The 57,671-nt window shown below is 35.8% G+C and carries 48 protein-coding genes and 1 tRNA gene (2 of these 49 only partly in view); 23 read left to right on the top strand and 26 right to left on the bottom strand.

Going from position 1 to position 57,671, the window contains the following annotated elements; all coding sequences use genetic code 11:
- Together LK994_RS14490 and LK994_RS14485 are read right to left on the bottom strand one after the other, a co-directional pair.
- On the bottom strand, nucleotides 1-836 hold the 5' portion of the coding sequence (locus tag LK994_RS14490; protein WP_229760815.1) for an acyl-CoA dehydrogenase family protein. Its footprint begins 319 nt before the window's first position; only the first 836 of its 1,155 coding nucleotides appear in the window; its start codon is at nucleotides 834-836; its stop codon lies off the left edge, out of view.
- Between the two features lie 297 nt (nucleotides 837-1,133).
- Complete coding sequence (locus LK994_RS14485; protein ID WP_229760814.1) at nucleotides 1,134-1,661, bottom strand: hypothetical protein; 528 nt, start codon at nucleotides 1,659-1,661, stop codon at nucleotides 1,134-1,136.
- Nucleotides 1,662-1,940: 279 nt separating this feature from the next.
- Here LK994_RS14485 and LK994_RS14480 point away from each other — a divergent pair, with 279 nt between their 5' ends.
- Nucleotides 1,941-3,281, top strand: a complete 1,341-nt coding sequence (locus LK994_RS14480; RefSeq protein WP_229760813.1) for an exonuclease domain-containing protein — start codon at nucleotides 1,941-1,943, stop codon at nucleotides 3,279-3,281.
- Nucleotides 3,282-3,460: 179 nt separating this feature from the next.
- On the top strand, nucleotides 3,461-5,698 hold the full coding sequence (locus LK994_RS14475; RefSeq protein ID WP_229760812.1) for a Tex family protein: 2,238 nt from the start codon (nucleotides 3,461-3,463) through the stop codon (nucleotides 5,696-5,698).
- Nucleotides 5,699-5,768: 70 nt separating this feature from the next.
- On the opposite strand, the gene LK994_RS14470 is transcribed toward LK994_RS14475, so the two are convergent.
- The 3 genes from LK994_RS14470 to LK994_RS14460 all read right to left on the bottom strand — a co-directional run bounded on the left by LK994_RS14470 (nucleotide 5,769) and on the right by LK994_RS14460 (nucleotide 7,462).
- The gene (locus LK994_RS14470) at nucleotides 5,769-6,344 is read right to left on the bottom strand and encodes a porin family protein (protein WP_229760811.1); all 576 of its coding nucleotides are present in this window, start codon (nucleotides 6,342-6,344) and stop codon (nucleotides 5,769-5,771) included.
- 171 nt (nucleotides 6,345-6,515) lie between these two features.
- Nucleotides 6,516-7,160 carry a leucyl/phenylalanyl-tRNA--protein transferase gene (gene aat, locus LK994_RS14465; protein ID WP_229760810.1) on the bottom strand — a complete coding sequence of 215 codons (645 nt, stop codon included), beginning with the start codon at nucleotides 7,158-7,160 and terminating at the stop codon, nucleotides 6,516-6,518.
- A gap of 8 nt (nucleotides 7,161-7,168) precedes the next feature.
- Nucleotides 7,169-7,462, bottom strand: a complete 294-nt coding sequence (locus LK994_RS14460; RefSeq protein WP_229760809.1) for an ATP-dependent Clp protease adaptor ClpS — start codon at nucleotides 7,460-7,462, stop codon at nucleotides 7,169-7,171.
- A 123-nt stretch (nucleotides 7,463-7,585) separates the two neighbouring features.
- Between LK994_RS14460 and LK994_RS14455 the strand changes: the two genes are divergently transcribed.
- Nucleotides 7,586-9,613: a site-specific recombinase gene (locus LK994_RS14455; protein WP_229760808.1), complete on the top strand. Its 2,028-nt coding sequence runs from the start codon at nucleotides 7,586-7,588 to the stop codon at nucleotides 9,611-9,613.
- Nucleotides 9,614-9,723: 110 nt separating this feature from the next.
- Here LK994_RS14455 and LK994_RS14450 read toward each other — a convergent pair whose 3' ends face one another.
- The 3 genes from LK994_RS14450 to LK994_RS14440 all read right to left on the bottom strand — a co-directional run bounded on the left by LK994_RS14450 (nucleotide 9,724) and on the right by LK994_RS14440 (nucleotide 16,058).
- Complete coding sequence (locus tag LK994_RS14450) at nucleotides 9,724-10,881, bottom strand: hypothetical protein (RefSeq protein ID WP_229760807.1); 1,158 nt, start codon at nucleotides 10,879-10,881, stop codon at nucleotides 9,724-9,726.
- Nucleotides 10,878-11,858 carry a DUF2157 domain-containing protein gene (locus LK994_RS14445; protein WP_229760806.1) on the bottom strand — a complete coding sequence of 327 codons (981 nt, stop codon included), beginning with the start codon at nucleotides 11,856-11,858 and terminating at the stop codon, nucleotides 10,878-10,880. Before LK994_RS14445 ends, LK994_RS14450 begins: the two co-directional genes overlap by 4 nt.
- 195 nt (nucleotides 11,859-12,053) lie before the next feature.
- On the bottom strand, nucleotides 12,054-16,058 hold the full coding sequence (locus tag LK994_RS14440; RefSeq protein WP_229760805.1) for a CheR family methyltransferase: 4,005 nt from the start codon (nucleotides 16,056-16,058) through the stop codon (nucleotides 12,054-12,056).
- A 265-nt stretch (nucleotides 16,059-16,323) separates the two neighbouring features.
- Here LK994_RS14440 and LK994_RS14435 point away from each other — a divergent pair, with 265 nt between their 5' ends.
- The 3 genes from LK994_RS14435 to LK994_RS14425 all read left to right on the top strand — a co-directional run bounded on the left by LK994_RS14435 (nucleotide 16,324) and on the right by LK994_RS14425 (nucleotide 17,890).
- A complete protein-coding gene (locus tag LK994_RS14435; protein WP_229760804.1) occupies nucleotides 16,324-16,542 on the top strand; it encodes a hypothetical protein in 219 nt (72 codons plus the stop codon).
- A gap of 419 nt (nucleotides 16,543-16,961) precedes the next feature.
- Complete coding sequence (locus LK994_RS14430; RefSeq protein ID WP_229760803.1) at nucleotides 16,962-17,360, top strand: HYC_CC_PP family protein; 399 nt, start codon at nucleotides 16,962-16,964, stop codon at nucleotides 17,358-17,360.
- Between the two features lie 101 nt (nucleotides 17,361-17,461).
- A complete protein-coding gene (locus LK994_RS14425; protein ID WP_229760802.1) occupies nucleotides 17,462-17,890 on the top strand; it encodes a heavy metal-binding domain-containing protein in 429 nt (142 codons plus the stop codon).
- Between the two features lie 720 nt (nucleotides 17,891-18,610).
- On the opposite strand, the gene LK994_RS14420 is transcribed toward LK994_RS14425, so the two are convergent.
- The 3 genes from LK994_RS14420 to LK994_RS14410 form a co-directional block, all read right to left on the bottom strand.
- The gene (locus LK994_RS14420) at nucleotides 18,611-19,276 is read right to left on the bottom strand and encodes a hypothetical protein (RefSeq protein ID WP_229760801.1); all 666 of its coding nucleotides are present in this window, start codon (nucleotides 19,274-19,276) and stop codon (nucleotides 18,611-18,613) included.
- Nucleotides 19,277-19,348: 72 nt separating this feature from the next.
- Nucleotides 19,349-19,975, bottom strand: coding sequence for a hypothetical protein (locus LK994_RS14415; RefSeq protein ID WP_229760800.1), 627 nt, complete (start codon nucleotides 19,973-19,975; stop codon nucleotides 19,349-19,351).
- Nucleotides 19,976-20,540: 565 nt separating this feature from the next.
- A protein-coding gene (locus LK994_RS14410; protein WP_229759599.1) for an IS3 family transposase occupies nucleotides 20,541-21,889 on the bottom strand; the annotation gives its coding sequence in 2 pieces (ribosomal slippage) (nucleotides 20,541-21,551 and nucleotides 21,554-21,889; 1,347 coding nt in all).
- A gap of 121 nt (nucleotides 21,890-22,010) precedes the next feature.
- On the opposite strand from LK994_RS14410, the gene LK994_RS14405 reads away from it, so the two are divergent.
- Entirely contained in the window at nucleotides 22,011-22,700 is a 690-nt protein-coding gene (locus LK994_RS14405; protein WP_229760799.1) for a hypothetical protein, read from the top strand.
- A gap of 18 nt (nucleotides 22,701-22,718) precedes the next feature.
- Here the strand turns inward: LK994_RS14405 and LK994_RS14400 are convergent, their stop codons facing one another.
- From LK994_RS14400 to LK994_RS14390, 3 genes are all read right to left on the bottom strand, one after another.
- Nucleotides 22,719-23,957 (bottom strand): site-specific integrase, encoded by a 1,239-nt coding sequence (locus tag LK994_RS14400; protein WP_229760798.1) that lies wholly within the window; start codon nucleotides 23,955-23,957, stop codon nucleotides 22,719-22,721.
- Between the two features lie 116 nt (nucleotides 23,958-24,073).
- Nucleotides 24,074-24,148: transfer RNA gene (locus LK994_RS14395), tRNA-Val, on the bottom strand.
- Nucleotides 24,149-24,233: 85 nt separating this feature from the next.
- The gene (locus tag LK994_RS14390; protein ID WP_229760797.1) at nucleotides 24,234-26,006 is read right to left on the bottom strand and encodes a DEAD/DEAH box helicase; all 1,773 of its coding nucleotides are present in this window, start codon (nucleotides 26,004-26,006) and stop codon (nucleotides 24,234-24,236) included.
- Nucleotides 26,007-26,272: 266 nt separating this feature from the next.
- Between LK994_RS14390 and LK994_RS14385 the strand changes: the two genes are divergently transcribed.
- Together LK994_RS14385 and LK994_RS14380 are read left to right on the top strand one after the other, a co-directional pair.
- Nucleotides 26,273-27,241: a hypothetical protein gene (locus LK994_RS14385; RefSeq protein WP_229760796.1), complete on the top strand. Its 969-nt coding sequence runs from the start codon at nucleotides 26,273-26,275 to the stop codon at nucleotides 27,239-27,241.
- Nucleotides 27,242-27,341: 100 nt separating this feature from the next.
- Complete coding sequence (locus LK994_RS14380; protein ID WP_229760795.1) at nucleotides 27,342-27,932, top strand: porin family protein; 591 nt, start codon at nucleotides 27,342-27,344, stop codon at nucleotides 27,930-27,932.
- Here the strand turns inward: LK994_RS14380 and LK994_RS14375 are convergent.
- Together LK994_RS14375 and LK994_RS14370 are read right to left on the bottom strand one after the other, a co-directional pair.
- A complete protein-coding gene (locus LK994_RS14375) occupies nucleotides 27,929-28,504 on the bottom strand; it encodes an L-threonylcarbamoyladenylate synthase (protein ID WP_229760794.1) in 576 nt (191 codons plus the stop codon). The two genes, LK994_RS14380 and LK994_RS14375, sit on opposite strands and share 4 nt — an antisense overlap.
- 11 nt (nucleotides 28,505-28,515) lie before the next feature.
- Nucleotides 28,516-29,511 carry a glycosyltransferase family 9 protein gene (locus LK994_RS14370; RefSeq protein WP_229760793.1) on the bottom strand — a complete coding sequence of 332 codons (996 nt, stop codon included), beginning with the start codon at nucleotides 29,509-29,511 and terminating at the stop codon, nucleotides 28,516-28,518.
- Between the two features lie 156 nt (nucleotides 29,512-29,667).
- Between LK994_RS14370 and LK994_RS14365 the strand changes: the two genes are divergently transcribed.
- Both LK994_RS14365 and LK994_RS14360 read left to right on the top strand, forming a co-directional pair.
- Nucleotides 29,668-30,480 carry a 2,3,4,5-tetrahydropyridine-2,6-dicarboxylate N-succinyltransferase gene (locus tag LK994_RS14365; RefSeq protein WP_229760792.1) on the top strand — a complete coding sequence of 271 codons (813 nt, stop codon included), beginning with the start codon at nucleotides 29,668-29,670 and terminating at the stop codon, nucleotides 30,478-30,480.
- 45 nt (nucleotides 30,481-30,525) lie between these two features.
- Entirely contained in the window at nucleotides 30,526-31,449 is a 924-nt protein-coding gene (locus LK994_RS14360; RefSeq protein ID WP_229760791.1) for a DMT family transporter, read from the top strand.
- A gap of 66 nt (nucleotides 31,450-31,515) precedes the next feature.
- Here LK994_RS14360 and LK994_RS14355 read toward each other — a convergent pair whose 3' ends face one another.
- From LK994_RS14355 to mtaB, 3 genes are all read right to left on the bottom strand, one after another.
- Entirely contained in the window at nucleotides 31,516-32,334 is an 819-nt protein-coding gene (locus tag LK994_RS14355; protein ID WP_229760790.1) for a glutaminyl-peptide cyclotransferase, read from the bottom strand.
- Between the two features lie 66 nt (nucleotides 32,335-32,400).
- Nucleotides 32,401-33,531 carry an NAD(P)/FAD-dependent oxidoreductase gene (locus LK994_RS14350; protein ID WP_229760789.1) on the bottom strand — a complete coding sequence of 377 codons (1,131 nt, stop codon included), beginning with the start codon at nucleotides 33,529-33,531 and terminating at the stop codon, nucleotides 32,401-32,403.
- Nucleotides 33,532-33,555: 24 nt separating this feature from the next.
- Nucleotides 33,556-34,830: a tRNA (N(6)-L-threonylcarbamoyladenosine(37)-C(2))-methylthiotransferase MtaB gene (gene mtaB, locus LK994_RS14345; protein ID WP_229760788.1), complete on the bottom strand. Its 1,275-nt coding sequence runs from the start codon at nucleotides 34,828-34,830 to the stop codon at nucleotides 33,556-33,558.
- 109 nt (nucleotides 34,831-34,939) lie between these two features.
- Here mtaB and LK994_RS14340 point away from each other — a divergent pair, with 109 nt between their 5' ends.
- Both LK994_RS14340 and LK994_RS14335 read left to right on the top strand, forming a co-directional pair.
- Nucleotides 34,940-35,317, top strand: coding sequence for a DUF4258 domain-containing protein (locus LK994_RS14340; protein WP_229760787.1), 378 nt, complete (start codon nucleotides 34,940-34,942; stop codon nucleotides 35,315-35,317).
- Between the two features lie 132 nt (nucleotides 35,318-35,449).
- On the top strand, nucleotides 35,450-36,943 hold the full coding sequence (locus LK994_RS14335; protein WP_229760786.1) for a GH3 family domain-containing protein: 1,494 nt from the start codon (nucleotides 35,450-35,452) through the stop codon (nucleotides 36,941-36,943).
- A 49-nt stretch (nucleotides 36,944-36,992) separates the two neighbouring features.
- Here LK994_RS14335 and LK994_RS14330 read toward each other — a convergent pair whose 3' ends face one another.
- Both LK994_RS14330 and LK994_RS14325 read right to left on the bottom strand, forming a co-directional pair.
- The gene (locus tag LK994_RS14330) at nucleotides 36,993-37,727 is read right to left on the bottom strand and encodes a DUF6498-containing protein (protein ID WP_229760785.1); all 735 of its coding nucleotides are present in this window, start codon (nucleotides 37,725-37,727) and stop codon (nucleotides 36,993-36,995) included.
- 86 nt (nucleotides 37,728-37,813) lie between these two features.
- The gene (locus LK994_RS14325) at nucleotides 37,814-41,968 is read right to left on the bottom strand and encodes a hypothetical protein (RefSeq protein WP_229760784.1); all 4,155 of its coding nucleotides are present in this window, start codon (nucleotides 41,966-41,968) and stop codon (nucleotides 37,814-37,816) included.
- A gap of 366 nt (nucleotides 41,969-42,334) precedes the next feature.
- On the opposite strand from LK994_RS14325, the gene LK994_RS14320 reads away from it, so the two are divergent.
- From LK994_RS14320 to LK994_RS14285, 8 genes are all read left to right on the top strand, one after another.
- Nucleotides 42,335-43,738, top strand: coding sequence for an FAD binding domain-containing protein (locus LK994_RS14320; protein WP_229760783.1), 1,404 nt, complete (start codon nucleotides 42,335-42,337; stop codon nucleotides 43,736-43,738).
- A gap of 10 nt (nucleotides 43,739-43,748) precedes the next feature.
- Nucleotides 43,749-46,013: a xanthine dehydrogenase molybdopterin binding subunit gene (locus tag LK994_RS14315; RefSeq protein ID WP_229760782.1), complete on the top strand. Its 2,265-nt coding sequence runs from the start codon at nucleotides 43,749-43,751 to the stop codon at nucleotides 46,011-46,013.
- Nucleotides 46,014-46,020: 7 nt separating this feature from the next.
- Nucleotides 46,021-46,998, top strand: a complete 978-nt coding sequence (locus LK994_RS14310) for an XdhC family protein (RefSeq protein ID WP_229760781.1) — start codon at nucleotides 46,021-46,023, stop codon at nucleotides 46,996-46,998.
- A gap of 39 nt (nucleotides 46,999-47,037) precedes the next feature.
- A complete protein-coding gene (locus tag LK994_RS14305; RefSeq protein WP_229760780.1) occupies nucleotides 47,038-47,625 on the top strand; it encodes a TrmH family RNA methyltransferase in 588 nt (195 codons plus the stop codon).
- Between the two features lie 26 nt (nucleotides 47,626-47,651).
- Entirely contained in the window at nucleotides 47,652-48,308 is a 657-nt protein-coding gene (locus tag LK994_RS14300) for a protein-L-isoaspartate(D-aspartate) O-methyltransferase (RefSeq protein ID WP_229760779.1), read from the top strand.
- Between the two features lie 52 nt (nucleotides 48,309-48,360).
- On the top strand, nucleotides 48,361-48,861 hold the full coding sequence (locus LK994_RS14295; RefSeq protein WP_229760778.1) for a DinB family protein: 501 nt from the start codon (nucleotides 48,361-48,363) through the stop codon (nucleotides 48,859-48,861).
- 73 nt (nucleotides 48,862-48,934) lie between these two features.
- Entirely contained in the window at nucleotides 48,935-49,237 is a 303-nt protein-coding gene (locus LK994_RS14290; protein ID WP_229760777.1) for a hypothetical protein, read from the top strand.
- Between the two features lie 32 nt (nucleotides 49,238-49,269).
- Nucleotides 49,270-50,016, top strand: a complete 747-nt coding sequence (locus LK994_RS14285) for a queuosine precursor transporter (RefSeq protein ID WP_229760776.1) — start codon at nucleotides 49,270-49,272, stop codon at nucleotides 50,014-50,016.
- A gap of 47 nt (nucleotides 50,017-50,063) precedes the next feature.
- On the opposite strand, the gene LK994_RS14280 is transcribed toward LK994_RS14285, so the two are convergent.
- Together LK994_RS14280 and LK994_RS14275 are read right to left on the bottom strand one after the other, a co-directional pair.
- A complete protein-coding gene (locus tag LK994_RS14280; RefSeq protein ID WP_229760775.1) occupies nucleotides 50,064-51,611 on the bottom strand; it encodes an OmpP1/FadL family transporter in 1,548 nt (515 codons plus the stop codon).
- Nucleotides 51,612-51,671: 60 nt separating this feature from the next.
- Entirely contained in the window at nucleotides 51,672-52,322 is a 651-nt protein-coding gene (locus LK994_RS14275; RefSeq protein WP_229760774.1) for a hypothetical protein, read from the bottom strand.
- Nucleotides 52,323-52,494: 172 nt separating this feature from the next.
- On the opposite strand from LK994_RS14275, the gene proS reads away from it, so the two are divergent.
- Together proS and LK994_RS14265 are read left to right on the top strand one after the other, a co-directional pair.
- On the top strand, nucleotides 52,495-53,973 hold the full coding sequence (gene proS, locus LK994_RS14270) for a proline--tRNA ligase (protein WP_229760773.1): 1,479 nt from the start codon (nucleotides 52,495-52,497) through the stop codon (nucleotides 53,971-53,973).
- Between the two features lie 68 nt (nucleotides 53,974-54,041).
- Entirely contained in the window at nucleotides 54,042-54,500 is a 459-nt protein-coding gene (locus tag LK994_RS14265) for a DUF5362 family protein (protein WP_229760772.1), read from the top strand.
- A gap of 21 nt (nucleotides 54,501-54,521) precedes the next feature.
- Here LK994_RS14265 and LK994_RS14260 read toward each other — a convergent pair whose 3' ends face one another.
- The 3 genes from LK994_RS14260 to LK994_RS14250 all read right to left on the bottom strand — a co-directional run.
- Nucleotides 54,522-55,355 carry an alpha/beta hydrolase gene (locus LK994_RS14260; protein ID WP_229760771.1) on the bottom strand — a complete coding sequence of 278 codons (834 nt, stop codon included), beginning with the start codon at nucleotides 55,353-55,355 and terminating at the stop codon, nucleotides 54,522-54,524.
- Nucleotides 55,356-55,597: 242 nt separating this feature from the next.
- Nucleotides 55,598-56,632: a PorP/SprF family type IX secretion system membrane protein gene (locus LK994_RS14255; RefSeq protein ID WP_229760770.1), complete on the bottom strand. Its 1,035-nt coding sequence runs from the start codon at nucleotides 56,630-56,632 to the stop codon at nucleotides 55,598-55,600.
- 259 nt (nucleotides 56,633-56,891) lie between these two features.
- On the bottom strand, nucleotides 56,892-57,671 hold the 3' end of the coding sequence (locus tag LK994_RS14250) for a PKD domain-containing protein (RefSeq protein ID WP_229760769.1). The gene runs 4,035 nt beyond the window's last position; the window shows 780 of its 4,815 coding nt (coding positions 4,036-4,815); its start codon lies beyond the right edge, outside the window; the stop codon is at nucleotides 56,892-56,894.

The raw sequence follows: 57,671 nt of genomic DNA, 5'->3' as shown, positions 1-57,671 counted from the left end.
TCTTTACCAAAAGCCTTACGTTGTTTACTGTATGCTAACGCTCTTTCATACGCACCGCTTGCAATGCCCAATGCCTGAGAAGCAATGCCAATACGACCTCCGGCCAATGTTTTCATGGCGAATTTAAAACCAAAGCCATCTTCACCTATTCGGTTTTCTTTAGGCACTTTTACATCCGTGAACAAAATAGAATGTGTATCACTCCCACGAATGCCCAGCTTATTTTCTTTGGCACCTACCGTTACGCCAGCCCATTTTTTTTCTACAATAAATGCATTGATACCGTGACTGCCTTTGCTTACATCTGTTTGAGCAATTACCAGGTATACCGAAGCTGAATTCCCATTAGTGATCCAATTTTTGGTTCCATTCAATAAGTAATGATCGCCTTTGTCTTCAGCGATGGTTCTTTGTGAAGTGGCATCACTTCCGGCTTCCGGCTCACTTAATAAAAATGCGCCGATATATAGTTCACCATCTTTTTTGCCATGTGCTAATGGTATCAGATACTTTTGTTTTTGTTCTTCATTACCATATTCTTGTAAACCATAACAAACCAGGCTATTATTTACACTCACACATACGCTTACACTGGCGTCAACTTTACTGATCTCTTCCATTGCTAATACATAACTGATGGTATCCATACCGCTGCCGCCGTATTCAGGCTTTACCATCATCCCCATAAAACCCAGGTCTGCTAATTTTTCAATTTGTTCTTTGGGGAATTTTTGTAACTCATCTCTTTCTATTACACCAGGTAAACATTCGTTGATAGCGAAATCCCTGGCTGCTTTTTGTATCATCAAATGTTCTTCGGACAATTGAAACTGCATATCGTTAAATTTTATTAATAAATATAAGATACATTATTATCCGTAAAAGATTGACTGTTTTTTGTAATTATTTTCTACAATTGGGGTTTAACATTAATTAATCAGTTGCAACCGAAATGGCTCTCACTTAATATTCATCTTGAAAAATTATACTTGTGGTAATAATAAAAGGTTACGAAGCACAAGATCCTACTACAGATTTAACTCCATAGAATTTTGAACAAAGAGAGATAAATCCACAGGATCTACAGTATCTATTCGTTATAGATATGGCAACGCTTTAAACGTTGTCGTATTTTATTTACTAGACACATAATCCAATATTGCTCTTTCCAGTAGTCCGGTAGTTTCGCAATCTATTCTTTCTGTTGATTCTAAAACATAAGTAGTGCTGAGTATATTAGCATACTTGTATTTGTTTTTCATACAACTGTAAAAACAATTGACAGTTACTTTAGTTGAATCATCAGAGATCCTTTTCAACATTACATTTAAATTTCCGCCGTGATTGGTCAATTCCACTTTGCCCATAAAAGTAGAGCTTGCGCCAGTACAGCTGGCATATTGCGAAGGCACACCAGTGATCTGTTTATATTCTGTTGAAATAAACCCTGATGCCTTATCAAGGTTTTTGATAGGCATGTTATAAGTAGCTAGTAGCTCGATCGTACTTTGCCAAATGGATTCAAACGATTTATTAATGATCCTTTCTTTTTCTATAATTCGTGGGGCTACGGGTGCAGTTACTGTGTGCTTTGGAGCACTACAACTTTGAACTAAAAAGATCAAGAATAGAGTGGCAGGTATTAAAAATATCTTTTTCATAGCTTTAAGTTTTCATGGTAAAAAAATTACTATTAAATGTATTGTGCAGTGTTGTCCAAAACAATTATGGTGGTTATGTTTTTAACTGACCATGGTCATTTTTTTTACAGTGATTAGTAGCCTGAAAATCAGTATTAAATGATCGCTTAATCTCTTAAAAAAAGTTCAATAATACTATGTGGTACAAGGGAGTGACACAACGATGTTGAGGAAAGGGGTACTGCCGGCAACATAAAAAATATATTTACTAATTAATTTAGTATTTCTATCTTTGTAAGGATGTATGCGATCGTAGATATTGAAACAACCGGCGGCTATGCTTCTGCAAACGGCATTACCGAAATTGCGGTGTATGTGCATGATGGAACAAGAGTGGTAAAGCATTTTGAAACGTTGATCAATCCGCAACAAAAAATACCTTACCATATTACTACATTAACTGGTATCGATAATGCGATGGTGGCGGAAGCGCCGGCATTTCATGAAATAGCAGAAACATTATATGAAGTATTAAAGGACAATATTTTTGTAGCGCACAGTGTAAATTTTGATTACTCTTTTGTCAACCACCAGTTAAAGGCAAATGGTTTTGTGTTATCTCCCCGAAAATTGTGTACCGTACGTCTGGCCCGAAAAGTGGTGCCTGATCTGAAGTCATATAGTTTAGGAAATTTATGCCGACAATTACAAATACCTATCAGCAATCGTCATAGAGCAGGTGGTGATGCAAAAGCAACGGTGTTATTATTAGAACATTTGTTGGCTAATAATGCACAACCGCATATTGATCAGATGTTGAAGAAAACTTCCGGCGAACAATGGTTGCCACCCGGGTTACAAAAATCGGATATCACAAAATTACCGGCATCTCCTGGAGTCTATTATTTTCACAATATAAAAGGTAAAATAATTTATGTAGGCAAGGCGGTGAATATTAAGAAAAGAGTGAGCAGTCATTTTACAGTGAATGATGCTGAAAGAAAGCGGCAGAATTTTTTATTGCATGTTTGTAAAATAAGTTTTAAAGAATGTGCAACAGAGTTAGAGGCCATCGTATTGGAAAGTGCGGAGATAAAGCGTTTGTGGCCTAAGTATAATAAAAGTCAGAAACAACCTTTGCAGAAATATGCATTGTATACGTTTGAGGATAGTATGGGATATATGCGTTTAGCGATTGATAAGAAGAGAAAAAATATACCGGCATTGTATTATTTCAATTCTCTGCACGAAGGCATCATATTATTGAGAAAGATGCTGGAAGAATTTGAACTCAATGAAAAACTTTGTTTTTTAAATAAGATGTCTTTTACTGAGGAGGATAAGGAGTTAGCAGGTACTGTAAAATCATATAATAAAAAAATTATTAAGGCAATGGCTGCATTGAATAAGCGATTACCAACATTTGCTGTACTGGATGATGGGAAGCAGGCAAACGAAAAATTGTGTTTATTGATCGAGAAAGGATGCTTTTGGGGGATGGGGTATTTACCAGCATCTCTATCAATTGAGTCTGTTGATGATCTGAAAGAATTTTTACAACCTTATCAGGATAATGATACCATACGGAATAGTATTTATTCTTTTGTAGAGGCGTATCCGGAGAAGAAGTTGGTGTTTTAATTTACTTTTTTGCCTTGATGCAAAAAGTAAAATATAAATTGTCAAAAACAAAAATCACCTGTATATCTACTAGTTACAAAATGAATTAATAAGTTGTTCACATTTCATTTATTAAAATTTTTTCTTTCCACTTACACCATTATTTTCGCAACCCATTTTGATAGCATACAAATTTAATTATGATAGAATTTTCAAAAGATATAGCGGCGAAATTATCGCTTAAAACACAGCAGGTTGAGGCCGTATTAGGTCTGTTGGCAGAAGCAGCTACCGTTCCCTTTATAGCCCGTTATCGTAAAGATAAGACTGGTGCATTGGATGAAGTACAGATCCAAAAAATACAGGATGAAGCCAAGTTCTTAAAAGAATTTACGGAACGTAAAGCATTCATTGAAAAAACAATTACTGAGCAGGAGAAAATGACAGAGGCTTTGCAGACAAAAATAGATAAGGCTACAACAATTGCAGAGCTGGAAGATATTTATCTGCCTTTCAAACCAAAACGTAAAACAAAAGCGCAAACAGCAAGAGAGAATGGATTGCAGCCGTTGGCAGATCTGTTGCTGGATCAAAAGGATGTTGACCTATTAGCAGAAGCAGCAAAATATATTAATGAAAAAGTGGTTGACGGTGATGCTGCATTGCAGGGAGCAAGAGATATCATTGCAGAAACGATAAATGAAGATGCAATAGTAAGAGCGAAATTGCGTAAGCTGTTTGAGAATGAAGCTACATTGCAAAGTAAAGTGGTAACGGATAAAGAAACAGAGGCAGCGAAGTATAAAGATTATTTTGATTTTAGTGAACCAATTGCAAAAGTTCCATCTCATAGAATACTAGCAGTACTTCGTGGATTTTTAGAAGGCTTTTTACGCATCGCAATTAGTCCGGAGGAAGAACGGGCAATTGAATTGATTGAAGAGCTTTATATCAAAGGAATGAGCACCTGCAGCGATCAATTGCGTAAAGCGGTTAAAGATGCTTATCGGAGATTACTGCAACCAAGTTTAGAAACAGAATATCGTACAACGTTAAAGACAAAAGCTGACGAAGATGCGATCAATGTATTTGCAGAAAATTTGCGTCAGTTATTATTATCCTCTCCTTTAGGTAGTAAAAGAATTTTAGCTATCGATCCGGGATACAGAACAGGTTGCAAAGTTGTATGTCTGGATGAAAAGGGAGATCTGCAAAAAACTGATCTGATCTTTCCGCATGAAAATAACAGGGTGATGGCGGAAGAAATAAAAATTAAAAATTTAGTACAACAATACGGAATTGAAGTATTTGCGATCGGTGATGGTACAGCCGGAAGAGAAACAGAGCAATTCATAAAAAAATTAGATCTGGGGTTGCCGGTATTTTTAGTAAATGAAGATGGGGCATCTATTTATTCAGCTTCTGAGATTGCCAGAGAAGAATTTCCTAATGAGGATATTACAGTACGTGGTGCGGTAAGTATTGGACGCCGATTAATGGATCCATTGGCAGAACTCGTAAAACTTGATCCAAAAAGTATTGGCGTTGGGCAATATCAGCATGATGTTAACCAATTCAGACTAAAAGAGAAACTGGATGCGACAGTGGTTAGTTGTGTAAACAATGTAGGGGTAAACCTGAACACCGCCAGCAAACATTTATTGAGTTATGTAAGTGGTATAGGCGGTACACTGGCTGATAATATTGTTAAGTATAGAAATGAAATTGGAAAATTCAGTAGTCGCAAACAATTGTTAAAAGTACCTCGTTTGGGAGGTAAAGCGTATGAGCAATGTGCCGGTTTTTTGCGTATAAAAGATGGCGAAGATATATTGGATGCAAGTGCTGTTCATCCGGAAGCATACGGCATTGTTGAAATGATGGCAAAGGATCTGAATGTGGAGGTGAATACATTGATAGGAAAGGAAGAGTTATTGAAATCTGTAGATGCCAAAAAATATGCTACAGAGCAAATCGGGGAACTAACGGTAAAGGATATTTTGAATGAATTGAAAAAACCAGGATTGGACCCCCGTAGTGATGTACAGGTTTTTGAATTTGCTAATATTTACAGTATTGAAGATGTGAAAATAGGAATGGAAGTACCTGGTGTAGTAACTAATATTACCAGGTTTGGCGCATTCATTGATATTGGTGTAAAACAAGATGGATTAGTGCATGTATCTGAGATATCTCATAAATATATTACTGATCCCAATGAAGTGTTGAAGCTGAATCAGCAAGTAAAAGTAAAAGTGACAGATGTGGATGTTGTTCGTAAGCGTATTGCTTTATCTATAAAGCAAACGGAAGAGGCTCCTGCAAGGGGCTTAAAACCAAAGTTTGGGAATCAGCCCAAATTGGCCCAACAAAAAAGTGTGGCGGATATGCCTATCGGTGATGCATTGGCTGCATTGAAGCAGAAATTCGGGAAATAATAAAATATCATGTAATAAAAAAGTCGAACAATTTATTGTTCGACTTTTTTATTATTTTAATTGGCTAAAATTATTTCTTCTTTGTAAGAGAGAAGTTTTTTTGGATACCAATGTTCATTGTTTTTCCAAAAGTTACACCAAAACCAGTTGATGCACTACCACCAGTTGGTTTTGTAGAACTGAAACCAAGACCACCAAAATCAAAGTTTAAACCAAAGCCATTTTTCAAGTTGATGAAAGCTGCAGGAGTTAAAGCTATAGCTGTAGATGTTCCTACTTTTGTGCTACCAACTTTACTAGTTCCAAATACACCTTGTAATTGACCATACAAAGAGAAAATGTTAGATAATGTTTGAGTGTAACGAACAAATGGACCTACACCAAAGCTGCTGTATTTAGTAACAACATTTGTATTGCTTGTATTTTTTGTAGTTCCTACTTCTGCTACAACACCAGCAGTCCAATTATCATTGAATTGATAACCTACTGTTGGGTTAAAATCAAATGAAGTTGATTTTTCGTCGTTAGGTACATCTGGAGATTTGCTGGTTTCCAGGCTTACATTACCTGCTACTAATAAGGTTCCTTTTTGTGCACTTGCAGTTAAACTTACTAACGCAAACGCAGCTACTAATACTTTTTTCATGTTTTTTCTTTTTAATCTGATTAATGATTTTGTGATAAAAAGGTTATTTCGGACTAAGACAAACAGTTTTATAGAAATGTTGCACCGACAATAAAAAAAGTTGTAAAAAATGTCAATTTATACGGGGGAATATACTTCTCTTAACATTTTATTAGTAAAATTGGCAGGAAACTAGCCGATTTCACGTTGTAAAAGCGCAATAAAGTCATTTCTATTGATCATTTCAGCGCCAAGGCTCTCCAAATGTGCAGTATATACCTGGCAGTCAATAAGTTTTATATTTTCATTTTTTAAATATTGCACATATTTCATAAACGCAAACTTGCTTGCGTTATTTTCTTTGCTAAACATACTTTCTCCAAAAAAAATATTACCTATTCTAATGCCATATAGCCCGCCCACCAACTCTCCATTAAGCCAGGCTTCAGCGCTGTGAGCATACCCCAATTCATGTAATTTCGTATAGGCGTCTATGATAGCTGGCTGTATCCAGGTGCCTTCCTGATCTTTTCGAGTGATTGTTTTGCAATGCTGCATCACCTGAGTAAATGCTCTGTTTATGGTAAAGCGAAATTTACCATTATTTAAAACAGTCTGCATACTCTTACTTATTCTCAATTTTTTTGGAAATAAAACAAAGCGTGGGTTGGGGCTCCACCAAATGATCGGTTCATCTTCGTTATACCATGGGAAAATACCACTACGGTAAGCAAGTAATAGCCGCTCAGTGCTAAGGTCGCCTCCTACGGCTACAATGCCCTCGTCATCAGTATTTTCAACAGGAGGGAAAAATATTTTTTCATTAAGCAGGTACATGGTATGAGTTAATTAGCAATTACCTCAATGGTAGCACCAATACCTCTTTCTGTGATAGCATCACACATGGGCTTTAATGTATCATAACTGCCTTCTTTTACTGCATATTTACCCTTGCCATCTATCAGGATAGCACATTGTTCGGCTTGCTCAGGGGAGTGGCCGCAAACTTCAATTAATGTTTCAATCACCCAGTCAAAAGTATTCACATCATCATTCCATATAATGAGAGAGCAATACTCTTCCAGTTCAGTAACCACCTCAAAGTCTTCCTTTAACTTTATGTTATTATTGTAAATCATAGCTTATTCATAACAAAAATAAGATGAAATTTGTTACATACAGGCAATTTGTATGCAACATTTGGCGTATTATAAGTGTCAGTAATGTATAAGCATAATAAAAAAACCGAACCTTAATCAATAATGTTGCGGCTCACCAAAAAGAAAAAGGAGACTCCCGTACCTGCCGAAAAGCAGTTGGCTGTTGTATTGCCTTTACATTCTCCTAATCGTAGCCTCGATTTTTTAATTGAATTGATAGATAAGATACGCCCGGATAAAGCGAAGGATATTGAGCAGGCTGAACTCAGATTCAAGGCAGTTTTGTATCAGATCACACACGAACGTACCCCACTTTTTTCTCTGCGCAAAGCGTTGCTTACCCAATTTTTAAAAACCAATATTGTTGTTGCATTAACTGAAAATGGAATTGTAAGCAGCAGAGGTTTTGTGCAGGAATTGATGGGTAAACTAAAGCATAAAATTTTACCTCCTTTACAAACGCCTGACAATTTTTTATATGTAATTAATAAAATTTTTTACAAGAAAAAAGATCATTTTTGGGTAGAAGGAATTGATAAGAAATTATGGATACAGTTTTTTGAAATGTTGGGCATCCAGATCAATTTGACCGAGCCCAAACTGATCAGGCAGTTACAGCAGTCTCTTCAATTGTTAAGCTATCGTATCACAACTTTAGGACTTGAAAAAGAAATGACTCATCGATACGAAAATTTTGTTGATGCCATCTATCCTTTTCTTGAGCAAAACAGACTGGTGAATGAATATCTGCATCTGTGTGAAACCGGAGGAAATGAAGAAATGCAATTGATGTTATTGGAAGATATCACGGAGGCCCTGCATAATTGCAATCAAAGTATACAATGGATAAGTGATCAGCGTAATGTATACGGAACAAGTTTATCTCAGGCTTATATTATTACCCGTTTAAAACAACAGATAGACAGGATGTTTATCATAGTTGATGTATTGGATAGTAATAATGAATTCAATACAGAAAGGTTTACAGATTATTTTACAACCGTAGTAAGAAACGAAAAGAGAAAAAATTCTATAAAAGAATTTATCAGTGAAAATACCGGTTATCTGGCTTACCAGATTGCAGAGCATGGAGGTAGAACGGGGGAAAAATTTATAACCACTACCAAGAAAGAATTTTGGATGATGTTTGTAAGTGCCTGCGGTGGCGGTATCATTATTTCTTTTATTGGAATAGTAAAAAATCTGTTAGGAAAAATGGCCATGCCTCCTTTTTGGTCAGGGATCTTGTATAGCACCAACTACTCCTTAGGATTTATTTTGATACAGGATACAGGATCAACTCTTGCTACAAAGCAGCCGGCCTATACGGCTAATAATGTTGCCAGTTCTTTGGATGTACAGAAAGCGGGTGGGGAGCCAGATCTTAGAAATCTTGCCATAACAGTTGCAAAAGTTAGTCGTACACAATTGGCTTCTTTTGCAGGAAATCTGTTGATCGTTTTTCCTTTAACTTATTGTCTGGCATGGTTGTATTTTGAATCGACAGGTGTTAAAATTGCTGAAGGTGCAGCTGCACAAAAGTTGTTAACCGATCAGCAGCCGTTTCATAGTCTGGCATGGCTGTATGCCTGTTTTACCGGTTTCTTTTTATTCGCAAGTGGTTTGGTAGCAGGGTATGTAGAGAATTATGTGGTGTATGGAAAAATTACAGAGCGTCTTGGTAATTCATCTTCATTTAAAAATACTTTTTCTGAGAAAAGGCGATATAAGATACTTCATTATGTGCAGAATAATTTGGGAGCACTGATCGGTAATATTTCTTTAGGTTTCTTTTTAGGGATGGCAGGATTCTTTGGTAAAACATTCGGTTTGCCATTCGATATTCGACATATTACTATTTCTGCCGCCAATACAGCCATCGGATTTTTTGGCTTAGATCATTTAGTAACCACTAAAGAACTAGTATATACGATCATCGGCGTGTTTGGAATTGGGTTTATCAACTTTGCTGTAAGTTTTGGTCTGGCATTTATCGTTGCTGTAAAAAGTAGAGGCATACATTTAAAAGACTATCCGGAATTTTTAGGTATCCTGGGGCGCTATATAAAAAAATATCCTAAAGACTTTTTTCAGGCACCTACCAACAGGAGAGTGGAGCAGTTAAGATGATTTTTTATAACGGGCATTTGTTTTTCATCCCCAACAAAAGGGGAATCATTGTGTCGCATTACGTTTACAGGCATACCATCATTCATCTTTTATGAAAGCGTAGATAAGGGTCAAAAATCTCCACTAGCACCACCGCCACCAAAATTGCCGCCACCAAATTTAGTTAAGTCAGTATCAGCTCCGGGTTTAAATGTTTGCATCAGTATCAATGATTCTATTTGCATTTTATCCATAGTATTCGCTGAAGAAATTTCAAGTGAGGTGAATCCGTACACAGGCTTATTGAGCCACTTCATTAACGTATATGAAATTGCAAGTAATATAACACCAGCTATGGTCATCATTGATTCTATCGGTAAAATGGTATGATAGTATCGGATAGTAAATACCATTGCTGTAAATAATAATAGCCCTACTCTCAACATAATGACATCCTTTTTTTGTATTCCCCTTGCCACATAAATGACTGGAATAATACAGGAGAATATCCAGAATAACCAACCAAACGGAATGCTTTCACCAGGTTGCAGATTAAGGTGAAACATCTCATTGCTTAATTCTCTTACTATAAAATAATTGCCGGCAGTGTATAAACTTATCAACGAAACTATTTCTATTATTTGAATACAATCTTTGTAATAGAATACAATATTTTTATTTTTTATTTTTATACTGATAAAGTATGCAAACAACGAAGTGACCATAATAAAGAAAGGAACGATCGCTTTAGCAATATGCCCCATTTCCACACAACAATAAAATAAAATACTCAGTAATGAGAGATAGGTTATTGCCGTCATTAATTTATCTGCATATCGCAAACTACAAAGTAAACTTATAACGAAAAGAATGATTGAAATGGTAAGCTCTGTGAAGTTATTAGGTAAACAAATACCACATAGTAATGCAATCGTACCTCCCCACAACAGACCATCATCGACACCTGAACGATAATGCTTTTTAGTGTTGATCATTAACTCTAAGGCTACAAAGCAAAAAAAACCAAAAACAATAGACAATGTTCCCAATTTAGCAATTATATCATTAGATGAGATCAATGCAAATAATCCAAATGAGAACAGCAGAATAATGATCGTGAGTACAAATAATCCTATTCGTATAAAAATATTGGGAGTATAAAAATCAACCGGATATTTTTTATAAATAGCTGCACACTCTTCTTTTGTTATGTAGTTATCATTCATGGCCACAAGAGCTTCCTCTCTGAAGTGCAAATGATCAAGCCATTCATGTTTATATGCTATCATTTTACTTTGATCTTTTTATTAGTATTAATTAGAAATAAAATCATCCCAACAGCGGATCCAATCAAATATATCAATCCCATATATACAGAGAACAAGCCACTTAGTTCAATACTGGTTAGCAGATCTACAACCACATAACTAATAGCGAAATATGTATACAAAGTAGTAACCAACAATATATAAAATGATTTTTCCGCAAGCGATTTGGTATAGAAATAATAGGCAACTCCTAATAGTACAAGAAACCAAATAAGATATATGTTACTGAAATTAAACATTGCCGCAATGCAGGCGATAAAAAAAATATGCATTCCGAAATTGGAATAAGTGAATTCAAAGTGCTGTTTAATATCTTTTTGTTTTGAGAAAAAAGCTGCAGCAATAAGTAATGCACTCAGCAGCAGGGCGGTAAGTGTGATCGTATTATCATTAAAGTCGTTTGCTTTTAAGATCTCCAGGGGAGTAACAGTAATGCCTAGCCAGGCGGCCAGGTTTGTAATTGCCAAACTAAGTATTCCGATATTGTCAAAATAATAAGCAGATAAAAACAATATGGTCATTGGAATAAAACTGGCTATGCCAAAACGGTTGCCAAAAAAGTTGTATTGATATTGTATGTAAGCTATTGTCGTTATAAAGCTAAGGCAACCTAATAGTAGCAAATAATCAAATACTGCATTTGGCGATGCTGTTTTTCTGGTAGAGAAAGGTGGCGCATGTTTGATACAATAATAGAAACAACCCACACATAACAGGATAAGGAAGGTCAATATAGCCGTGTGTCCTATGCTGTCCAGATTTTTATATACCAGAATTCCCAGGCCGCTGCTAAGTAAGATCACTGCCAGGTACATAAGGGTTTTAATTTCCCAATAAACAGAAAGCAGGCCGGGAGATTTTTTTTCGTTTATCTTTTGTATGGATGCATCAGATAATAAACCTTCGGCGTGCCATTGAGTAAAGAAGTGCTTATTCATATATACTAATGAGAATTAAATATAATGGAAAATATTAATTGAGGGAAAGAGAAGGAGTAATAAATGGTAGAATGACAATAAGGAGCAGGGAGTATCCGTATTAAATAATGCAATTGGGCTACATGAGTATGGTCAATTTATTCAATCAGATATCTCCATTTAATATTCGTCAAATGGGGGCTATTTTATAAAAGGTTACTTTTTCTTTTTCAGATATTTAGTCATCTTATTAAGTAATATTTTTTCGTTAATAGGCTTCGATATATAGTCATTCATTCCAACGGCAATACATTGTTTAATATCGACCGTAGTAACATCTGCGGTGAGCGCAATAATAGGAATAGCGGATTTCAATTTTTTTCGAATGTAAGAGGTTGCTTCAAAACCGTTCATTTCCGGCATTTGCAGATCCATTAAAATAAGATCGTATTTATTTTTTTGTAAAAGATCAATGGCAATTTTTCCGTTTTCAGCAATATTAAAATCAAAACCAAAATCTAATAAAATTATTTTCAGTAATAATTGATTTAGTACAACATCCTCTACAATCAATATTTTTATTTTTTTATCGGCAAGACCTTTTAATGCATTTGTTTGTATTACATCTTGTTCATTATTTTTTTCGATCGTTGGTTTGCTATTGCCTTTACGAAAATTCAATATAAAACTAAATGCAGATCCTTTGCCTTCTTTACTGGTTACAGCAATAGTTCCACCTTGTCTTTCTACTAGCTGTTTGACAATAGCAAGCCCGAGTCCTGATCCTCCATATGCATAAGAAGTGCCTTTACCAACTTGTTCAAAGCTATTAAAAATATGTTCTAATTTATTTCCGGCAATACCTATGCCGGTATCTTCCACAGTAAATTCGATAGATATATTTTTAGCGTCTTCATTTATGATGCCTATACGCATTATAATTCTACCATTGTGTGTGAACTTCACAGAGTTGCCTACAAGGTTTAAAATTATCTGTCTTAAACGCAAGGGGTCGCCTATTAGAATTTCAGGAATACTCTCGTCATATTCCTTTAGTAGGGTTAAGTTCTTTTCTTTTATTTTGGGTTCAAACAACTGAAGCATTGTAGAAATTGAATCTGATAAATTAAATTCAGTTTGATCAAAAACCATTTTACCTGCATCAACCTTAGCAAGATCAAGAATATCATTGATCAAAATGATCAATGCATCTCCCGATACTTTAATTGCATTTAAATATTCTTTCTGTGTTTTGTCTAATTTAGTTTTTAGTACTACATGCGTAAAGCCAATAATTGCATTCATTGGTGTACGGATCTCATGGCTCATATTCGATAAGAACTGCTGTTTAGCCCTAACTGCATTTTCTGCTATTACAGTTTTTGAATCAGCAATTCCTTTCGCTATCAACAATTCATTGTTACTTTCTTCAATCTCTTTTAACGCTTTTCTTTCAGCTTCCAATTGTACTTCTAGTACTCTTTTTTCCTTTAATTGTAGTTCGATCGAAAGTCTTCTTACCTCAGTGATATCAATGATAGTAAGAACAATTAATTCTTCATTGTCTGCCTGCTGAATAATACGATGTGCATTCAGTAACAATACCCTGGAGCCGATGGTAGGGAAATCAAGTTCCAGTTCAAAATCATGAAAGTGGTTGTTTTTGGGAACAATATCTTCCAATAGTTCACGAAGTTGCGGAATGTTCCATTGGCTGTTGCTTAACTTGTATAAAGAGATGCCAATGCTGTCTTCTTCATCTACATGAAATGCTTTACAGAAAGCTTTATTGGCAGACTTTATCCGCATATCTTTATTAAGAACAAGCATGGGTTCGTGAATAGCAGAAAGAATTGTTTCGTAATAATTATACAATTCTTCCACTTGTTGAATACGCACTTGTAATTCCTGATTAGTGGTGATCAATTCTTCATTGGTAGATTCTATTTCTTCTTTTGATGTTTCCAACTCTTCATTCAGACTTTGTAATTCTTCGTTGCTGGAAACTATCTCTTCATTAGCGCTCTGCAATTCTTCATTTGCCGCTTCCTGGTCTTGTGTGATTGAAGCCATATCATGTCTGGCAGCGGCGATTTCTTCTTCCAGCTTTTTTATTCTTCGGTCTTTTGCAATAGAATTACTTTTTCCGATCTTTTCCGGATGTCCTGCTGTTTCAATTTGATGTTGCCCTGTAAAAGCAATTACCAGCAGATCTTCTTCACCTTCCATTCTAAGTGGAGTAACTTCTATGTTGACTATACGTAAGTGATTGCCAACTTTCCCCAAATTCATTTCAATGCCAGTCTTGCTAACTTTTTGTTTTGTTTTAATGGCATGATGAATGGCATTTCGCAATTCAAAAGTGATCTCGATATGTGCCATTTTTAAAATATTCAAACTGGCTTTGCCGTTTGAATTTTGTAAGTATAAAGAAGTTTCTCCTCTGAATTGGAGTATTTCCAGATCATGGTTGATCACAACACTGGCAGGGGTATATTCCGTAAGTAAGAAAGTGTCAAAAATTGTACTAAGGTTACCGCTAATGAAAGAAGGTAGTCTCTTGGGAGGAATGCTGATTGGTCTGTTTTTTTGTGATAAGACCGGTTGTAATATTCTGGGTGCAACCTCCGATTTTCGCTCTGCACCGGCTTTCTTTTTACGAATATATATTTTTGATTTTTTATCGAGTGGCGGACTAAATAATTGCAAAGACGTACCTATGGTTTCCGATTTACCAAGCATCAAACAGCCATTATCATTCAATGCATAATGAAAAGTTGCGATGGCTTTTTTTTGAGCAGCAGTATCAAGATAAATGAGCAGGTTGCGGCAACTGATAAAATCCATCCTTGAAAAAGGTGGATCACGTAAAATATTGTGTGGCGCAAAAATACAAACATCACGTAATGATTTTGAAATGCGATACTTATCCTTTGTTCTTGTAAAGAAACGTTGAATGCGTTTGTTGGAAACATTTTTGAGCTGGTGAATAGAGTATTCTCCATTACGGGCCTCATTGATGGCTTCAGCACTTAAGTCGGAAGCAAAAATTTGAAAAGGAATATTGTTGGTTTTAGTATCCTGTATTTCAAATAATAACATGGCAATAGAATACACTTCTTCACCAGTAGCACAGGCAGCTACCCAGATGCGTAAAGGATCGCCGTGTGTTTTACTTTTTATCAGGCGGGGTAGTACTGTTTTTTTCAGATATAAAAAAGTTTCAGGGTCTCTAAAGAATTCGGTGACATTTATAAGCAGATCCTCATATAGCATATCTACTTCATCTTTCTTTTGCTCTACCCATTCTGCATAATGTTTCAATGTGGTTATTTTCAATATCACCATCCTGCGGAGCATGCGCCTTTTAATGGTGTTCATTTTATATTGACTGAAATCTACATTTCTCCGTTTAAGTAAAAGTTGAATAATGGATCTTAAATATGGATTATTATTATCGATCTCATCTTCAGGAGTTCTTTTTGTTCCAACTAATTTTACCAGGGGGTGTTTGCTCATCCATGTTAGTTTCTGAGCAATCTCTTTGGGAGATAAAATAAAATCAACAACGCCTTCAGCAATGGCAGAGTGGGGCATGCTGGTAAATTTTGCTGAATCATCCTGAGCAAAAGTTATCCCTCCGGCCATTTTAATTTCTTTCAATCCCTGGGTGCCATCATGAGCACTACCCGAAAGCACAACACCGATAACATTTTCGTGATGTGTTTCAGCTAATGAAGTAAAAAGAATATCAATCGACAGTGTAGGGGATCTATCGGATCGTGGAATTAGTTTTATGTGTCCATCTGTTACTTCAATACCTTTATTATATGGAATGATATATACATTATCAGGTTCCATCTTTTCCATGTCTTCAATATCTTGTACTTTCATCTTAGTGGTCTTCGACAAAAGCTGGTCAAGTATACTCTTATGGTCGGGACTTAAATGTTGTACATAAATATATGCCATCCCTGTGGAGGGAGAAAGGTTTTGTAACAGTTGCGTTATAGCTTCCAACCCACCGGCTGAGGCCCCAATGGCAACTACAGTAAAAGAATTGTGCGTTGATTGGTTTGTAGGAGTTGGCGTTTTTGGGCCCTTTGTTTCTATGGTCGATTTCCTGGACTTAGCTATACGATCGCTTGCAGAAATTGACTTAGCTGGCGGAATGTTTTTAGAAAGAAGTTTCCCCTTTTTTATTGAAGTCGTTTGTTTCATTTTTAAAAAATTAATTGAGGGGAAACATTTTACACTTCCAGACATTAAGATATATAGTAAATATAGACTTTAATACTCATACTAAGCGATATGGGGTTTCGGTTTATCTAAAATATGTGAATGATGCAACTAATTATCGAAATAGTGTAACGTTAACGTCATTTAATGAGTATACTTTCGTATTGAATGAAAGATTTGATTCACCAGATTTCTTCTTTTTATTTTCAACGTTATTGCGATTATGCATACACATTAAATTAACTATATGAAAATTAATAAATTGTTGTTGCTGCTTTTGACCACATTTTCATCTATTATTGCTTTTTCTCAAGAGAAAAAAATTGATGTTAATGTTTCAATAAATAAGAACGGAAATGTTAGCGGAGCTCAATGGTATATGCAGCCGTGGGTTTGGGTTGTTGGCGGAGCCATATTTATATTGCTTATTGTTATTATCGTAAAGGGCGAGAAAAAAGCGCAATAAAGAAGCAGGGGGGTATTTAATAAAAAAGGGTTTCAGTTTTAACTGAAACCCTTTTTTGTGGGAGGTACTAAGCTATCTAACCAATTCAAAAAAAGCATAGGTTATATTCAAAGCGATTTATATTGTGGTAAGAAGATGAACCAGAAAATAGAAGAACTGTAAATCTTACAACTCTTAGACAAAATACTACAATAATAACCCCTTAAAGCCAAACTATCTTTGTAGCAGATAAATAATAAAGGCACATACTTATAAGGTTACAGACATAACATGTGTCGGTTGCAAAGCAAAAGTAAAACCGGTCGAATATTTATAAATCTACACTCTAACGAATGTCATGTTCAGGCTTGATGGCTGTCATAGTTTTAGTTTTTTGTTAGGTGTAAATTCACATCGGACAATTTGTATTGTTTAAAACAATGAAAAAGTTTATAGTAATCATATTGGCTCTTGTTTACATCATTTCCTCAATTGGGGTTGTGGTGAACATGCATTACTGCATGAGTAAAATTGCAGGTTGGGATCTTGGTAACACCGAATCCAAAATGTGTGCGAAATGCGGTATGCATAAGTATGACAAAAAGGGTAAAGGTTGTTGCAATGATGAGCAAACGTTCTTTAAAAGTAGTATAGATCAGAAGATCACGGAGACTTGCTTAGAGATCAAAATTCCCATTGATCTAACCTTGCCGGCTTCTTTTGCAGGAATTTCTATAAACGTATTTCCTGTCCTTATTGAAAATAAATCAATAGCTCATGATCCTCCTCTGAAACAAGGCGTGCCCATTTACATACTCAATTGTGTATATCGCATTTGATTTCCTTCTACCCCGAAAATTATCAGACATAATTATGTCAAGGTAACTGCGTTTAGCATGCAGTGGTATTAATACAATTTGTAACACTAAAAATAATTAAAATGAAAAAGATAAAAATGCTGATGATGGCAGCTTTAACCATCTTCTCTCTGACCTTATTTGCACAAAAAGCAGGGAAGAAAGATAATACAAAGCATTTGACAATTTACACTTGCCCGATGCATGACAGTATAAAAGCAAAACTGCCCGGGAATTGTCCTATATGTGGCATGAAACTGCAACTTACAGCCAAGGAGCAAATGAAAAAAGATGTGACTAAGCATTATGCATGCCCCACACATTTAACAGAAGTTAGCGATAAGCCAGGGAAATTTCCCAAATGTGGAACAAGTTTAACACTTTCACCTAAAGAAAAGATGAAGGTGCAGGTGATGAATAATTATACTTGCCCAATGCATGGGGATGTTAAAAGTGATAAGCCTGGTATATGTCCTAACTGCGGGATGAAATTGATCAAACACAAAGGATAAACAACGGCGTGTTAATGATTTTTTAGAGTTTTATAATGCTACTTAAACAATAGGTAGCATTTTTTTTAACGTTTACCGGAAGAAATGGCTAGACTAATAAAGCAGCTTACAGATGATACAAATAATGATCATATTCGGACGACGCTATATCGTGGTTATTATATGTTTAATGTATCCGTTTAATTCGTTTACAAGTAGAATGGTTTGTATCAACAGCATGAAAACGAAAAACCTCACATTTCTGTGAGGTTTTCTGTGGGAGCTACAGGAGTCGAACCTGTGACCCTCTGCTTGTAAGGAAGTTCTAAAATACTCTAGAATCCTTTACTATCAATAGTTTCAGTAATCTAACATTGAAATTTGCAAGCATTTTGCAAGCAAACCCCTACATACAAGGTTAAAAATTGGGTTATAAAATTCATTGAGGTTTATGCTATATTAATAATAACGTGTGCTAAATCTATTTCTTCTGAGAACTGCTTAAAATACCCTTAAAATGGCACATCTTCTCTTGCATACTTATTATGAGTTTACATAAATCAGGGAGATTATTAGCTTCTTTTGCCATCATGCTAAAGAGCAGCTCCGCTGCCCCCAGTGCATTGCATTCTTTATACGGGGTTGTTTATAGGGGTGGAGGTTGTTTATATACACCTTTATTAAAATTGAAAAATTGGAGGCGTACTAATTTTTGAAAAATTATTTTTTTTTAATATTAGCTCAAATAAAATCCATTTCTCCTCTTTTTGACATTTTTAAATTTTCCAACTCTAATTTTAATTTCTCATCAAGTGGTCTCTGGACTAAAGTCTGCCATTTTGAATATCCAGATTTAGCCATATAGTACCCTCCTATAATTAGCAGTAAAACAAAACCTGTTAAGATCAATAAATCATTTGATTCACGCTTAAGATGTTTAAGACCTATTTTATTAAGAGTGCTTTTCAAAGAAACTTCATTTACAGCTAAATTGATTTCACCATTTGTTTTTATGTTTTCTTCCATTTGTTCAAAGTATGGATACAAATCTTTTTTATGTTCAAATAAAAAAGCAAGATAATCCCTATAATTTTTACTATTCAACATCTTAATTTTCAATTCCTCGAATTTATCCAAATCAAATTTTACACTTAAGGAATCTACTTTTAAAATACTGTATGCTGAATCAATTTTTCTGAAAGAGAATTCTGAGGTTTTAATTTTTTTATTTAGGACATCAATTTCATTCCCAGTTTTTGCCATAGACACTTCAATATTATCAATCTTATCTCTAATAGTTCTATATTCTGTAACAAATAAAACAATACTAAAGAATATCATTATGACACCAGAGATAAATATGAATTTATAAAGATTATCTGTAGGTATATTAGGAAAAGGTGTCATGATTTTTACTATGTTTTAATTTATACAAGAATATTCTTATTTCTAGCAATTAGTTCATAAATAAAACTGAGATTATTTCAATTCAAATTCTACACTCCCATCATCATCGATAAAGCTAGTATAAGTAGAATCACGAATTTTCAATTTAGCGTATACTGGCATTTTTAACTCATTAGTATCAAATTTTTCTAACGGAATTTTAAAGTAGATTTTCGATTTTTGGAGATCATCAAAAGACTTTGGAAAATATTCTATATCATCTACAACTACATTATTACATTTATATACTATTGTAGTGGTAGACATTGTATGTCCTCTCCCATGTTGAAAATTTTGCAAGAAAAAAGTTCCCGAAGTCTGAGCTTTGCCAAAATTTAATAAAGGAATAAAAATATCTTTTGGTAGTTTTTGTGCTAATTTATTTTCGTCATTACCAAATTGAAGGTGCCTTGTTTTTAAATCAAAGGTGAAACTTATATCTTTCTGCGATATTTTCCGTTTATCAAAGCTTAGAGCATACAGAGTAAAACTTATCAATATAATAGCAAAGATCAAAAATAGGTATCCCCAGAACGTAAACCCAAATTTGCCAGGAGTTCTTTTAACTTCAAATAGTGTTGGGATTACTCCAACAATAAATGTCAAAACAAGTGTAATGACTTCACGATTTAGCAAACTCCAATCTAATAATGAATTCATATTTACTAAATTAGTAAATATTGTGTATTTAACAATAATATATGAAATCTGTCTAGTATATCTCTTGCAATGAAATTTCTATAATATATAGCACTTCTTTTTCTGCATTTTCGTGTTTTTTGATTCCTCACACTTATAACCAATAAAAAGATTTTGATTATTTTAGATGTATGGAACACCAAGAAACCCAAACAACTGAAAAGACAAGAATAAAGAAATTTATTGATAGTCTACCATTGATTTCATTATTGGCATTAATATTTGGCTTGATGTTTCAAATGGTCTATTACAAAGGCTTTAATTTATCTATTAAGTACTTTATTAATCTTAGTGAGATATTGTTATACATTTCAGATGTATTAATTTATTTCATACTTATTGTCATTGCTTTTTTCTTAATGTTATTATTCTGGGCATCTGCTGATTTCTTTTCTTTCATGTTTTCAAAGGGAAAGCCAAAAAGGACAAGCTGTATGTCGTCAAATCAAAGTGAACTTTCTCTTAGAGAGTGTTTCGTGATTTAAAGATACTTTTTATTTTTAGTTTTATAGTGTACAGATTAAAATTAAGATGCTATTTTTTGTCTTAAATAATTTTGCCTTCTTCTTTGAAGCGTTAGCATTTTTATTCTTTGCCTGTATTTAAAAATCTCTTCTTGCCTTCCGTAATAAACATCTGCCGGTGTGACATTCCCAAGAGACTCATGATAGCGTTCATGATTATAGTAGTGTACAAAAGCCGTTAATGATGCTTCCAGTTCTTCAGGGCAGTAGTAATTATCCAACTTAACAACGTTTTTCATTGACCGATGATAACGTTCAATTTTCCCTTGTGTTTGCGGATGATTGGGCCTGCCATGTAAAAGTTTCATTTTCTTGTTTTGTAAAAAGATTTTGAGTTCTGATGCGATATAGCAAGCTCCATTGTCCGATAATAACTTTGGCCTGAACTCATTTGGCAACTCTGAAGCCTCCAGGGCTCTATTAACTGTTCGTTGTACATCCTCTGTTTTCATTGTCTTACAGAGTTCCCAATGAACAATAAAACGGCTGTAATCATCCAGTACTGTACTCAGATAATACCATCCCCATCCCAATATCTTGAAGTAAGTAAAATCTGTTTGCCACATTTCATGAACAAAGCAGGTCTTTTGACTAAATTCATTTCCTGCTGCTAACAAAATATGTGAAGGGCTGGTGATTAACCCTTTGGCCTTCAAAATCCGGTACACGCTGGATTCTGATATGAATATTCCTTTTACATCACTGAGTTTACAGGATAATTCTCTGGGTGATAACTCGGCATATTCCAGCGCAATCTCCACTACAAGATTCTTTTCAGACTGTGGTATCGTATTCCAGCGTTGCCGGGTAGCACGTTTTGATTCAAGGCCATTAGCACCCTTATCCAAATAAGCTTTGTACCAATTGTAAAACGTACTCTTGTTGATCCCCAACTGTACCAAAGTTCTGTTTACTCCCAGTTCTGAACGTTCAACCAATTGAATGATTTCCTCCTTTTCTGCTACTGATAATCTCATACGACGTTGATATTTTTCGCTTACTCCAAGATGGTTAAGCTTTTTTTTACAATGTCATAGCGGAGCATCAGATCAGCTACCATTTCTTTTAACCTTTGATTCTCTTTACGTAGTTCAGTTACTTCGTCACTAGTAGCTTCACGAGTAGTATCACCATTAAGGCGTTTCTTACCTGCTTCCATGAACTCTTTATTCCATTTGTAAAACAATGCCTGGTTAATCCCATGTTTACGACATATCTCTGCGGTAGAGCTTTCACCTCGTAGTGCTTCCATAACTATAAGGATCTTTTGTTCGGAGGTGAACAATCGCCTAGTCCTGCGACGGATGTCTTTAATGAAGTTTTCTGTGGACTGTTTTTGTTTCTTTTCCATGTTATTCTATTTTAATGATGAACAATGGAAATACTCTCTAAAATTAACTTATTTTTAGTCCAGTTTTAGCTGACGATTTACATCATTGGTATCTATTGATATAAAAAACAGTCAACCATATATGAGTATTGCTTTGTTCAATAAAGAGTTTTGGCAATCAGTAGATAAAGCCCAAAAACCAACTTTAAAAAGGGTTTTTGAGGAATTGTATACTAAAGTAAGGGAAAGTAAGATAGAATTAAAGAATATCATTAAGTTCCTAGATTCTTCTAAAACCCTTACCCAGAAAGACTTTCAAAAAAAAGAATTTATTAAACATGTGGTTAATGGCACTTTTTATGAATATCTAATACCAATCTTTGAAAAAGAGGGTGCTTTATCTTCTTGTAAAACAGAAAATGAAAAAAGAGATAAAGTAAAAAAGATTGTATTGACACTGTTTTTTGATAATGACAATAAAGTTTACAATAGAAAAGAGGGTTCTGCCACGCAAATATTCAAGAGAAAATTTCTAACAATTTCAAAGCTTTTTGAATTTATCAAAAAAGAGAATTATAGGAACCTAGCTATTGTTCTTCAAAGAATAGAAAGCTATTTGATTCTTGAAAGAATTTGTAAAAGAGTAAACAAAGAAAAACCAGATTTAGCATTATTTACTATTCATGATAGTATCATAACTACTTTAGGTAATGAAAGCTATATCAAATCAGTTATGGAGGACGAATTAAGGAAAGCTATTGGTGCAGCCCCTCAATTTTCAGTTGAATACTGGCAACTAGAGCAAGATAAAAACAAAGTAGGGGCATTATAACCCCTACTCTTTTTTAAATCAAAAAACCGAGCATATAACCTTATCATTCATATTATCTATTATCTCATTACTATAGTTATCTAGGTAGATGCCAGTAACCCTATTACCGCTCTCATGCCCAAGTGCTTCAGAAATCATGTCCTTTGGATAACCTAATTCTCTAGCAATGTTAGCCCATGTATAACGAGCATAATATGTAGTTATTTTTTTGTCAATGCTACATAACCCTGCCATTTTTTTCAAGTAATCATTTGTATTCTTGATAGCTTGTAAAATGTCGTTTTTTAGAATAATTAGGTTGCTGTTGTTTTCTACAAATGGAAGCACAAATTTCTTAGAGCAATCAGGTAGACTTTTGAAGTAGTAATGAAAAATTTCTTTTGCTTTTGACTGTATTTTAATGCTGTAAATCTTATGAGTTTTACTACGCCTAAACACAATCCTACCATCAATAAAATTTTCCTTAGTTAGAGTTAATAAATCAGAAAAATTGATACCGATAAAGCAGTAGGATAAAGCAAATAAATTTCTATGATGCCAGATAGTACTGCCAACTTTTAAATCTAAAGCTAATAACTGACTTATTTCCGACTTAGTTAGTGTTCGGTTAATAGTTCTTTCATTTTTGATTTTAAAGCTATTAAAAGGGTAGTATTTCATCTCTAAAATTCCTTCTCTAATAGATTTATTGAACAATGCTCTTATAGTTCTTAAATAAAGAGAAATTGTGTTAACCTTTATTCGTTTATTTAGTAATGTTGTGTTGAAATTTTCTAAAAACCGATAGTCGATTGCTTCAAATGTTAACTTATCACTTTTGCAATATTCTTTGAGTTTATTGATAGCACAAGAGTAAACAATTGAGTTTCCAATTTTACCTGCAATTTGCAATTTTGCAATATGTTCTTCCCCGTATTTTATTATATCGGGTTTACTAATTGGATTCTTCTGTTGTTCTTTTCTTTTTAATTGGCTAATGATCTTTTCGGGTGTAGTAAATTCTTCTAAATCTTCACTTAAAAAGATAAGTTTCTGAACCTTTGCTTTGGTAGATGTTAATTTTGAATTTAAAGCCGTATAGCTATCATTGGTAGATAATACCACTTGCAAATTGGAATCCCAGTCATTTTCAAGGATAGCAATGTTTAAACTACATTCTTTGTAAGCTCTGTTTTGAAATACCCTAAGTTTTAAGGGGTAAGTTTCATTGGCTTTCTTGTGTCTTTTGTCTAGAACAATTTTAAAGGTAAGTTCCATACTCTGTGATTTGGAGTATGTAGGAGAGTGGCAAAATTTACAAGCAATTTACAAGCAGATTACCCCTAATAATAGCATAAACATAAAAAAACCTCACATTTCTGTGAGGTTTTTTGTGGGAGCTACAGGAGTCGAACCTGTGACCCTCTGCTTGTAAGGCAGATGCTCTAAACCAACTGAGCTAAGCTCCCGATGTACTCCCTTTTTTGTTTCGGGAGTGCAAAGATAAGGGTTAAATATTTTCAGCAAAATTTTTTGCCAAAAATTTATAAATTATTATCTCTTGTCCCTCATCGGGATTCTTTTTCTTTCACCGCCTCTGTCGCTTCTGTCTCCACCGGCGCCTCTACCTTCGTCATTTGGCCTTCTAAATCCTCCATCAGCCTCATTCATACGTATCTGGCGACCATTATGCTTTTTACCGTCAATACTTTTGATCATTTTACCGGCAGCTGCTTTGTCAATTTCTACCCAACTGTTCATTTCTTTCATATCTATTCTGCCGAGCACTTCTTTATTCAAGCTGCTTTCATCCAGGATAAATTGTAAGAAACTGGCTTTGTAAAAACCGTCTTTGGTACCCAGATTGATAAATAATCTTGTATATCCATTGTCACGTTGATTAGAATTGCTTCTTTCTCTTCTGCTTCCGCTATCTCTGCTATCAGATCTTCCGTCTCTGGTATTTCCGCTATCTCTTCTGTCTCTGAATTCCCCTCTTGTGTTTGAGTTCAGATCCTGCGCATTTTCATAGTATTTCAAAAAGTGGCTAAATTCTAAGGCAGCTACTCTTTGTAAAATTTCTTCTTTTGTTACATCGGCAAATTTTGTTTGCAGATCACCCATGTAAGTTTCGTAATCACCATGAGAAATGTCTGCACTCATTAATTTTTCCATGAAATGAAAGAATTGTTTGCGACAAACTTCTTTACCACTTGGAGCATCTATTTTATGGAATTGAGAATTCACCATTTTCTCCAATTGTCTGATCTTGAATGTTTCTCTGCTATGAGTGATCGATAAACAAATACCTGTTTTGCCTGCACGTGCTGTACGGCCACTTCTATGTGTGTACACTTCAATATCATCGGGTAATTCGTAATTGATAACATGTGTAACGCCATCAACGTCAATACCACGGGCAGCCACATCTGTAGCAATTAATAATTGCAAATGTTTGGTACGGAACCTGCCCATTACTTTATCTCTTTGTTGCTGCGTAAGATCACCATGCAACGCTTCAATTTCGTATCCTTCTCTTGTTAATTTTTCAGCAATATCCTGTGCATCTAATTTAGTACGGGTAAAAATAATACCGTACATACCAGGATTAAAATCAATCACTCTCTTCAAAGCTTCATAACGCTGGTGAGCAGCTACGGTCATGAATTGATGATCAATATTTACGTTACCGCTATTCTTTTTACCAACCGTGATTTCTTTAGGATTGGTCATAAAGTTCTTAGAGATCGCTCTAACTTCTGGGGGCATAGTAGCACTGAATAACCAAATACTTTCTCTGTTAACAGTATTCTTTAAAACGAAATCAATATCATCTCTAAAGCCCATGTTCAACATCTCATCGGCCTCATCTAATACTACATATTTTACTTTTTGCAGATCGATCGCTTTGCGTTCGATCAGATCAATTAATCTGCCCGGAGTCGCAACAACGATGTGGACACCGTTACGCAAATTGCGTATCTGCATTGAGATAGAAGCACCACCATATACAGCTTCCATTTTTAATCCTCTGGTATGTTTTGTAAATACTTCTAAATCTTTTGTAATTTGTAAACAAAGTTCTCTTGTAGGACAAACGATCAAAGCCTGCGGATGTTTATCAGCAATGTTGATCAATTGTAGTAATGGTAAACCAAAAGCAGCAGTTTTACCTGTACCTGTTTGTGCTAATCCAACAAAATCCATTGTACCTGATAATAAAACAGGGATAGCTTGTTCTTGAATCGGAGTGGGGTTTTCGAAGCCAAGATCGGTTACGGCTTGTACTAATTGTTCGTTTAAGCCTAAGGCTTGAAATGCATTCATGTAAATTTTTTTGCGCTTACATGATATGCTATTTGCCTGTTGTTACACTACTTAAATCCTATAAAAAACTAAAAGTAACTACTTATTTCAACAGCCTGTCGGGCACTTCATGCAATACTCGTGATAAATAAATAGCTGCAAAGGTAGTGCAAAAAAACGAGATAACCGAATTAAATGGGAACGGAGCTGTTTGAAAGCATGATTAAACTATTTTTGGCTTTCGCTGTCTATCTGGTCTTGCAGTAACTTTAACTTAACCTTATCATATGCGTAAATTTCTTCTGGGATGCATTTTATTATTGTCGGCAACTGTATACGGGCAAAATGAAAAATTTTCACCGGCTACTTCAAAAGATACGTTGGAATTATTGAATGATCTGCTTGGGTTACTTGATTCTGCGTATAAACCAAAAAGTTATGTGCAGATAGGCGCTGGTGTCAGTAATAAAATATTCAGCGTAAACAATAATTCATTGAATACAAAACAAACTGCATCAACAATAGTTTTTACACCAAGTGTTGGTTATTTTCATAAAGGAGGATTGAGTATTTCTGCGACAGCTTATTTATTGAATGATGTCCGAAAGGGCTTTGGTATAAATCAATATGCTCTGACTCCAGGATATAATTTGCCGGACAACAATAAATTCGATTTTATCGCATCTTATACATATTATTTTGTAAAAGATAAGTTCTCTTCTTATTCGTCTCCTGTTCAACATGATCTATATACTTCTTTTACTTACAAGAAGCCATGGCTAGCTCCCGGATTGGCTTTGGGATATTCTTCGGGAGATTCTAAACAGGCTTTTTATCGTGATACTGTTATCAATTTTATTCAAAGACATTTTTATGATTCCATTACCAATCATTTGAAAGCGTTTTCTGTTATTGCAACTGTTGGTCATACATTTGAATGGTATCAGGTTTTATATAAAAAAGATGGAATAATATTTTCTCCGGTTTTGATGTTGAACATGGGCTCGTCCAATACTACATTTACACACAAGACAAATGCTCCGAATTTTATAAATTTTCTTATTAAAAGAGGGAAGATTAATAAATTACAAACTTCACCCTTTGAAGTGCAGTCTGCAGGGCTAAGCCTGGATATGTGTTATATCATTGGGAAGTTTACTGTTGCACCACAATTGTATCTGGATTATTATTTCCCGGATACAGATGAAAAAAGATTCACACAGGCGTTTAGTATAAACCTGGGATATAGTTTCTGAGGGTCAAGTTTTCGTTAACATAATTTTAATGAGTAAATGACTGTTGTTGGCATACGAATTGGATTACTACTAGTAATTATTGTTAACCAATTTTTATTGTATGAAAAACAACATCTTAATTACCGCAATTTTACTTTGTTTCGTTTCATTTGCCAATGCTCAAAGTTTTCATATAGGGGCCAAAGGCGGTGCCACATTAAATAAGCTAACAGGCAAATCTTTTAAAGATGAGTTTAGCTTTGGATACCATGCTGGCGGCTATGCAGAGATCGGTATCGGTAAGAAATTTTCTATTCAACCAGAGGTGTTATTTAACCAGGTGAATGTTGATACTACCAGCCAGTTCAATCAATTGTATAAGTCTTTGCTGAGTAGCAATGTCTCTAAAATTAAATTATCTTATATCTCTATACCTATATTGCTGAATTATAAACCTGTAAAATTTCTGACCTTACAGGCCGGTCCGCAGTTTGGTATTTTGAGAGATCAGAATAAAAACTTTCTACAAAATGGAAAAGCTGCATTCAAAGATGGGGATCTGAGTTTACTGGGTGGGGTACAGTTATCATTTGCAAAAATCAAAATGTATGGACGCTATGCAGTAGGGTTAAATAACCTGAATGATATAGATAATCAAGACAAATGGAAAAGCCAGAGTATTCAGCTTGGTATCGGATTTAATATATTTTAAGGTCGGATAACAGTAAAACTTCCGTCTTTATTCAATTTTACAATGGCTGATGGATTAGAAGGTGCCATGTCTTCCTGACGGTGTTGAACGATATAGTCAACACCTTTTTTTATTTTAATATCAATATCGTTATATACTAACGGAGAGGGATAGCCCGATATGTTTGCAGAAGTTGATACAATCGGTTTTCTGAATCGTTTGATCAAATGTTTACAGAAAAGGTCTTTCACAATACGTATGGCAATGGAGCCATCCGCTGAAATTAAATTTTCAGCCAGGCCAATGGCACCTTCGTAAATGACAGTGGTTGGCTTTTGGATGCCTTTGATATAATCAAAAATTTCCGGGTTGGGTTGTGTTACATAGGTAAGAATATCTCTTTCATCTGCCAATAAGATGATCAGGCTTTTTTCATCCGGACGATTTTTTAACTGGTATACTTTTGAAACGGCATCGGCATTGGTAGCATCACAACCAATACCCCAGATGGTATCCGTAGGGTATAGGATCGTTCCTCCGGCTTCCAACACCGTTATACAATTTTCGATATCATTTTCAAATGCTCTATCCATTGTAAATAAAGTTAAGGGTTATTTATAACTGATTTTACTTTTTCAACGATCATGGTCTCTGATAATCTGTTTAAACATTCCGGTTGAGGGAATTTTCTGCAAACGTTTTTTAAACATGTTTCACAAGGTAATTGTCCAAGGCGTATGGTGCTGCTGTTTATTTTATTGTACGGGGCAGTATTGTTTTCATTGCCTGCACCAAACAATACGATCGTGTGTGTGCCTAATGCATTGGCAACATGCGCCGGCCCACTATCTGTAGTAAGCATTATGCTACTGCTGCCCAATAGTATCAATAGTTCTGTCAGGTTGGTTTTGCCTGCATTGTTAGTAATATGTAGCTTATCCGTTAATGCATTATATACACTGTCAACAAATTCTTTTTCTTTAGGGCTACCTATTAAAATGATTTCCTGTTCGATACTTTTTCTTAACGAATTGATCAAACTGATCGCTTTTTCTGCAGGTAATCTTCTGGAGCTTGCTTCTGAGTTAATATTCACTATCACTGAATTTTTACGTTCAGGAAGAATGGTATTTAATTCAACTGATGGGGTATGAATATTTATTTGCGTAAACTGTTGCAGCAGGTCAACATATTCTTCTACCCGGTGAATATTTTTTTTCTTTTGGTAAGAATGGGTGAGTAAGAAAGACCGTAATTCTTTTTTATACCCAACCACTTTTTTTGCTCCGCTGGCTTTTGCCATTACTGCAGATGAAAAAGAGTCTGGCAGGCAGAAGAAGAGATCGTATTTTTTTTGTGCGGCTATTTCTTTTCCGAATTTTCTGGCACCACCTAATCCTTTATATGTTTCTTTATTAAATATGAAATGCTGGCTATGTGCAGGATAATGATCGAGTAAAAAATCGATCCCCTTTTTTGCTATGAGATCGATGCTTGCATTTGGGTATTGTTCTTTAACTGCTTTTACGAAAGCACTAGCCATTACCATATCTCCCAGCCAGTTAGGTAAGCGAATTAATATATTTTGAGCCTGATTCAATATTAATAATGTTGTCTATATATAAAGGTGTAGCAGGTTAAATGATGCACAAAGATATGTGGTACAAGTGAGTGACACAACGATGTTTAATTGAAATACAAATGCCAGTTACAAAATCAAGTATTTTATTTATTATGTTTGCAAAAAAATTAAATAATGGAATTACAAGGATTGATAGCTGCCGCATGGGCAAACAGAGAGTTACTAAAAGATAAACAATACGCAGATGCGGTAAGAGCCGTAATTGAAGAAGTGGATAAAGGAAGGTTGCGTACTGCAGCACCATCTGACGCAGGCTGGCAGGTGAATGAGTGGGTAAAACAAGCGATCTTGATGTATTTCGGAATTCAGCAAATGGAAACTTTTACATTACCTCCCTTTGAGTTCTATGATAAGATGAAATTGAAAAGCGGTTATGCCGAATTGGGCGTAAGAGCTGTGCCGCATGCTGTGGCAAGATATGGTGCTTACCTGGCCAAAAATGTAGTATTGATGCCGAGTTATGTAAATATCGGTGCATACGTTGATGAAGGAACGATGGTGGATACCTGGGCAACTGTGGGAAGTTGTGCTCAGATCGGTAAAGGGGTGCATTTGAGTGGTGGTGTTGGTATTGGTGGTGTATTAGAACCTTTGCAGGCTAGTCCGGTTATTATTGAAGATGGCTGTTTTATTGGCAGCCGTTGTATCGTGGTAGAAGGCGTTAGAGTGGAGAAAGAAGCGGTATTGGGTGCTAACGTTGTATTGACCCAATCAACTAAAATTATTGATGTAAGTGGGCCTGAGCCTATAGAAACCAAAGGTGTGGTGCCGGCAAGAAGTGTGGTGATACCAGGTAGTTATATGAAGAAATTCCCTGCTGGAGAATTTGGCGTTGGTTGTGCATTGATCATTGGTCAACGTAAACCAAGCACTGATCTGAAAACTAGTTTGAATGATGCATTGAGGGATTTCAATGTATCTGTTTAAAAAAATTAAAGTCCCGAAAAAATCGGGACTTTTTAATTTATAGGCATGACGGAAGAAAAAAGTAATAACAAAAAATATGTAGCGGGGTTTATCATTGCGTTTATCGGTGCATTGTTGTTTTCTACCAAAGCGGTAATTGTAAAACATGCATTTATGAATACAACAGTGGATGCCGTGACATTGCTTGCCTTGCGTATGATCTTTGCCTTACCTTTTTATGTGGCCATTGGTTTATTTGCCAGCAAAACAACTACAAGTGCTTCTTTTACAAAAAAGCAATGGGTGTATGTGATTGGCTTGGGATTGGCCGGATATTATTTAAGTAGTTTGTTTGATTTTATCGGCTTGCAATATATCTCTGCAGGGTTAGAGCGATTGATCTTATTTCTGTATCCAACATTTGTGGTATTGATGAATGCGGCAGTATTTAAGCAAAAAATAAAAACTGTTCAAAAACTGGCGTTGCTACTGACTTATGTGGGTATTGGGATTGCTTATTTCGGCGAGTTAAAAATAAATACATCCAATCCGAATTTCTTTTTGGGTAGTTTTTTTATTTTTTTATGTGCCATTACGTTCGCTGCTTATATTGCCGGTAGCGGTAAATTAATTCCGCAAACTGGTGCTACAAGATTTACAGCGTATGCTATGATCGCCTCATCAATTGGTGTGCTAGTGCATTACTTTGTGGCAGGTAATACGATACATCATTTTTCTACGCCATTATTATGGTATGGATTGATATTGGGAGTGGTAGCGACTGTGATACCAACTTTTTTTGTATCTAATGCAATAAAAAAGATTGGTGCTAATAATGTAGCGATCATATCTAGTATCGGTCCTGTGTCTACTATTTTACAGGCGCATTATGTGTTGGGTGAGCATATTTTTTCCGGACAAATAATCGGAACCATTTTGGTAATTATCGGCGTGATATTGATAGGATGGAAAGGGGAGGTAAGTTCATAGTTTTTTGTTCACAGTTAAGTTTCTTTTGATTCACAAACTCCTGTAAATAATAGAAAAAACTAAAAACTATTCCGCTAAAGTCACTTCAAACAACTTAGGCCAATCTTTTCCAGTGATGTACATTTTCTTTGTAGTGCTGTCATACGCAATACCATTCAGTACTTCACCTTGTTCTAATTGATAGCCGGGAGCATATTGTTGTAATAGACCGGGTAAGCTTATTTTCCCTACAACGTGCCCATTAGCAGGATCAATTTTTATAATGTAGTCTGATGTGTACACATTCGCATAAACATAACCGTTAATATATTCCAGTTCGTTAATTTCATTTATTGGTCCTTGGTTATCCACCACCTGTAAAGTAGTTTTTACTTTAAAATCTTCAGCATTCACAAAATATAAATTGGCACTGCCATCGCTTACAATCAGGTCTTTGCCATTATGTGTAATGCCCCAGCCTTCGTATGGCCAATTAAAAGTTTTTATTGGTTTGTCTATATTGTTCACATCATACACATTTACAATATGATTTTTCCAGGTAAGTTGGTATATCTTATCGTTGAATATCGTAATCCCTTCTCCAAAGATCTCTTCGGAGCCCATCATGTGTTTGTGTTCTACCTTTCCGGTTTTGATATCGGTAATTCTTAAAGAAGATCTTTCGAAATCACCGGTTCCTTCGTAAAATTTGCCATTGTGTATTTGTAATCCTTGCGTATAGGCACTTGTATCATGTGGGTAAACACTGATGATATTTACACCAATATTTTGAGGAGCGGCAATTCCTGAAGGAGGAGTATCAATTGACGGATCGTCGGTGGTACTATTGTTGTTACATGCTGATGCAAAAAAAACGAGTAACGCCGGGAGTAGTTTTTTTATCATATAAATAAATATGTTGTAAAGATATAAAATGGATTTATCTGAAGATTATAAAGCTTTGCAAATGTTTTACTGGTTCATTATTTGAGCAATCTCCTTAGATGCAACAGGGGCAAGTGCAACTCCCATTCCGCTCATTCTTACGCAGCAAAATACTTTATCAGTAATAGCCTGAACAAGTGGTAATTTATCACTGCCCATGGCCATTATGCCACTCCATTTATCGGTGATCGTGTATGAGGTTTTAGGTAATAAATATGTTTGAATAAAATCATTGAGCGCTTTCTCAATGGTTTCGGTGGTTTGCATAGCAGTAGTATTTTCTTCAGAAAAAGCTTTATTTCTGGCGCCGCCTAGTAACAAACGGTTACCCAGGTTTCTGAAATAATAATATCCTTCATCAAAATGAAATGTTCCTTTGATCTTTAGATCCTCGATGGGGGAAGTGAGGAGCACCTGCCCACGGTTAGGGATAACGTCTATTGCAGGAATTAATTCATTGGTAAAAGCATTGGTACAAAGCAATAATTGTTTGGCAGTAAATGTAGCAGCAGAAGTTGTGATCTCTACAGAATTACTGTTCTCTTGATAACTGATTACTTCAATGCCACATAAAATTTGCACGCCTGCCTGTTGTACTTTTTTTTGCAAGGCTTGCACCAGTTTGCCTGAGTGTAAAGCACCTTCAAATTTGTTTTCTATTAAATGGGCTATACCACTAAAACCAAAATCAGAAATTTTGCTGTCTGCAACACTGAATGTATTTTCTGCATTGGTGATGTTTTTTAATTTGCTATTCAGCCAATCAATATTTGATATACAGGTATCCCAAATATTTTCTTTGTTTGTAAAGCATTCATAACCACCGCATGGATCGTAATCGATTTCATCGGCGGTAAAATATTTTTTTATTTCGAGTAAGCCTTTATAGCGCATTTCAACCAATTGCAACATCTTTTCTTCTCCCATCAATGCCTCATCATGCAATAGCTCTGTAGGACTGCCGAAGCAACTGAACCCTGCATTACGGGTGCTTGCACCTGTAGGAATGATGCCTCTTTCGAGTATGGTTATCTTATAATGAGGATGTAGTTGTTGTAAATGCAAGGCGCTCCATAGGCCGGTAAAACCACTGCCAACAATAATTACATCTTGCGGTGCAAAAAAACTTTCTTTTTCCCAAACAGATAATTGTGGCATGTTGTAGGAGTGAATAATAGACAATTATATTTTCCAGTCAACGATATTGTTCTCAAGTGTTGCAGAATAAGGAGCCGCTATTTTGATATAATTATCTGTATAACCTTCCATCATTCCGTTTTTGTTTTGTCCCTCAAATAACACTTTTCTGGTTTCACCAATATGCTGAGTGGTAAAGTACTGCATTTTTTGATAGCTTAAATTACGCAGTTGTTTGTTTCTTTCGTTTCTGACATGAATAGGAACAACTGGTTTTATATCCAATGCAACTGTATTTGCTCTTTCAGAATAGGTAAATACATGGAGATATGAAATATCAATACTGTGAAGGAAGTCAAATGTTTCTTTAAAGTCTTCATCTGTCTCGCCAGGAAAACCAACAATTACATCCACGCCAATACAACAATGTGGCATCAGCGTTTTTATTAGGCCAACTCTTTCTGCATACAATTCTTTTTTGTAGCGCCTTCTCATTAAGCCTAAAATTTTATTGCTGCCACTTTGCAAAGGGATATGAAAGTGCGGCATGAACTTTTTGCTGTTGCTTACAAACTCAATGATATCGTTGGTTAGCAAATTAGGCTCGATAGAAGAGATCCTGTAGCGTTCAATGCCATCAATTTTGTCTAATTCCTGTATGAGAGAAAAGAAATTTTGCGTTTCAGAATTTAATGACCCTTTTATGGAGTGGGAGGTATTGTAATCCCCTAAATTAATTCCTGTCAATACAATTTCTTTTCCACCCTGGGATGCGATCTCTTTAACATTGTCAATAACACTGGTAACACTATCACTCCGGCTTTTACCACGTGCCATTGGTATGGTACAAAAAGAGCAATTGTAGTTACATCCATCCTGGACTTTCAAAAATGTCCTTGTGCGGTCATTCATAGAATAAGAAGCAGTAAAGGTGTTTACATCTTCAATATCACAACTGCAGATTTTTGCACTATTACCTTTGGTGATCTCTTTTAAATGCTGAGAAATGTTGAATTTTTCTGCAGCGCCTAAAACAAGATCAACCCCCGGTATTTCTGCAATTTCTTTGGGTTTTAGCTGTGCATAGCAACCGGTGATCACCACCATTGCTTCGGGGGCTTTACGCTGAATACGCCTTACCAAGGAACGACATTCTTTATCGGCATTTTCCGTAACGCTGCAGGTGTTAATGACATATACATCAGCTACTTCATCAAAATCTTTTTTGACAAAGCCATCGTTTTCCAACAACCTGCCAATAGTAGAGGTTTCTGAATAATTAAGCTTACAGCCTAGTGTATGTAGTGCTACTGATTTCATCAAGTTTGCAAAGATAGCCCATGATTTTAAGGTTTTTTGTGATTTTCCTCGATTTTCTTTCTGCATCTTTGCAGAAATGCTTAAAAAATATCTCCCATATATACTATTGATGGCCGCGGCCCTCTTGCTTTTTTATGTTAAAAAGAATCAACGGGGACATTATCCAACCACACAGAACACGGATGTAAAAGTCCCTGTTAATGAGGGGTTTGACAGAAATTTTAAAGATCTGATCTTTACGAAACATGCCCGTTGCAGGATGGATTGCAGGCATATTGATGAAAGCGAAGTGGTGGAAGTTATTAAGAACGGTACTATCAATTATGAGAAAATTGAAAAAGATGATAGAGGCAGGACTTATCCTTTGGAAGGTATCACACATGATAAGCAGCATGTGAGGGTAGTGGTGGCTCCGAAAGAGGGAAACGAATTAGTGCTGGTTACGGTAATAGATCTTGATCGGGATTGGGCATGCGACTGTAAATAAATTTTTTATCGCACTACTTATTTCTAATTGCACGAATTACACGAATTTTTGTGCATTTGTTAGGATGAAATTGTATTAATTTTATTTTCTAATTCATGTAATTAGTGCATTAAATTCGTGTAATAGAATCATATGAAAATAAAATCTTTTCTGGCAAAACCTTTCGCCGGGTATATATATAAACAGATCAAAAAAGGAATGGAAACTGCTGTGCATGATCAGCAGCATATTTTTAATCATCTGATAAAAGTGGGTGCTAAAACTGAGTTTGGTAAGGATCATTCTTTCAATACAATAAAGTCATACGAAGACTTTGTAAAGCAGGTGCCTATCAGAGATTACGAACAGTTCAAGTCTTATATCGAAAAGGTGAAGGAAGGGAAACATAATATTTTGTGGAAAGGCCAACCTATTTATTTTGCCAAAACAAGCGGCACCACCAGTGGAGTAAAATATATTCCAATTTCAAAGGAATCTATACATAACCATATCAGTACAGCTCGGAATGCATTGTTATGCTATATGGCAGAAACAGGGAACATGAAATTCGCCGATGGTAAATTGATCTTTTTAAGTGGCTCTCCGGAATTAACAAGGGTAGGTGGTGTTCCAACAGGGAGATTGAGTGGTATTGTAAATCACCATGTTCCGAAATATCTCAGAGCTAATCAATTGCCCAGCTACGAAACCAATTGTATTGAAGAGTGGGAAGAAAAACTGGATAAGATCGTAGAGGAAACAATTGATCAGGATATGACCATGATCAGTGGTATACCACCATGGATGCAAATGTATTTTGACAGGCTGGAAGAAAAGAGTGGTAAAAAGATCGGAGAATTATTCCCCAATTTTAGTGTGATGGTACAAGGTGGTGTAAACTTCGAACCTTATAAGGCCAAATTATTTGAGAGCATAGGAAGAAAAATTGATACTATTGAATTGTTTCCTGCAAGTGAAGGTTTTTTTGCCTTTCAAGATAGCCAAAAAGCGGAGGGCTTATTGTTGAATACGAATAGTGGAATATTTTTTGAATTTGTACCTGCCGGAGAAATTTTCAATGAGCATCCTACCAGGCTTTCTTTAAAAGATGTGAAGGTTGGAGAGAATTATGCGTTGATCATTAACAATAATGCAGGATTATGGGCTTACAATATCGGAGATACGGTAAAATTTGTTTCTACAGATCCTTATCGTTTAGTCGTTACCGGTAGAACAAAGCATTTTATCTCTGCCTTTGGAGAGCATGTGATAGGGGAAGAAGTAGAGGCGGCTTTATTGGCAGCGGCCGACGAAGAAAATATTAAGATCACAGAATTTACAGTAGCTCCGAAAATATCTACCGATGCAGGAAAGAGTTATCATGAATGGTTTATTGAATTCGAAAAAACGCCTGCTGATCTGGTGTCATTTGCAAAGAAGGTAGATGATAACTTACGACTGAAAAATGTTTATTACGATGACCTGATCGGGGGGAATATTTTAGAACAATTAAAAATATCTCCACTTAGAAAAAATAGTTTTATCGATTACATGAAAAGTCAGGGGAAATTGGGAGGGCAAAATAAAGTCCCCCGTTTAAGTAATGATAGAAAGATTGCAGAGGAATTAGCGGACTATATAATGTGATTTTTACTTAATCTACCGGAAGTCAGACCTGTTATTAGTTTCCTTAATTTTATTGAATAGCTTCTGCAGGTATTTTCTGTCTTTCTTCTATCATGCTTTGTTGTTGTTTGAATATAAATACTTCATAAATAGATTTTACTACGCAGAAGATACTAACAACAATAATAGCCACATAATTCGGCTCTATTTTGGTATTGAATATTTTTCCCTGTGCACCAATAACACCACCAAGTACTACTGCAACATGTACCACTAACTGTCTGCCGTCGAAGATGCTTGCAAAGTCGGAAGGGTGTACCTTTTTATAATCCCCGTTTGAATAAAAATCAAAGATCAGTTGCCCAACCTGATTTAATATAAATGCCAAAAGTGTATAGTTGAAAGTTTCATTTCTGAAAATGATCACATTCAATATACTTAATCCACTTCCACCTGTTTTATTTGAAGCAAAAAAGCCAATAAATACAACTATAAAAATGAGGTAAAAGAAAAAGATCGCTAAACGAATAAAAAAATATCGTAACGCTTTACCGATATGCGACCAATGGTTTACATGTATATCTGCAAACTTGTGATTGCTTGAATGTAATTTCACATCGTATTCATCTCCGCGGCAAGCTATTATTTTTATGGCATTAAAAATTGATACGACCAAGGTCTCCAACCAAAAAAGGTAAAACACATAAAAAGGCGTCCATCCCCAATGGATAACGCCCCAGATAGGAACCAGGTTTAACAGAAAAATAAAAAAAACGGATGGTCGTTGGTTTATGTTTGTGAACATATTACAAATGTAAAATTTGTACCGAGTAAAAAAATACCCTTTTGCCACATAATTATTAAATGATTACAAAAGGAAAGGAACAAAATTTAATGTGTAATGGTAAGTTTGGCTCCCGGAGCTATAGTTATTTTAGCCGTTGGGGTTAATTGTAAACTTCTACAAATTGCATTAGGGCTGGTAATAAGAATATCACAATTTTCAAGATAAACATCCGTATTTGCATCCGGGACTACTCCGCAACTCCAATTATCCGGACTTTCCCAGTTGTTGCTGTAGGCGGTATTGTTAATCCACTGTGTTTTAAAAGAAATTGTAAATGAATTACTGATCAAATTGCCATCAACTACACATCTAAATTGGGTGCCTGTTGGGATAGGAGGCAAATAGAATATGCGTAAGTACTGTTCTTTGGTTCCAAAATATGTATTGGTTACACTATCATCTTGCAGATCCACATAGCCATTGCCAGAGTTCGATTGCCATTGATAGGAATTTGCAGGATTACAGGTGTTAACGCCGAATTCTCTATCAACGATCATTTCTGATGAAATACACAATATCGTATCCCAACTATGAAGAGAGATTTCGGGTGCAGGGCTGACAGTAATTTTTACAGTATCGTATGTTGTTTGCCCCAAAATATTAGTTGCCTTTAAATAATAGTCTGTATTTACCGTTGGAGTAACAAGTGGTCTTGCAGAAGTAGATGAGAATCCGGCTGGGAATGAAGTCCAGCTATAAATATTGTAAGCAGAAAACGACCATGCACCTAGTGCAACAGGATCTGGGGCCGGACATTTTTTTTGATCAGGACCGGCATCAGCAAATGTTGACATAACACAATCATAGGGCCTATATTTCATAACTGAAACATCATTGCCATTGGTAGAAAATGGCTCATTAACTATTGTTGCTGAAGTATTGAACCTTCCGGTGAATAATAAAGTATATCTATAATTATCAAACAGCAGGTTACCAAGTGCATTGCCGTACATGATCGGATCACTAATATAAGTAGATTTATATGTCCCCGAAGTGCTATAAATAGTTACAAATAAACTCGATTTGCTAACAGTGGTACTATTATCATTCGGTGTAAATTGTAGCGGTAAAATTGGGGTAGTATTGTAGTTATTTACGGCGCCTAATAGATGTACTTCATCATTGTTTATAACAATTGACTTTCCTTCGCTATAGCTATTTATTGCAGAATCTGCTGATACGGTCCAGTTTTCGGTACCACCCAAATCTGTTCTTGTAAGAAAAAAATTACTTCTGTTTGCAATGATGCCGCCGGTAAGCGTTACTGGTTTTGCTAAGGCTCCGGTTATAAATGAATTTCCTGTTTCATCTACAGCTACATCCTTAATGATTAGTTTTTGGTAAGTTTTTTTCCAGATAGATGTTCCTGAAGCATTGAATTTTAATAAATAGGAGCTATCGCTTATCGGTAGCTGATACGTATTAACGATATCATGTATTTTTACAATTCCTTTGTAATTTCCTGCCAAATATAAATTATTCAGATTGTCAATTCCGATATTAGCATTGGGGCCTGTATTTTCAATATAAGTATTCCATACTACACTGCCTTCGGTATCAATTTTTGAGATGAAATTATTGGTGATTTCAGTACTTCCTCCCGGGTCGGTAAGCGAAATAATATTGGCTATACTGGCGTTTTTGCAATAACTAATATTGGTGGAAAAATATCCGGTAACATAAATTGCATTATTTCTAATTTTTAATTTATCAGGAATTGCTCCTTTGATAGGGTAGCTGCTATTAGGTCTTGCAACAGTATTATACATTACAGTATGCCACAAATAATTCCCAGAAGAATCTAATTTAATTATAAAGCCGTTATAAGCAGAGGCTGCACTAGTGGGTGGTGCAGCAACCAATACAGTGTCGCCATTTGATAATATTAAAAAAGCATCTTTGTTGGCTTCGCCAACAATAAATGTATTACCCGAATTATCTTTTTGAATGTCGTTGAAACTTCCGGACTTCGGAAAATAAATGTACCAGTTTAATATTCCGTTTTTAGCGTACTTCGCCAGATATATGCTATTACCGGAGTTGGGAGAAATGTTTTTCGAGATTCCGTAACGACTCTTGAGTTGGGGAGCATAGCCTTGTCCTGTTAAAAAATATCCATCATCGAAATCAGAGAGAATTTTTTCACTATTTTTTTGTGTGGTGTATAAGTCCTGATCCGGAATATTATTTATATAACATTTGTCTTCATTTGTATTATTATTAATTACATACGGACCTGCTTTTGAAAGAGTATCCCGACAACCATTTTTGCTTATGCTAACTAATTTAACAAGTGTTTGTCCGGGATTCACGTACTTGATATTTGTAGGATTTTTATCAGTACTACTCACAGTGGTTGTACTTTCGTAAAACAACCAATCAAATTGTGCTGCATTAACAGCCCTGCTTTTAAAGTCAACACGTTCCCCGGGGAATATATTTACTTTATTAAATGTAAAATCTGATTTGGGATAATCTTCAATACTAATATGAAAGGAATTCGTAAAAAACATAGATAGATTACTTGAGATACCAGTGGCCATTATTCTATAATCACCCTCCGGAGAAGTAATATTCGATACATTAAATGAGATAGTATTACCATTCCCGTTAGCGTAACCATATGAGTTGCCTATAACATCTAACAGCTCATATCTTACATTTAATTCTGTATTTTGTATAGTGACAACAAGTTTTTGATTTTTACATAATGTTGTATCATTGAAAGATACTGGTAAATCTATGTGCAACGGTGGATAATAAGTAAATCCGTTCAAAGTACTGGAAGAGCAATTGGGAAAAGAAGTAACAGTGATATTGCCACTAGCTCCATTTTCTACTGTAGCAAAAATATTATCATTACTATATGATGCCGAACTGGCTGGTATGCCTCCAATATTTACAGAAGTGAAACTTGCCAAATTGCTGCCGCTGATGGTTAATACTGTACCAATGGTTCCAATGGAAGGAGAGAAACCAGTAATAAGGGTAGGGTAATTGTAATACTGATAATTAGTGAGTGTATCAGTATAAATGCCATTAGATACTACCAGCTTAATTGTGTCTGCTTGTTTGTTATAAACATGAGTGTAGGATGTATTATAAGCAGTGCTGATTTGAGTGTTATTTACAAACCATTTATAAGAATAAACATTACGTGAATGATTGATTAAATTAACAGTACAGCCGTTTCTTTCAACCTTAAAATAAGCTTTGGGTAAAGTGATGGATGCATTAGTGTTTAATTCAATAAAATCATGTCCCCCTGCTGCCCAAAACTGATTGTTTGATATAAATTGAAAATCATTATGAGAATATCCGAGATAAGTAAATTGGTTATTTCTTGGTAAAGGCTCCCATATTTTTCCATTGTCAATAGTTTTGTATATGGTGAAAGCTCCTCCAATAGCATAGCCAACACTATCATTAATAAATTTCATTTTTTCAAATAGATAGCTGGAAACAGTTGGGTCATTTTGTGCAACCCAGGAAAGCCCGCCATTGGTAGTTTTATAGATATATTCATTGTTATCATGATCAAAAACATTTATCCATCCTGTATTAGGAGTTAAAAAATATCCATAGGAAATTCCGATATCCTGCAATGCCGGTAAAGTAACATTTTGCCAGGAGCTACCACCAGTGGAAGTTTTTATCATTTTCGTATAGCCATATTCTTTTGCAATAGCGATTACGTTATTATTATCAACGGCTTCTAAATAATTAAAAAAGCTTCGAGGTTGTATTGCTATAACATTCCAGGTCAATCCTCCGTTGATGGTTTTAAAAATTCTGTCATCATCTATAGCATAGCCAATAGAATTATTTTCAGGAAAGATCATGTCCTTGATCCAGCTAAAATTGTCACTAAATTGTGATTGATAGACTAGTTTGAAAGTACTGCCACCATCAGTTGAATACAGTATTGCAGGTATAAATCCATAGTGCCCATATACTATCAGCGCATTTTTATTAAATGCTTTAACTCCTTCGATACCGAATCCAAAAGTAAGATTTACACTATAGCCATTAAAGTCAACATTACTTAGGGTTATGAATTTCTTAGTAAATGTTCTTCCGCTATCGATAGTATAACCTATAAAATAGGTGAATGCAACATAACCTTCAGATGGGGAATAAAATGATAATTTCTCTATTTCACAGTCATCTTCCGCATTATCAAGATAGATTTGCCTCATTTGAGCCTTAACCTGAATATTGTATAATAGTATGCAACTGGCCACGAGGAATAGTATTCTCAGGCACTTTAATTGATTATTCCATACACATTTTTGCGTAGAAATCATATTTTGTTATGTATTGTAAATAAATGTAAAATAAACTTTTTATACAACACCTTGTTTTTTAAATACATTAAGTGCTTCTGTAAGCAGATTTGTTTTGTCTGACATGTAAATTGGTTTATTTTATTCCTGTTTGTACTATATATAGAAGTTAAAAATTTCAAATAGAGCTATAAAATAAAGAAAAATCTGTAGAATTCGATACTAATACTAACTTTTTTGTAATTCGTTTTTTGTAACTTTATCAAAAACAAAGTCTACTTGATACATTTCATACTTAATAACAAAGAAATAAGCACATCGTTGCCTGCTGGTACTTTGCTGTTGGATTTTATTCGTTACGAAAAAAATCTTACCGGAACAAAGATCGGTTGCAGAGAAGGAGATTGTGGTGCCTGTACTGTATTGATAGGAGAAATTCAACAGGGGGAATTGGCATATCGTTCAGTTACTTCATGTCTGATGCCGATCGGTAATGCTCATGGTAAGCATATTGTAACCATTGAAGGCATAAATGTCGAAGGCTTGAATTTTATTCAACAGGCCTTTGCTGATGAAGGAGCCACACAATGTGGTTTTTGTACTCCCGGATTTATTGTTTCGCTGGCAGGGTATTCTATAAACAAAAAAAATATTACTGCAGTGGATGCAGTGAATGGTAATATTTGCAGGTGTACCGGATATAAATCCATCGAAAGGGCAGCACAAAAGATCACTGATAAAATCAACGAAAGAAAAGACGAAGATGTTTTGGCATTTGCTGTAAAAAATAAATTTTTACCCGAGTATTTTTTAACGATTAAAGAAAGGTTGGCCATTTATTTGTTGCAGACCAATGGAATTGAAAAATCAAATTCATCCAATGCCAAATTTGTGGGAGGTGGAACAGATCTGTATGTACAGCAGCATGAAGCAATGGTGCATGCAGACATTGATTTCATGTTTAATAAGAGTCAGCTGAATGGTATTGAGCAACAAGGAAATAAATGTATAATGGGGGCATCAGTAACTGTTGCGGATATTGCAGAATCTCCGATTTTTAAAAAACATTTTGCTGACCTTGATCGTTACATAAAACTAGTTTCCAGCACACAAATACGAAATATGGCGACTGTAGCCGGGAATTTTGTGAATGCTTCACCTATAGGAGATCTTACAATTTTCTTTTTGTCGTTGGATGCTCAATTGGTTTTAAGTGATGGTGCCACTAGCAGAGAAATGCCGTTGCGAAAATTATATAAAGGATATAAAACACTCGATAAAAATCCGGAGGAATATATTGAGAAAATATATTTTGAGTTGCCTGCTGCAACATCAAAATTTAATTTCGAAAAAGTTTGTAAACGAACTTATTTAGATATAGCCAGTGTTAATACTGCCATCTACTTAAATATGAGTGGGGATGCCATTATCAATGCTGGTATATCTGCCGGAGGCGTTGGTCCAGTTCCGGCATTTTTGCCAAAGAGTTCAGCGTTCTTAGCCGGTAAGAAAATATCTATAGAAACAATGCAAGGATTGATCGATATAGCCCAAACAGAGATCATGCCAATCAGTGATGCAAGAGGAACAGAATCTTACAAACGATTATTATTAAGTCAGTTGATAAAGGCGCATTTTGTTAGTTTGTTTCCGCAGTTGAATGTAGAAGAAATCATAGCATAATAAATTATTCATGAAAAATATTGATTCATATACACATACCAGAGGCGAATCTATTTACCTAGATGATATAGCCGTTGTGGCCGGAACACTTTATGCTGCTTGTTTCGATTCACCTGTTGCACATGGTAAAGTGATCAGTCTGGATGTAAGTGGTGCAGAAAAAAGTGAAGGAGTGGTTCGTGTACTTACACACAAAGATATTACCGGTGAAAACCAGATTGGTGGTATTATTCCCGATGAGCCTTTATTTGCCGATCATCACGTACATTTTTGCGGAATGCCGGTTGCACTGGTATTGGCAGAAACTGATGAACAGGCGAGAGCTGCGGTAAAAAAGATAAAAGTTGATATAGAACTTTTGCCAGTGATCGTTGATCCAAGAGAAGCTGCTGCAAAAGGCGAATTAATTATTCCGCCACGTAAATTCAAGATAGGTGATATTGACGCTGCTTTTAAAAATTGTGAGCATGTTTTTGAGGGCAAAGCTGACACTAACGGTCAGGAACACCTCTATATTGAAACACAGGGTGCATATACCATTCCGAAAGAAAATGGCGTAATAAAAGTATACTCATCTACTCAGGGGCCAACTGCCGTGCAACGGGCTGTCAGCAAAGTAACGGGCATTCCAATGCATCAGTTAGAAGTTGATGTAACCCGTTTGGGTGGGGGATTTGGAGGGAAAGAAGACCAGGCAAATACTTGGGCTGCATTATGTGCATTGGGTACATATGTAACCAAAAGGCCGGTAAAATATTCTTTGCATCGTATGGAAGATATGCGGATGACAGGGAAACGACATCCATATTCTTCTGATTTTAAGATCGGGCTGGATAAAGATTTTAAGATCATTGCATATGAAGCTAGTTTTTACCAGAATGCCGGAGCTGCGGCAGATCTTTCTCCGGCTGTGATGGAACGTACTTTATTTCATTGTACTAATAGTTATTTTATTCCTAACGTAACTGCAACAGCTTATTGCTGTCGCACACATTTGCCACCCAATACAGCCTTCAGAGGATTTGGCGGTCCGCAGGGTATGTTTGTTATTGAAGCTGCTATTGCAAAAGCTGCGGATGAACTGGGAGTAGATGCAACAGTTATTCAACAAAAAAATTTATTGCAAAGTGGAGATGAATTGCCTTACGGACAAAAAGTAGAAAGTGAAGCGAACGAGTGTTGGGATAAAACAATGGCGCATTATAATATCGAAGCGACTAAAAAAGCCATCGAAGATTTTAATGCAAAAAATAAGTTGCATAAAAAAGGTGTTGCAGTTATGCCGATATGTTTCGGTATTTCTTTTACCAATACATTGATGAATCAGGCGAGAGCCCTGGTGCATGTATATACCGATGGAAGTGTAGTCGTAAGTACTGGAGCTATTGAAATGGGGCAAGGTGTAAACACGAAAATATTGCAGGTGGTTGCCAATGTGTTTTCTATCGATCCTGCAAGGGTGAGAGTAAACAGCACTAATACATACCGTATAGCCAATACATCTCCGAGTGCAGCTAGTGCTACAGCGGATCTAAATGGCAAGGCAACATTGATAGCCTGCACTGAAATTCTTAATCGAATTAAGAAGGTGGCTGCAGAAGAATTAAAAACAGATGAAAGCACTATTGAATTAAAAGATGAGTTTGTTTTTGTGAATGGAAAACAAACAGCATTAGATTGGAAAAAATTAGTACTTACTACTTATAATAAACGAGTTAGTTTATCAGAACACGGACATTATTCTACACCGGATATTTATTTTGATAAAACAAAAGAGAAAGGACATCCTTTTGCTTACCATGTTTACGGAACAGCTATTGTAACCGCAACGATTGATTGCTTACGTGGTACTTACGATATTGACGCCGTGCAATTAGTGCATGATTTCGGCACTACGATGAATCCGTTAATTGACAGAGGACAAATCGAGGGAGGACTGGTGCAAGGCATTGGCTGGATGACAATGGAAGAAGTGGTGTATGATAAAAATGGTAAGCTTCGTAGTAATGCGTTGTCAACGTATAAAGTACCGGACATATATTCTGTGCCTAAAGAAATAAGTATTGAGTTTTTGCAAACACAAAAAGATAATTTAGCTATCTTTCGTTCAAAAGCAGTAGGAGAGCCTCCTTTGATGTATGGCATTGGTGCATTTTTTGCGTTGCGTAATGCAATTAAAAATTTTAATGAGGTTGCTGATCCGGCATTTGATGCTCCGATGACTCCGGAAAAAGTACTGATGAATTTATATACAAAAGAGAGTGTGACGGTATAAATTAGGTATGAAAAAAACATTGCAAACCTGGCTCTTCATTCAACAAAGTCTTCAGCAAAATATAGAAGTGATGTTGCTCTATGTATTAGAGAGCAAAGGCAGCAGCCCCGGCAGACAAGGATTCATGATGGCCGTAAATGCTGTTGGTGAAATGAGTGGTTCAATGGGTGGAGGAATTATGGAGCATAAGTTTGTTGAAATGGCAAAGGAAAGGTTGAAGCTAGAAGGTGTAAGTCATGAGGAGGCAACTATTAAGAAACAAGTGCACAGCAAATCTGCAAAAAGAGACCAAAGTGGAATGATCTGCTCCGGCGAACAAACAATTTTTTTATATACCATTCAACAAAAGGATATCAGGTATATTGATAATTTGATCTCATCGCTTCAACAAAATAAGAACGGCACTTTTGAACTTTCTCAGGATGGTATCTCATTCTCTACAGCAATACCGGCTCAAAATTTTTATTTCAAACTACAAAATGAATTTGATTTTTTATACCAGGAAAAGACCGGCTACAAAAATCACTTACATATTATAGGGGCAGGGCATTGTTCTCTGGCATTATCTCAGATAATGAGCACAATGGATTTTTATATTCATCTATATGATGACCGACAGGAGTTGAATACGTTTGAACAGAATGATTTTGTTCATGCCAAAACAATTGTGGAAGATTATACAAAACTTTCGGAGATCATTTCTTCAGGAGCAAATATATATGTGGTGGTTATGACAGTTGGCTATCGTACTGACAAGGTCGTTGTAGAAACATTGGCCGGCAGACAATTTGGGTATTTTGGTTTATTGGGTAGCAGAACAAAAATTGCAACATTGTTCAAAGAATTTGAAGCAGAAGGTCTCAGCGATGAAGTACTGAAAAATATATACGCACCTATCGGGCTGCCGATCAAAAGTCAAACTACCGAAGAAATAGCGGTCAGTATTGCCGCAGAGATCATTCATGTAAAGAATCAATTTCTATAAATATTTTCTTATTTCATTTTAAGTCGTTTATTTTGATGTATGACTCCTGAAAGAACTGAACGCCTGACAAGTGTATTGAATAAACGTCAACCCGATCTAACAGTTGTATTAGAAAATGTTTTTGATCCACACAACATATCAGCCGTAATGCGTACCTGCGATGCGGTGGGTATTCAAGATATATACATCTTAAATCATAAAATTCCTCCGCATAGAAAATTCGGTGCAAGAAGTTCGTCCAGTGCTGCAAAATGGCTGACGATCCATCAGTTTACAGATGCAGCAGCATGTTTTGTCGCCTTGAGAAAAAAATTCAAAAAGATATACACCACACATTTAAGCACAGATGCAGTTGGTTTACATGAGTTAAACCTTACAGAACCTGTGGCGTTGGTATTTGGTAATGAACATAGCGGGGTAAGCGAAGAGATCATTGCTATGGCCGATGGAAACTTTATTATTCCTCAGGTAGGTATTATCAAATCTTTAAATATTTCAGTAGCATGTGCTGTTACTTTGTACGAAGCATTCAGGCAAAAAAATAATGCCGGACACTACGCTGAGCCTAAGCTTGCAGGAGATCAGTTAAATATCTTAAGAGATGAATGGGGTTTTATAGAAGAATGATTATTACTTGATTTATATTTGCAGCTATGAGAGTTTTTGAGGACACTTATCGCCATAAAGGATTGAGAAAAAAGTTGGTTGATCTTTTGAGAAGCAAGGGAATCACTGATGAAAAAGTATTAACAGCTATCAATAATATTCCACGTCATTTTTTTCTGGATAGTGCATTTGACGAAATCGCTTATGAAGATAAAGCATTCCCTATTGGCGAAGGTCAAACCATTTCACAACCATATACTGTTGCTTATCAAACTCAATTACTACAAATCAAACCATTTGATAAAGTTTTGGAAATTGGTACAGGGAGTATCTATCAATCGAGCGTTTTAGCAGAAATGGGGGCAAATGTGTGTACCATTGAAAGACAAAAAAAACTTTACGATAAAACAAAACAATTTATTTTTAAATCTAAATATCCTAACATAAAATTTTTTTATGGAGATGGATACGAAGGATTACCAACTTACGCACCGTTTGATAAAGTGATTATTACTGCCGGAGCCCCTTTCATTCCGCCTAAATTGATACAGCAATTAAAGCCGGGGGGGAAAATGGTTATCCCTGTAGATGAAGGACATCACCAACGCATGTTACGGATCACCAAAAATGCAGATGGAAGTACTTATGAGGAAGCATTTGAAAATTTTTCTTTTGTACCTATGCTTACCGGCAAAAACGGATAATGTAATGCAACCATTTTCTTTACGAAATCAACTTACATAAAAAACATACGTTATGATAGTACAATCACTCTTAGGGGAGTTTCTTCACGAAGCGGAGAATACCCGTAAATTGTTAAATGCAATACCTGATAGCGCTTTAGATTATAGGCCGTCTGAAAAGAATTGGTCTACAGGTCAATTAGCGTCGCATATTGCTGAAGTATATAACTGGTATCATGGAACCCTGCACCAGGATGTGTTTGATATGGCGGCTTACAAATATGATAAAGGTGATATTTCGAAAGCAGCAAACATTGTGGCAAAATTTGAAGAGAATGTAAAACTTGCTCAAGCAGCACTGGAAGCAGCTACTGATGACAGCATGTTTGTTAATTGGAAAATGGTAGCTGGCTCTGATGATCCGATTTTTCCTGTGATGCCAAGGGTTCAGGTCGTAAGGGGCTTTTTATTCAATCACATGTATCATCATCGTGGAGAATTAGTTGTTTACCTGCGTAGTACTGGAAACAAGGTGCCGGGATTGTATGGTCCTACTGCCGATGATAAATTTTAAATAAATTGTCACTAATATTGCAGGAGTCATTTTGAAAATCTCAAAATGACTTTTTTTATTTTAATAAAATTATATGCGTTTCCTTTCTAAATTGACTTTCATCTGCAATTGGTGTTTTATCGCTACCGTTATCATTTTATGGTATGAGAATTCCCATAAAGAAAAGGGCAATTTTACAGGGCTGATAAAATTGCAGCCATTAGAGAGTACACTGGCGATATTAGGGTATGGGGCCATCATTGTAAATCTTATTTTTAATATAGCCTTGGTCATTGGTAAGATGTCTGGTGTTAAACAAAGTATTGCTAAGTGGATTATGTGGTTTAACTTTCTTTTATTATTATTACAGCTATATTATTTTTTCTTCAGCCGATGATACAAAATATATTAAAAGATAAACCCACAAAATTGTTTGTAATTTTTACCGCTTTTTTTGTGGCCAATGCACTCATCGCAGAATGTATTGGGACCAAGATTTTTTCATTGGAAAAATTATTTGGTATGTCGCCTTCCAATTTTACTTTGTTTGGCCAAAGTGGATTATCAGTAAGTCTTACCTGTGGTGTGTTGCTATGGCCTTTGGAATTTGTAATGACAGATATTGTAAATGAATATTACGGTCCAAAAGCTGTTAGAAGGATATCATATACTGCTGTGGCATTGATCAGCTATGCGTTTCTAATGTTTTATTTTGCTATGGCTGTGCCTCCAGCAGATTTCTGGTATGGCACTGGAGTTCAGGATGGCATACCGGATATGAGCAAAGCGTTCAATGGTATTTTTGGGCAGGGGATGTGGATCATCTTTGGAAGTTTGACTGCCTTTTTGGTGAGTCAAATCGTGGATGTAACAATTTTTCATAAAATAAAAAAGTATACAGGCGAAAAGAAAATGTGGTTGAGAGCAACGGGCTCTACATTGGTATCGCAATTGGTAGATAGTTTTATTGTTCTCTTTATTGCATTTAAAATTGGTAAAGGATGGAGCTGGCAATTAGTATTAGCCATTTGTGCTGTGAATTATGCGTATAAATTTACCATGGCAATATTGCTTACACCTGTAATTTATTTAGCCGAAAATCGAATTAATACATATCTCGGAGCAGAAACAGTTCATAAGATGAAACAGGCTGCAATGGGAAATGAAAACGAATAAAAAAATGCCGGATATTATCCGGCATTTTTTTGTATTGACAGCATTTTTTAAAATTTCACTCCAACACTCGCTACAATATTTCCTCTTTGATTTTTTACTGTTGCAAAAGTATTATCCTTATCGGCTAAGCGATAAGGGAAATTTACATCTTTATTGAATGAATGCACATAAGTCAGATCAACAAAAAATCCTTTATTTCGGTAACCTAATCCGCCGCTTACCAGCATTTTGTTTGCTTTTAATGCTGCATCCTTGTAGGGATTGCTATAATAAGCAAACCCCAATCTGCCCATAATGGTATTGAATTTTAATTCGCCGCCAACCCTGAAATTGAAGTTTCCTTTATACTGTTGCTTTATTACTTTGCTTAATGCTTTGTAATAAGCAGCATCTTCTGCAGTTGGGTTCTCAGCGGCACTGAAAAAATTTGATCCTTTGTGATTAACATACTCTATGTCGGCAGTAATAAATGCTTTTTGTTTTCTTACATCCTGTATCTCTCTGAATACGTAACTACCACTTATCATGGCTTTCCAGGGTGTAAGCATAGTATATTTGCTTTCTCCGGGGCGTCCATTTGTAAAGGTGTTGGATGATACACTTTGATACCCCTCATAATTTTCAGTTTGGGCTTCGAGTGTTGTTTGGTGTTTATCTGTTAATGTAAACATATATGAAGGTGTATGAACAGCTAATCCCAAACGGATATATTCTTTAGGACGATAGATTATTCCCAACTTTAAATTTACACCTACCCCTAGCGTACTGAATTCATCAGTGTAATTAAAATAACCAAACTTATTGGTGGTATTGGAAGAGGTATCACTTTCTCTAAAAGTAGTGGTGTTCTTATAATCCATGATTGGCAGACCAATGCTTCCACCAACTAATATTTTATCATTTTTATTCATTGCATATCCTACTGCAAGTTCATACATGCCGCCTTTTGTTTTGACGGTATTTTCCTGTAACAATGCCTGCCCGTTTGCAAGAATAAATTCCGGCAATCCTTTTACCTGTGTATTGCCATCTATGGTAAATGTGTCTATAAGGTAAGTGTATAATGCTGGCGCCGCTGTATAAGGCATCGGAGAATTGCTATTCAAAACTTCATCGATGGTATAGTTGCTTTTTGCAAATTCCTCAGCAAATTGTTCGCTACGACTACTGTAATTATTAAAACCTTTGTAGTGTAATGTGTTATTAAAGTTGGCGGTTTGCGTTACGGCTATACTAACCGCTTCGCTGGTGTTGGATCGATAATTGTTATTAAATCCCACTACTGCGCCAAATGTTCCGAAAGAAAAACTGTTTGCTTTATTTTTTTCAAATGAGCTTCTGAAATCAGTTTTATTGTTATTCAAAAAAAATCCTGGAGTAAAAACAAATTCGCCGGTTCTGTAATTGCCCAGGCCTGCAGGGTTTACAAATACGGCGGTAATATCACCGCCTAAAGAGCCCATGGCGCCACCAATTGCCAGGTTTCGGGCACTGCCATTCTGAGGGAAAAATGAATACCTCAATGCATCTTCCGGTACCTGGGCAAATGAATGTATGCTGAATAATAATAGAATGGGGAGTATAAATTTTTTCATGGCTATTTTTTTAAAAACTGCCGGTAATATTACCGGCAGCAAAGTTTTTATAGGATAGTATTAATTTCCGCTTCTGCTTGGTCTGCTGACAGGAGTGCCGGAACTATTGTTACCAGATGATGAAGAGCTACTGCTGCTACTCGAATTATTATTCGTTGATGGGGTATAGCTACGGGTAGTATTATTGCTATTAGTATTGGTGTTTGAATTATAATTGTTGTAATTCGTATTATTGTTATTGTAGGTTCTTGAAGGAGTAACAGCACCCATTTTTGGTGCAAGTTTATTATTGTTATTGATGCTGTTTGTATTATTATATCCGTTATTATAACTGCTCAGATCTGTTTTACGAGGCGTCGTATTTGGTTTAGCAGGAGCTGGTGTAATGGGATTATTGTAAACGGGATAAGGATAATAATAGGGATTGTAATAGTAGCCATAATCATACCCGTATTTGTATGGATAGTAGGAATAATCGTAGTAATCATAATCCAGGTTTCTGTAACGATAATCATTAATTCCCAAACGAATCACTCTGTCCTGAGCTTCTTGTCTTATTAGATCATCCCTGTTATCATCTTTTCTGTTTTCCTCATATGTACGAGCAGGAGAGAAGTATACGTCATCGGGAGTTTGACCAGATCTGTAGGCCGAAGTACAGCTACTGGCAGCTGCTATTGAAAGGGCAATAAGTAAAAATTTGGCTTTCATGATAGTATGTTTTAACTATTAAAAATGAAGTTACTACTTTTGCAGGATTAAGGCTGCATCGTTAACAGGTTCAAAATCTTTGCCATACAAGTCAAAGTTATTTTGAACGATGTTAAAGATGTGCTAAATCAAACAGTTTAAACTATAAAACAATACCGTAAAGGAACAGGGTATGAGTAAAGAAATAACAAGCAGAGAACAGGATTATTCTCAGTGGTACAATGATCTAATTATAAAAGGCGGATTAGCCGATTATAGCGCAGTAAGGGGGTGTATGGTAATTAAACCGTATGGCTTTGCGCTTTGGGAAAACATGAGAGATGTATTGGATAAGATGTTTAAGGATACCGGACATCAGAATGCATATTTTCCTTTGTTTGTTCCTAAAAGTTTATTTGAAGCAGAAGAAAAAAATGCAGAAGGTTTTGCAAAAGAGTGTGCTATTGTAACCCATTATCGTTTAAAAAACGATCCTGATCATAAAGGTAAATTAATGGTAGATCCTGAAGCAAAACTGGAAGAAGAGTTAATCATTCGTCCTACCAGTGAGGCCATTATCTGGAACACTTATAAAGGCTGGATACAGTCATACAGAGATCTACCTATCTTGATAAACCAATGGGCCAATGTGGTGCGTTGGGAAATGCGTACAAGATTATTTTTACGCACAGCAGAATTTTTATGGCAGGAAGGACATACGGCACATGCTACCCAACAGGAAGCTGTAGACGAAACGGTGCAAATGCTGAATATTTACGCAGATTTTGCAGAAACATTTATGGCAATGCCTGTTATTAAGGGAGTTAAAACAGCTAACGAACGTTTTGCCGGTGCAGTAGATACCTATTGTATTGAAGCGCTGATGCAGGATGGTAAAGCATTACAGGCTGGAACATCGCATTTCTTAGGACAAAATTTTGCGAAAGCATTTGATGTAAAATTTAGCGACAAAGAAAATAAACTGGATTATGTGTGGGCTACAAGCTGGGGTGTAAGTACACGTTTGATAGGTGCTTTGGTAATGGCACATAGTGATGATGACGGGTTGATTTTGCCTCCGAAATTGGCCCCGATACAAGTAGTTATTGTGCCTATTTACAAAGGAGATGAGCAAAAACAACAGATCGATGAGAAGGTGCATGCGTTGGTAAAAGAATTAAAAGCAGCAGGAGTAAAAGTGAAGTATGATGATAATGATAATAACAGACCAGGTTGGAAATTTGCTGAATATGAAATGAAGGGGGTGCCTGTACGTATTGCTATCGGGGCAAGAGATCTGGCCAATAATGTAGTGGAGGTTGCCCGTAGAGATACTAAAGAAAAAATGAGCATGAGTATTGATGGGTTAGGAGAAAATATTATCAATCTTTTGGCAGATATCCAGACAGCTATCTATAATAAGGCTAAATCATTCAGAGAGGAGCGTATCACCAATGCAGATAACTGGGAGGAGTTTGTAAAACTATTGGATGAAAAAGCCGGTTTTATCTCTGCTCATTGGGATGGTACGCCAGAAACAGAAGAAAAGATCAAAGAGTTAACAAAAGCGACGATTCGTTGTATTCCTTTAAATAATACAACAGAAGCAGGTACATGTATTCTAACAGGCAATGCAAGTACACAAAGAGTACTGTTTGCAAGGGCTTATTAAATTAGTGACGCATTTAATATCTGTCTATAGATTTAGTAACTACATTTATAGGAAACAAAATTTATGTCATGGAGCAAAATCGAAACCTGCTGGAAAATGATCTGATCATAGACAGCATTACTGCTGGTCACTTAAAGGAGACAATAATGTGGGCAAAGTTTTTAGGCATTACCGGCTTTGTTATAAGCGCCTTGATAGGAATAGGAGCGTTGGCAGCCGGTACTTTTTTTTCAGGTATGATGGGAGGAAGGTATAGTGGTGATTTTGGAGTGATGGCAGGAGGTTCTGTAATGGGGGTATATCTTTTAATTGCAGCTGTAGCTTTTTTTATGTCGAAGGTTTTGTTTCAGTTTGCAAAAAAAGCGCAGGTGGCTTTAAAAGCATCGGATCAGGAAAACCTGGTAACGGCGTTTAAAAACCTGAAAATTTATTTTCGTTTTTCAGGAATTATAGCAATCGTCAGTTTGATATTTTCTGTGTTGGGGTTAATAGGAATTGCGTTGGCTGCATCTTTTAGCAGGTATTAGAAGATATTGGGTTTGATAAATTTATTGCAGACCTTTTATCCAATTACTTAATCTATCCATCCATTTATCTTCAGTGGTGGTATTGTATAACCCAAATCCATGGCCTCCTTTTGGGTATAAATGCATTTCTGCGGGAACATTTTTTTCAATACAGGCTTGGTAAAAACGTATGCTGTTTTCTACAGGAACTGTCGGGTCGTCTCCGGCATGTACAATAAATACCGGGGGACAATTTTTTGTTACCTGCAATTCATTAGAAAAGAATATTATTTTTTCCTGAGAAGGAGTTTCACCGAGCAATTTAATTTTAGAGCCTTTATGCATAATCCCTTCTGCAAAACTTATTACTGGGTATAGTAAAATAGCGAAGTCAGGCTTTAAGGAAATACTGTCTTTTAATGTGCCATTGGCAATGAAATTGAAATGTGTTGCAGCGGTAGCGGCTAAATGTCCGCCGGCAGAAAATCCCATAATACCGATCTTGTTTTCTTTTAATCCCCATTGAGCAGCATGTTGTCTTACCATACGGATGGCCTGCTGTGCATCCTGCAATGGCCCGATAGACCTGTCAAACATAATGGTATCATTAGGTAAGCGATATTTTAAAACAAATGCAGTTATACCTAATGTATTCAGGGCTTTTGCAACAGCTACTCCTTCATTATCGATGGATAAACGGATATAACCACCGCCAGGGCAAATTATTACAGAAATGCCATTGGGTTTTTCCGGGGCATACATAGTAATCGTAGGCTTTGTAACAAAATAGATACGCCAGGTTCCATTTACTAAAATAGTTTTTTCGGAAAGATCGGTCTTGATCGAATTAGGGATGGTTTGTTGATAGAGTAACATCTCTGAAACTTTTTGCCCATTCACTAAATTGCACAACAACAGTAGCAAAGAATATAAAATGGTTGTACGCATAGCAGATAAAATTTCTTGCCAAAAATACGTACGTATTACCACAAACAAGAAAGCCTTCGTTTTATCGAAGGCTTCTCATGTATCCAAACAATCCAAAATCGCAATATTGTGGTAATGATTCGTGTTAACTTGTTCTGGTGTAATTTGTCTCTGCTAGTAATTGTTTGGTATTAAAATCTTGGACATCTTGTTGCGTTCTTACTGGTATTGTTTTTTTCAAAAAATTTCTGATAGGAGATGCCTAATTCAAATCCTCCCCGGCCCTTGCTGGCAGTTTTTAAAGAAGAAATATTAGCATCATAACTTACAGATACCGCAAATGGTTTCATCTCAATTTTTGTTACCGGGATAATTGCATCATTCATTCTGATCATAGCACCACCATGTAGTAAATATCTTGGTTCTACAGGATCATCTAATTTCATTGAATACATAAAGCCTCCAATCGTTTCGGTATAAGGACCTTGTTTAGAATAATCTGCATGCAGCGTTATGTAAGTATAATCATTAGTATTAAATTTTATACCGGTTGAAAGAACCCACTTTGCTAACATTTTATTGGTAGAAGTGGAGTAAAAAGAAATATTAGAAGGTCTGTTAAAATGGTGGTACGCTAGCCCTATAAAATAATTATTGTCGGGATTTTCCCCCATCTGACTGTTATAGCTCATCCCTACACTTCCGTCGAAATATGAGTAGGTAGGTTTATCAAAAGTTTCTCCGTCACTTAAATTTGGGTTATAAGATGAACCATCAAATTGGCTATTGGTTGTTATTTTACTTCTGTTGATACTCCTTTGAACTAAACCTGCCATGAAACCTATTGATAAATATTTGTTTTTTTCTTCGCTCAAAGATTTATGATAGTTGAATACAGGTAGTATATGCGTAGCCGTTAGTTGAGCTGTGCCCGATTTGTCATATAAGATCTGTCCGCCAACACTGATAAAGTCTTCTCCGGTTCCTACGGGTATTTTGTATTCTCCGTTTAATGAGCCGGTTTGATAAGCATCGGTAACACTATTCCATTGATTTCGGTAAACCATCTGAAGACGTAAGTCTCCGTTAAAAAGTCCTGCCAATGCCGGATTTCTTAATAGGGGTGCTTCAAAAAATTGGGAAAAATGAATGTCTTGTGCTTTGACCTGGGATGCTGCCATTAACAGGAGCAGGCCCAAAAATAGGTTTGGTACGGTTTTTTTCATGTCATTGGATTTTGGATATTCACTAATCTATTCGCCTCTATATATAAACGTATTAGTTTAACATTTAGTATTAAAATTGAATGATTTTTTGAAACAAATTGTCATGCTATAAAATCGGTAAAATTCAATGTCAGCAATAGTTACAGCAGTTTCAAAAATCGTGCCTCATTTTGAAATTTCGATTAGTAGAAATGTTACTACAAACAAAAATCGGCCCATAGGGCCGATCTTGTCATAATTAATAAAAACCAAACCATCGTTATTGTATAAGGGCAATATTTCCTTTGAAAGGGATCACTTCATTATTTTCACAAAGAACATCCATCGTATATACATATACATCCGGTGTTAATTTTATGCCTTTGTAAGTGCCATCCCATGCTGCAGTTGCATCATTAGCTTTAAAATTGCTTCTTTCGTAAACCAATTCTCCCCAGCGACCAAAAATGCGTAGTGTTTTTATGCTGAAAATACCTGTACCTCTTGGATAATAAACGTCATTCGCTCCATCTCCATTTGGAGAGAAAGTATTTGGCATAAATATATTTGCTCCGTTACAAATAACAAATACTGTTACTTTATCTGTTGATTTACATCCTCCCGGATTTTTTACTTCAAGTGTATATTCGGTGGTTTGTTTCGGTTTCAATGTAATATCAGGTAAAGAATTTGGTCCGCTTACGATAAAGCTTTGCGGCGTCCATATAACCTGAGTAACATCTTTAGAAATAGCCGGGTTTAGTGTGATTGTCTGACCAACGTTAACGACCTTGTTTTCTCCTAATTCTACAGTAGGGATAGGATATACTTTTATCCTTACTGAGCCGGTATCCTGAAAACAGCCCCTTGCATCAGATCCGATCACTTTGTATATAGTTGTGGTATCAGGAGTTGCAATAGTTTTGGCATCTGTAACAGATTTTAATCCTGTAGATGGTATCCATAAATAATTATCAGCACCACTTGCGGCTATTTCTACAGAAGAGCCTTTACAAAGTGTATCTGTTTTGCTTACGGTAACTTTGAAAGGATTTTGTAC

This window comes from Ferruginibacter lapsinanis (assembly GCF_020783315.1).
GTDB classification, from domain to species: domain Bacteria; phylum Bacteroidota; class Bacteroidia; order Chitinophagales; family Chitinophagaceae; genus Ferruginibacter; species Ferruginibacter lapsinanis.
The sequence above is the reverse complement of the archived record's forward strand: the minus strand, read 5'-3'. Positions and strand labels throughout refer to the sequence as shown.

Coding starts and splice junctions, on each gene's coding strand:
- LK994_RS14425 (WP_229760802.1), top strand. CDS start 17,462: ATGAAAAAGATAAAAATGCTGATGATGGCAGCTTTAACCATCTTCTCT.
- LK994_RS14405 (WP_229760799.1), top strand. CDS start 22,011: ATGAGTATTGCTTTGTTCAATAAAGAGTTTTGGCAATCAGTAGATAAA.
- LK994_RS14460 (WP_229760809.1), bottom strand. CDS start 7,462: ATGATTTACAATAATAACATAAAGTTAAAGGAAGACTTTGAGGTGGTT.
- LK994_RS14450 (WP_229760807.1), bottom strand. CDS start 10,881: ATGATAGCATATAAACATGAATGGCTTGATCATTTGCACTTCAGAGAG.
- LK994_RS14290 (WP_229760777.1), top strand. CDS start 48,935: ATGCGTTTCCTTTCTAAATTGACTTTCATCTGCAATTGGTGTTTTATC.
- LK994_RS14480 (WP_229760813.1), top strand. CDS start 1,941: ATGTATGCGATCGTAGATATTGAAACAACCGGCGGCTATGCTTCTGCA.
- LK994_RS14305 (WP_229760780.1), top strand. CDS start 47,038: ATGACTCCTGAAAGAACTGAACGCCTGACAAGTGTATTGAATAAACGT.
- LK994_RS14485 (WP_229760814.1), bottom strand. CDS start 1,661: ATGAAAAAGATATTTTTAATACCTGCCACTCTATTCTTGATCTTTTTA.
- LK994_RS14470 (WP_229760811.1), bottom strand. CDS start 6,344: ATGAAAAAAGTATTAGTAGCTGCGTTTGCGTTAGTAAGTTTAACTGCA.
- LK994_RS14360 (WP_229760791.1), top strand. CDS start 30,526: ATGACGGAAGAAAAAAGTAATAACAAAAAATATGTAGCGGGGTTTATC.
- LK994_RS14475 (WP_229760812.1), top strand. CDS start 3,461: ATGATAGAATTTTCAAAAGATATAGCGGCGAAATTATCGCTTAAAACA.
- LK994_RS14310 (WP_229760781.1), top strand. CDS start 46,021: ATGAAAAAAACATTGCAAACCTGGCTCTTCATTCAACAAAGTCTTCAG.
- LK994_RS14420 (WP_229760801.1), bottom strand. CDS start 19,276: ATGACACCTTTTCCTAATATACCTACAGATAATCTTTATAAATTCATA.
- LK994_RS14380 (WP_229760795.1), top strand. CDS start 27,342: ATGAAAAACAACATCTTAATTACCGCAATTTTACTTTGTTTCGTTTCA.
- LK994_RS14455 (WP_229760808.1), top strand. CDS start 7,586: ATGTTGCGGCTCACCAAAAAGAAAAAGGAGACTCCCGTACCTGCCGAA.
- LK994_RS14260 (WP_229760771.1), bottom strand. CDS start 55,355: ATGTTACTCTATCAACAAACCATCCCTAATTCGATCAAGACCGATCTT.
- LK994_RS14435 (WP_229760804.1), top strand. CDS start 16,324: ATGAAAATTAATAAATTGTTGTTGCTGCTTTTGACCACATTTTCATCT.
- LK994_RS14440 (WP_229760805.1), bottom strand. CDS start 16,058: ATGAAACAAACGACTTCAATAAAAAAGGGGAAACTTCTTTCTAAAAAC.
- LK994_RS14300 (WP_229760779.1), top strand. CDS start 47,652: ATGAGAGTTTTTGAGGACACTTATCGCCATAAAGGATTGAGAAAAAAG.
- LK994_RS14340 (WP_229760787.1), top strand. CDS start 34,940: ATGGCCGCGGCCCTCTTGCTTTTTTATGTTAAAAAGAATCAACGGGGA.
- LK994_RS14275 (WP_229760774.1), bottom strand. CDS start 52,322: ATGAAAGCCAAATTTTTACTTATTGCCCTTTCAATAGCAGCTGCCAGT.
- LK994_RS14385 (WP_229760796.1), top strand. CDS start 26,273: ATGCGTAAATTTCTTCTGGGATGCATTTTATTATTGTCGGCAACTGTA.
- LK994_RS14295 (WP_229760778.1), top strand. CDS start 48,361: ATGATAGTACAATCACTCTTAGGGGAGTTTCTTCACGAAGCGGAGAAT.
- LK994_RS14350 (WP_229760789.1), bottom strand. CDS start 33,531: ATGCCACAATTATCTGTTTGGGAAAAAGAAAGTTTTTTTGCACCGCAA.
- LK994_RS14330 (WP_229760785.1), bottom strand. CDS start 37,727: ATGTTCACAAACATAAACCAACGACCATCCGTTTTTTTTATTTTTCTG.
- LK994_RS14325 (WP_229760784.1), bottom strand. CDS start 41,968: ATGAGGCAAATCTATCTTGATAATGCGGAAGATGACTGTGAAATAGAG.
- LK994_RS14280 (WP_229760775.1), bottom strand. CDS start 51,611: ATGAAAAAATTTATACTCCCCATTCTATTATTATTCAGCATACATTCA.
- LK994_RS14335 (WP_229760786.1), top strand. CDS start 35,450: ATGAAAATAAAATCTTTTCTGGCAAAACCTTTCGCCGGGTATATATAT.
- LK994_RS14255 (WP_229760770.1), bottom strand. CDS start 56,632: ATGAAAAAAACCGTACCAAACCTATTTTTGGGCCTGCTCCTGTTAATG.
- LK994_RS14390 (WP_229760797.1), bottom strand. CDS start 26,006: ATGAATGCATTTCAAGCCTTAGGCTTAAACGAACAATTAGTACAAGCC.
- LK994_RS14400 (WP_229760798.1), bottom strand. CDS start 23,957: ATGGAACTTACCTTTAAAATTGTTCTAGACAAAAGACACAAGAAAGCC.
- LK994_RS14375 (WP_229760794.1), bottom strand. CDS start 28,504: ATGGATAGAGCATTTGAAAATGATATCGAAAATTGTATAACGGTGTTG.
- LK994_RS14430 (WP_229760803.1), top strand. CDS start 16,962: ATGAAAAAGTTTATAGTAATCATATTGGCTCTTGTTTACATCATTTCC.
- mtaB (WP_229760788.1), bottom strand. CDS start 34,830: ATGAAATCAGTAGCACTACATACACTAGGCTGTAAGCTTAATTATTCA.
- LK994_RS14355 (WP_229760790.1), bottom strand. CDS start 32,334: ATGATAAAAAAACTACTCCCGGCGTTACTCGTTTTTTTTGCATCAGCA.
- aat (WP_229760810.1), bottom strand. CDS start 7,160: ATGTACCTGCTTAATGAAAAAATATTTTTCCCTCCTGTTGAAAATACT.
- LK994_RS14415 (WP_229760800.1), bottom strand. CDS start 19,975: ATGAATTCATTATTAGATTGGAGTTTGCTAAATCGTGAAGTCATTACA.
- LK994_RS14445 (WP_229760806.1), bottom strand. CDS start 11,858: ATGAATAAGCACTTCTTTACTCAATGGCACGCCGAAGGTTTATTATCT.
- LK994_RS14265 (WP_229760772.1), top strand. CDS start 54,042: ATGGAGCAAAATCGAAACCTGCTGGAAAATGATCTGATCATAGACAGC.
- LK994_RS14365 (WP_229760792.1), top strand. CDS start 29,668: ATGGAATTACAAGGATTGATAGCTGCCGCATGGGCAAACAGAGAGTTA.
- LK994_RS14315 (WP_229760782.1), top strand. CDS start 43,749: ATGAAAAATATTGATTCATATACACATACCAGAGGCGAATCTATTTAC.
- proS (WP_229760773.1), top strand. CDS start 52,495: ATGAGTAAAGAAATAACAAGCAGAGAACAGGATTATTCTCAGTGGTAC.